This is a genomic window from Bordetella muralis (genome assembly GCF_965139205.1).
GTDB classification, from domain to species: Bacteria; Pseudomonadota; Gammaproteobacteria; order Burkholderiales; family Burkholderiaceae_B; genus Bordetella_A; species Bordetella_A muralis.
This window is the reverse complement of record NZ_CBCSIU010000003.1, coordinates 284,515-342,185: the sequence shown is the minus strand read 5'-3', so window position 1 is coordinate 342,185 and position 57,671 is coordinate 284,515. Positions and strand designations below refer to the sequence as shown.

The following is a 57,671-nucleotide window of genomic DNA, read 5'->3' as shown; positions in this document are numbered from 1 at the left end:
TGGCGCATTTTCCCAACATTTATGCGCGTTGTTTGGTGATCGGCATTGATATGGCGGTCCAACCGATTCCGGTCGTGCCGGCTGCGCACTACACGTGCGGAGGTGTCGTTGCCGATGTTGATGGCCGTACAGAATTGCCGGGCCTCTATGTGATCGGCGAGACCGCCTGCACGGGCCTGCACGGGGCCAACCGATTGGCCAGCAACTCATTGTTGGAATGCGTGGTCATGGGGCGCGGGGCCGCGCAGACTGTCCTGGCGTCGTCTGGCGTACGTGTTCGGTCTGGCGCAGCAATGCCTGATCCGCGTCGCGCCGAGGCGCCCGTCTGGCATGTGCAGATCGCTGGCAAGGCTGACGCTGACATTGCGCATACCCGACGGGCGTTGCGTGAGCTGATGAGTCGCGAGGTCGGCATCGTGCGCAGCGACGCCACGCTGTCCAGCGCGGCGCGGCGCATTGCCGAGTGGATGTCAGAGACAGAGCGGTTATGGCAGGCAGAAGGCGTCAGTCTCGATCTGCTGGAGCTGCGCAATCTGCTGCAAGTGGCCGCACTGATCGTCCAGGCCGCCGAGGCACGCCACGAAAGCCGCGGTGCACATTTCAATCGTGACTGGCCCGACGCAAAAGAGCGATAGCGTGGCGATGGACACGAGCCAAACGTAGATCGTCGTTGCCTGCAAAGATGGCGGTGCGCCGCCACTCGGCAAGCACGGCCTCAGCGGAGAGCCTGCGTTCAGATGAACGGGCCCAGCTCACCGGGAGCAATCTGCGCCGACCCAGGGTTTCGACAACGGGACATCGTCAGCGGTATTTCCCGCGAACTCGCGGATCCTTTGCGCCAACCCCGGCGTTGGCTCCTCATAACTGTAGCAATACGGCGGCGTGGGTACGAGTTCGCCACGGTAGTCCTCCAACACTGGCACCGCATCGCCGAGATATAGGTTGTCTTTCAATCGCAAGAAAGCCTTGTAGTCTCGCGTGTAGCCATGTTGGGTCTTGCGCTTTTCGTACGCCCCGCGATCGGACTCGCCGTTTTCCAGCGCGGTTCTTTTGGGCGCGATGGGTATATAGCGACAGTAGTTCACGTTGATGCCTTCCACCGTAGGGAAAAACTCAGGCTCCACGCACGGCCGTTGCGCGTCATTGCTGAAAATGTTGCCTTCGACCAAGGCCTTGGCCTCCAGGCTGAAACTCATACCGTAGAAATCCCAGTTTTCCAGCAGGTTATTGAACAGGTGGAAGTTACCGAATTGGGCTCTTGGATTGCGTTGGACGGTATTGAAAAAATAATTGTGATGCAGCGTCACCCGTGCAACGGAGTCCCGGTCATAATTCTTGAACAAATCCTTCGAGGTAATGTTGTTGAGCAACATGACCTTGTTTGAGTCATGGAATTTCGTCCAAGAAACAGTGACATCGGTAGAGCCATTCTTCACGTTGAGCAGGCGGTCAGACATACGCGAGAGATCGAGGTGGTTGATCCACACGTCACGGCTGCCATTGGCGACATTGACTGCCTGTGTGAGCCTGGTCAGGCGGCCATCGATCGTCAGATGCGTGAGAATGACATTCTTGCTGCCGTATACGCCTAGCCCGTCGTCGATCAAGGTGACTTTTCTGCCACGCCCATCGATTGTCGTATTCGACGGCACACGCAGCTGGGATTCCAGGACGATGGTCATGTCGGATGCGAAGCGGATCCAGGCGGGCGCTTTTTTCGCTTGCTGCAGGGCAGCGCGCAGCGTGCCGGGGCCGGCGTTTTTGTCGGACGTGACCTCGATGAGTTTCCCGTTCAATCCCCCGGTGGCCTTGGCCCCGTAGCCTTCACGATGTTCGAGCAGGGACGAAATAAACGGGCAGCTCTCGGCCGGAGTTTGGCACGACTCATTCGCCGCGGCCCCGCAGGCATACAACATGAGCGCGGTGAGCAACCCGCGTAGCATCGTCATTGGCTTCATTGACGTTCGCTCTCTAAACCTGCGCGGATCGATCCGCGGCGGTCACGTGACGCCAGATTCCTCCGCTCAGGCGCAGGTTCTCCGGCGGTCCGGCCAGATGTTCTCTGAGATGTTCGAAATACGCTTTCTGCCATCGCTGGGAGTACGCTTCGGCGTCTTCGCCAGGCTCGGCGGTGGGCAGCATTTCCAGTGTATACGTCACCCGGCCATTTTCCCATCTGGGTGTGTAGAAGACCGACGGCACGCGGTGCCGATGGGCCAGGTGAGACGCGAAGCTGGAATAGGTCACGTCCTGGCCTTCGAAGTGGGTGCGTGGTGCGGCCGGGTTCGCTGCGCCGTCTATCGCCAGACATAGCACATAGCCTGACCCGAGTGCTCGCATGCAGGCCTTGGCGACCTGCGCTTCGGTTTGGTCTGCGGTGGAAATCAAGGCGGTGGAATAGCTGCTCTGCGCAACACTGGGCGCCGTGGCGAGCCAGCGCGAGGGAATGCCCAGCAGTTCCAGGGCCATGAGCCCAGCGTACATGGGACCGACGTGCGCGGTGGCGACGACGACGCCGCGACCGGCCGCCAGCAGTGGCGCGAAGAAACGCTCGGCGGTATCAAGCTCGCCCAGCAGATGCATGGCTTCCTCCGCGTTGTCTTCGCGGCATTCGAGCCAATCGAGTAGCAGATGATCGACCAGGTGGCCCCAGCGTGCCCGGCGTTCCCACTGCGCGCGATCGACGGTACGATCGCCGCGCATCGACCAGGCCCAGTCGAGCCGTGATTGCGGTATGGGCGCGGTATCCAATCGTGCCTCAAGCTGAGTCATGGCCGCTTGGAATGTTGTCGGGAGCTGCGCGCTGCGTTGTGCGACATGCTGTTCAAACAGCGTTTCGGCCGCTTGTTTGCGGCCCGCCTGGGAAAGCGCGCCGATGGCTGAACGCTGCCACATCAGTTTCTCGGGCGATCGCTCGAGCAGTTTCATCAACTGATCGGCGGCCTCGTCATATTGCAGCGTATAGCGCAACGCGCGGGCATAGAGGCCGCGTGTCTGCTCCAGCTCTGGTGCCAGGTCGACGGCCTGCTTCAAAGGCGCCACCGATTCCTTATAGCGTCCCGCCCGCAATAAGGTCTCGCCATACAGCGACAGCAACCTTACATCCGCTGGCGACGCCTTCAATCCCGCCTCGAAATGCGTCAGCGCATGTATTTTGCGATCGTCTTCGTGAGCGCGCCGCAGGTGAGCCATGCCCAACGTCGTGCGCAAGGGCGGGCAATCGTGTCCCACGCTCAATGCGGCGTTGCCAAGCTGGATCGAGGCGTCGACTCTGCCATCCTCGAGCAAGGCTCGCACGGCCATCGTGGCCACGCGTTCGTTAGGCAGCTGGTCCGCGTTCAAGTCTGCTGCGAGGTTCGCCGCTTCGCTCACGTCACCATTGCGCACGAAGGCCAGCATCCACCAGTACGCTTCGTCGAGGTGGCGCCTCGCCATGTCGATAGTCGTTCTAGCTACTTCGGCGGCATCAGTCACACGCCCGGCCTGTACGCGCAGTTGAATCCGCGCTGCGTGCAGTGCTGCAGCATCCGGGTCGATGCGTGCGGCGGCATCCGCCTCGCCGATGGCACGCTCCCACTGTTCCGTACGGCCGAAAAGACTCGCGAGCAACCGGCGCTCATCGGCTCGCGAGGGATAGACCTTGATGAGTATCTCGAGCGCGGCAATTGCCGGCTCGATCCTGCCGGCTCGTACCAGGGGTGTAACCAGCAAGCGGCGGCCATCACGCCAGCCGTCGCCCACCTGCGCCAGCGCGGGCTCCAGTGCGGCCATCTCATGTACCGGATCGTCCGCATCCAGAATAGCTTTGATGACTTCGCGCAGCCGCGTCGTGGCATCAGGCTCGGCAGCTCGATTTGCAGTAGCCGTATCAACCATGACGCAATCCTCTCAACAATGCCATCGCTGCGCGAATGGCGAACATGAGGACAAAGCCCAACGCCAGTGCTTGCAGCAATAAAAGCGCAGTGCGTGGGCTGCTGGGCCGATCAGTCGGGACCGGCTGCGCGATAATGGACAGATAGCGTTGCAAGCGCAGGGCGTCGGTCACGGCCTGCTGGTGCGATTGCTGCGCCAGCGTGAGGTTTGAATCGGCAAAGACCTGCGCATTTCGGAGTGCCTCATATGACTTCAACTGCTGCGCTTCCGTATTGCCTTCGCCGCTCAGACGATAGCGCACTGCCGCCAACCGTTTCTTCAATGCTGCGACCTGCAGTTCTGCAGGCTTCAGCATGAAATGGTCCTTGTTGCCGAGCGCGCGGATTTTGTCGAGATTGATCTGCGCCGTGCTGAGCTCGGCTTCAAGCTGGCTGGAGAGGTTCAGCAGCATGGACACCGTGGCAGTCGGATCGATATTGCCGTGCGTGGTGCGCCACGTCGTCAACTCATCGCGGGCAGCGAGCGCCTTTTGCTCGGCGAGTTTGACCGACGCCTCGCTGACCTTTAGCTTGTCGGCGACGCCTTTCTTGTTCATCGAGCTGACGAACTCTTCAGCCAGTTCGATAAGCGCCTTTGACAGCGTCGCGGCGTCCTCCGGCGAAAACGCGCTGACGCGCAACACGTCGATCTGCTCCAGCGGATTGAACGACACGTGTACCGCTGCCCGATAGGCGCGGTAGAGATCGTCCTCGCTGGAATTCTCGGCGAGATGATTGAACGGGTCGGGGCCAGGCTGAGTCAGGTAGCGGCGCAGGTCAACTTTCTCGTCGAGCTGCTGCATACAGTCGCGTGATTTCAGGAAGTCATTGACGGCCCAGCCGTCCACGAATCCGCCCAGCATGCCGCCCGAACTGCCTGTGGTAAGAAAACCTGCAGCGCCGCTCATGGCGGACTGCTGGGCGGATGCCGATTGCACGAAAAACCGCGACTCCGCTTCGTAGCGCGGCGTGGCGATCAAGAGCGCATAGGCCAGGGCAATCGCGACAGGCGTCACGACGATGAAGGCGTTGATCCAGCGGTGGCGACGGCGTTCGCGCAGCGCCGCACGCCGCTCACGATGGCGGCGCTCGATCTCCGAGCCGCCCTCAGAAGCCAAGTTGCCCTTCCTCGAGGCCGCCTCCGAAGACGTCATCGCCTGCGCTGCCGGATTCGCTCCTTGATCGTCTAGAGGGGAATCTGCGGATGCACTCGTCGAGGTCGTCTTCGATGTTGAGCGTGCTTCGTTCATAAATTAAGCCTTTGAAGCAATAGTCCGCCATCTGGTTGTGGCGGTAACTGGAAAAAATGAGTGTCCGGCCAATCAGCCTCTCTTCGAACAGCGCCAACCAGAGGCGTGTGAAACGGCAGGGCTCGAACGGAATGGATCCTTCGATCACATAGACATCGAAGGCCGGGGCCAGTGCCAGCGCGAACGAGAACTCCTGTCGCACATAAAGCGGCCAGTGTTCCATCGGCTTGGCCAGGCTTTGAGGTTCGCTCACCAGGTCTGCGACCAGTTCGTAGGTGGTGTCGGCGTCGATCTCGTACATCTCGCTCACGAACTCGATCATGCTGTGGCCCGTTGCCTTGCCGCGGATAAAACCCTGCCGGCCTATTGCCCACGACACCTTGCCGTCATGCTTGACAAAGCCCCGGCGCGGTGGACGCAAATTGCACAGCAGATCGATGATTTGACGATGCATTTCAGGTGAATGCGACAGCAGGGCGTAGCGTCCGACAGGAATGTCGAGCGTGACATTCGCCAGTAGCGGCTGTCGGTCGCCAAAAGCATACGGTTCGTCGGATACCCCATTGAGATGGATCATGTCTGTCCTCACATCGGCTGGACATTGGGCCGGGCCAGGCGCTCGGCTGCCAGGGCGACCACCATCAGGAAAACCAGGGAAGTCAGGAAGTAAGTCAGGCTCGCGTCTGTCGATGTATAGGCCTCGAAATACACGGAGCGCATCAGCTGCATGCCGTGCGCGAACGGTGACCACAGCATCCAGGGACGCAGCTGTTCCGGCAACTGCTCCGAGACAAAGAAGACGCCCGAGAAAATCTGAAGAAAACGCTCGATCACGGGCGCCAGCCGCAAAAAGAAACGCCAGAAGGTCGCAATCGCGCCGAACAGCACGCCCACCGCTGCGGCGCAGCCTCCCATCAGTACGACATACAGGACGAGCCCGGACCAGCTTTGCGGTAGCGTGATGAGCTCCAGCGCGTGGCCGGCCGTGATCAATACCGCAAACACAACGAGATACACCGACAGGTAGATGAATGCCTGCACCAGCGCGCACATCAACGGCGTCACTCCCTGGAAATTCAGCAAGCCGCGAGACGAGATATACGCGGCGCTGCTCCTGAAAATGATCTGCCGGAACATGATCCACGTCGTTGCACCCAACAGGGAAAACGTCTGTACGTCCATGCCCAGGATGTAGTGCGTGCCCATCAGGATGTACAGCGACGAGATCAGCGTCAGCAGCACGACCGGGCCTACCAGAGCCCACACCAAGGCAATCCGGCTTTCGCCGTGCATGACATGTAACTGATGAACGAACATCGCCATCAGGGTGCGTCCGATCGGCCGGTGCCGTTCATCATGCGTCGGATGATTGCCACCATGCAGGAATTGCAAGCGTTCACGCAGTATCGAGAGATCGCCTGCCTCGCCCTTGGACATCTCGATTTCCAGCGCGATGTCGTTGCGCGAAGCATGCCGGCGTGCCTCGCGTGCCTCGTCCTGCTTGCGCCGCTCTGCTCGCCGCGTATGTGCCGCGGCCAGCCGCTCGTCTTCTTGCACCAGCTTGGCGGGCATATATCCGGGCGCGAAGACATCGACGCTGGCACGGATATCCAGCTCCAGCAGGCGCACAATGAGCCGCAGTCGCCGACGCGAGAAGTCGGCAAGCGTTTCGTCGACGGCGCTGCGCGAGATTTCCCCATCCAGTTCCGCCTGCACGGCCTCGTACACCGCCCGCCGGGCGGCCACAGAGTCGTGTGGCTCGCCCTGCAGACGTGCGACCAGAGGCTTGAGCAAGACCGCAGGCGGGGCTTTTGCCTCGAACAGCTTGGCTGGGTCCAGGCGCCAGTCCGCGACGCCGGCCCCCACTGTATAGACGCCATCTTTGCGGCGTGCGCGCCAGCTCTTGATCCGATCCTCGTTGTTCATCGACACGCTATGGAATCACCGCCGGTGAGCTGGTAGAACCGCTGTCGATGGCCCGCGTGGCACTAAAGCCAGCACTCATGGTGACGCGGAATGCGGATAGAACCTTCTGTACCTGGGTGAATGGCGCATCCGATATATAGATGGCCTGACCTTCATGCACGGTAAATTCACGAGCCAGCGCCACCTGCTCCGGACGCGTGAGGTCGAACTGGTAGACCACCGGCAGCTTATCCGGCCCGCCGTTCACACCAGCCGTCGCAGGCGTAAACAGGAACACGGAACGCGGGTCCGCGAGCTTGTCATCCAGGCCTTTGGAGTCGGCCAGCGCGTCCAACACACTGTAGTTACGCTTGCTGATGGTGACTCGCCCTTGATTGCCGGCTGCACCCAATACCGTCAGGAACTGGCGCGCGTCATACGCAGTAATCACGTCGCCAGGTCGCAGCATGACGTCATTGTCCTGATTGCGGTAGATATCCGACAGCCGCACAGAGGCGACTTGGTTATCTCGGCGCAGACTGATGATGAGTTGGTCCGGGTTCGTTTGCACCGGCGCAGCTTGCGCCAACGCGCTGCTGAGACGCTGTGACGTCTGAGTGATGGGATAGATGCCCGGCTTGGTCAGGTTGCCCTGTACCGTCACCACCTGCCCACGTGCGTTGGGGGCGCGTGTCACGCTGACGTCGGCGCCCAGTACGAGCTTGCTCAGTCGAGCAACGACGGCGTCGTGCAGTTGCGCCAGCGTCAAGCCCGCAGCGCGGAATTTGCCCAAAATGGGGAAATTTACATTCCCCGTTCGGTCGATTTCCTGAATGCCCAGGTCGCTCACGCCGGACGGATCCGCCGCGAAAACGCCCAGTCCATCACGTTCCCATACTTTCACATTGATGCCGTCGCCAGGGACCAGACGGTCGAATCCGGCCTGTGTCAGGTCACGGTAGTGCGCGGGAAAATTGGCGGCATCGGGCACTCTGCTCGCCCTCGCGAGTTCGTGCGTGGCGGGCATCACCACAATGTCCTTGGCATCGTGAGCGTCCGTCATCTCGCTCAACATCGGGCCGGACCGAGGCAGTTGGCATCCGGTGAGTAACACGGCGGCAAACAGCACCGTAACAATGGCCGCCTTGCGCCGCGGGCCCGAAGGCGGGGCGTTCATTTGCATAGAATTTTTTCTCTTCAGAAACGCGGAAAAACGAGTGTGCAATCAGGCCAGTTTTCGTTGCATCGGCTCGATATCGACGCACTCATCGTTCTCGGGCATGGGCATGACGGGCGGCGCACACAAGCCGAGGAACTTGCTCAGCATTGCATCCAGCGAAAACAGCCTTTGCGCGCGCTGGCGGCTCTGCTCTCTCAAGGCTTCGTCATCGCGCACCTTGTCCACCATCGAGACGACTTTCTCGCACGCCTCGTGCATGTCCGGGTGCTCCACATCGCTCAGGAGGTGGCCCGTCACGTCTTCCTCAAAGCACTCTCCGGCACCACCGGCGGGTGTCGAGACCACGGGCACTCCCAGCAGCTGGGCTTCGATCAGCACGTTCGGCAGGCCTTCATAGCGCGACAGCAGTACGCTCACATCCATACGCGAATACCAGAAGCCCACGTGATTCGACAGGCCGACGAGCAGCAATCGATTCGTCACGTGCAGCTCTTCTGCCAATGCCACAATATTGTCATGCAGACGCCCGTCACCTACGATGACGAAACGCGCTTGCGGACGCTGTTTCAGGTAGAGCGCTGCCAATTTGATCCACAGCTGTGGCCGCTTGTCAGGCTCCAGGCGAAATACGCCACCGATGGTTTCGGTAGCGTCGGCGGTGCTTTCCTGGAAAGCCTCCCACTTCTGTTCATCGGCGACCGAGGCGTCGGTCGACAGATCCGGCACGCCGTTGTAGAGCACGTGAAAGCGCACGACGGGAATGCCGAGCCATTCCGCATAGGCTTCGGCCGCCTTGCGGCTATTGCTCATGAACTGTACGCCGGGCACTTGTGCCAGCGCCTGGTACAGCTCGGGATACTCTTCGCGAAAGCGGTCCTTTCGGATGTTGGGTGGCAACCCGCGAAACACCAGGTGTATGACCGGCGCTCCAGCCAGGAGTGCCGCCAGGGCCCCAAAGAGACACGTGCCATCCTGCCACAGGCTCACCACGTCAAACGAATTTTCTCGCAATACCGGCGCGAGGCGCGTCACACCATAGTGCACGGGCGGCGGCAATTGTTCCAGCAAGCGGCTCAGGTTGTCATCGGACACGGGTTGATGCGCGACCGAAACAGCCGGCAGATGATTGATTTCCGTAACCGGAATCTGCGCCTTGGTCAGGACAGGCAGGAAAAAATCGAGTCCCTGTTTTTTGCTGGAGCCGGCAGGTTCGCTGTGTTGCTTCACCAGTACCTCGACCTTCTTCGGCCGTACGACCACGGTGGGGAGCCTCTGCTCCGGCGCATTCGCCATGCGGGTCAGTTCGCTGGCAAGCCGGGTGAGTTGCCGCTCTGCGCCGCCAGGTCCAAGGCTGCCCGTCACCAGCGCGACCGAGATCGGCTTGTCGGGGGTTCTTTCCGGGATATGCCGATCGCGAAAATGCAGAATTGCATGCTTCATCGACACTATCTTGATGTCCTTGCCGGCCAAGCTGCCTTGAGGCTCCAGCGCTTGGTAGAAAGCAAAGTCGCTGGCTAGTTCATCGGCAAGTTCTGCCGCCTTGCTGCCGGGAGCCAGCTGTTCGGCGACCGGCGCGATCGTTTCAAATGCGTCGGCCACCAATCCGCGTTTACGCAGACGCTTGGCGAACTCCACCGTTTTATTGCGATCAGGATATTGCGAGATCAGCCGGCGAAACAGCGCGTCCGACTGTTCATGCGCGCGGATGTCACTCAGCAGTCTGGCTCTGGCGAGCAGTCTGTCGGGATTCTTTGTCGACTCGGGCAGATGACGATCGACCAACGCCAGGGCGTCGTCGATATGTCGCTCTTTCACGAGGCGAGTGGCGCGGTAGCGGACGATCTCGAGGTCATCCGGACACTCTTGCAACAACGCCGCCCATTGTTCGGACATGCCCTCGTTCAATCCGGCCGCTTCCTTTAGCTTCAGCAAAAGAAAACGTACCTTCGGGTCCGACAGGTGATCGCGCGCCAATGCCTTCGCGCGATCCAGGTTGGCCTGCGCCACCTGGACCCGGTTTGACGCTGTGACGATTTCCTCGAGTTGGGTGTGAATCCGTTGCAGTTCGGACGAGACGTGCTCTTGCTCGGCAATCAGGACGTCGTCGTTCATGCTGCTTTCCTGCTATTGAGCTTTTCGATCCATACCAGGCAGCGCTCGATATAGTGATCGAACTGCGCCGGATTTTCCGACCGTTCCTTGAGCATGCGCCAGTAGGGCAGGGCTTGATCAAAGCGATGCAGGCGCATGGCGCCCACGGCGGCCAGGCGCAGGCCGACGGGATCATCCGGGACGAGTTGCAGAATCTTTTCTCCCAGCGCCAGACGTTCGGTTGTGCTCGACGAATCGAGCGCGCGCGCTTCGGCGTACAAGACGGCCAGGATGCGCCGCTTCTCGTGATCCACTTCGGTCATCTGTGGCCACGACTGTGCCACACGTTCCAACAGATTCCAGGCCGCGCGCGGATCCCCGGCGGACAGAATCTCGCGGGCGCCGCGGATCGCGCGGGAACCGAGTCTGCCGAGCTGACGTTCGGCTTCTTCTTTAGCGTTCTGGTCGGCTGACGGATGGGCGAGGATAGCCTCATAGGCGTCGATGGCTTCACCGAACCAGCCGCCGTTGAACGCCACGCGCGCAAAGTGCAAGCGCGTGCTCAATGGCGCGGCTTCGGCGGCGGCAGCCTGTTCGAGGTGCTGCTTGGCCGTCTGCTTGTCGCCCAACGCATCTGCCGCGCGGCCACGCATGGCGTCGAGTTCAGGGAATTCAACCTGAGTATCGAGCGCGATGTCTGTGAGGTCGATGACCTCCTGGTAATTACCTGCCAACAGCGCAGCCCGCACGCCAAGGCGCATCGAACGCGCAAAGGCGCGTTGCGCACGGACTCCTGCCAGCGCGTCGGGGTTGAGCAGCCGGTGGGCGGAGATACGCTCGGCCGCGTCGCGCAGACGTCCTTCTTCGAGTGCACGGGTGCCTTCTTCGGTCCATGCCGCGCTTTGCGACAGGAGCCAGGCACGGATTTCTTCTTGCTCGCTGTTTGCCAGGCCGCACGATACCGCCAGCGCAGCGGCTGCCATGATGAAACCTCGCCACGAGGCCTCCTTGACGAGCTCGAAGGCCACCGTGTCGTCGAGCGCGGGTGACTCTGACGCCAAGGTGCGCAGGCCTGAGCGATCTCTTGCCACCAGCCGGTCACGCCACAGCACGGCAAAGCCTCGGCCATAGGCAGGAATCACCGCGCGGACTTCATGCACCCAGCGAATGGCGGCGTTCATGTCGCCGCTGGACTGCAATTGTGCCAACACCGTGTCGGCCGCCTCCAGCGCCCATGCATCTTGCGCAGCAGAAATGCGGAACAGGCGTTTCCAATTGCCCAGCGCCTCGTCCGCAAAGCCCAATTGGCCGCCTGACACCGCTGCAATACGGACGATCTCTGGAGTTTCGATCTCATCACCCAACAGACCAGACGCGAGCGAGTACGCGACATCGTGCCGTCCCAGCTTGAAGTGGTTGCGCATCAGGATCTGCTCGGCTTTGCTGCCGGATGCCAGGGTGCCATCCGCGTCGCTCAGAAGCGCAATCGAGCCCTCGTAGTCGCCCAGTTCTTCCTGGATTCTGGCAAGCAGCACAACTTGGTCGGGCAGGCCAGGATGACGGCGCAGCACATCGCGCACACGGCGCGACGCCTCGCGCAGATCGCCCGAGTCCCAGAGTTTTTCAATCCCATCGACGCTTTCTTCCGCGGCCAGTTTGGGCACGGTAGGCTGTGCTGTGGATGCACCCATTTTCGGGCGCATGTAGTTCTTGTACCAGTCAGCCGCCAGGCGCTCGGCAAACAACGGCGTGTAGTGAGTCAGGTCGAGCCCACCGTCCTCCATCGCCTCGGCTTGCCCAATTTTGTTCATTTGCGGCGTGGGATCGTAGCAGGGCACGCCGATATGCTGCGCACCCGCGTTGACAGCGGCAATCAACTGCTCGCGTTGTTCGATCGGTACGTTGTCCGGCGTCAACGCGTTGACGTGCGTGACGAACACGACCTTGTCCTGGCCGAGCAGGTCGACAAGCTGGCGCATTTCCTGCTCGATCTCGTCGTCCGTCAGATCGCGCTTTACGATGCGGGCCAGCAACTCTTTATCGTCCGACGAGAGGCTGTTAAAGACCGGATCCTGGTCTAGCCAGGTGCGCCGTTCGGCAAGGCGGTCGGGGTGGGCCTGCGACCAGAACTTGCGGGTGCGCGCCCGATCGGCGAAGAACTCGCTGAAGTATCGTACGAGGTAGTTCGACTGGACGGCGTAGCCATCGATGGTCAGCAGTTTGCGCGACGACAGTTCGACCATATAGAGATCGGCGGGCTTGTGCGTCGCAAGGCGAGCCTGCTCGCCATTGGACGGACGGAAGAGCACACGCTGGACGTCGGCGGGGATATCATAGTCGCCCAACATGAAACGCACCTGCTGTAGCGCCTCGGTGCTGGTGTGCACGAACCCATAGTTGCGCCCGAGTTGCAGCTTGATGGGGTAGCGTCCTACCGCGTCGCGTAGCGGCGTGTGGATGCGGCAGGTTCCAATTGGAGCGATCGTAAAAGCTGCCATTCAGGGTCTCTCCTCTAGAGGTAAATATTGAGCTGAGCCTGAACTTAAAGAGTCCAGTACAAGAGGTCGGGCTGAAGCCGCTTGCTGTCGAGTACAGATTTCAAGTCGCACACCATGCCGCCGCTCTTGACCAGACTCGGCAGGTCGTCCCAGATGGACTCCATGGTTTCACGGTGCGGGACGGCGAGAATCAGCACGTCCATATCTCGGAATTCGTCACGTTCTACGAGCTTGATGCCGTATTCGTGTTCCATTTGCTCTGCGTCGACCATCGGGTCGCACGCCACCGGGGTAATACCGTAGTCGCCGAGCGCGTTATAGAGATCGACCACTTTCGAATTGCGGATATCGGGCACGTTTTCCTTGAACGTCATCCCCAGAATGCCCACGCGGATCGAGGCATTGAGGCGGCCGTTGCGCGCCAGCGTCTGGACTACGCGCGATGCAACGTGGGCCGCCATGCCGTCGTTGATCCGGCGTCCCGACAGGATGACCTCGGGGTGATAGCCCAGCTCCTGTGCTTTGGAGGTCAGGTAATACGGATCGACACCGATGCAGTGACCACCCACCAGGCCGGGGCTGAATTTAAGGAAATTCCACTTGGTCCCCGCGGCATTCAAGACCTCTGAGGTGCGAATGCCGACCAGATCGCAGATCTTCGACATCTCGTTCATCAGCGCGATATTGATGTCGCGCTGCGTGTTCTCCAGCACCTTCGCGGCTTCGGCTACCTTGATGGAGGAGGCGCGGTGCACTCCTGCGTCGATGATTTTTTCGTAGACACCGGCGATGACTTCCAGAGACTCCTCATCCTGGCCGGACACAATCTTGACGATTTTCTCCAGCGGATGCTCCCGATCGCCGGGATTGATTCGTTCGGGGCTGTAGCCCAGTTTAAAGTCGACCCCGCAGCGCAGGCCCGACGCTTTCTCCAACTCCGGTCCGCAGATTTCCTCGGTGGCGCCAGGATGGACGGTGGATTCGAAGACGACGATGCAGCCGGGGCTCAGCACGGGGCCTATCGACTGGCAAGCTTTGACCAGCAAAGAAAAATCGGGATTATTCCTGTCATCGACAGGAGTCGGTACAGCAATGACAAAGAAGTCGCAGCCTTTCAGTTCCGTGACCTGGTCGGTGAATACCATGCGTGATGCCAGCAGCGCTTCGCGCTCGATCTCTCCGGTCCAGTCGTCTCCCTCTTTCAGCCTTGCGATTCGCCGTTTGTCCACATCGAAACCGATGACATCGAAGCGTTTGGAAAATGCGACGGCTACGGGCAGGCCTACATATCCAAGGCCACATACTGCGATTCTCTTTACCACTGGGACCTCACTGTTTTCATCACGTCACGGGCAGAGATGGCCGGCGGAATGGTTGGGCAGCGACTTTTTGTCCAAATATGTTCCGGGCTTCCGTAGGCCATCTCTGATGAGTAGTTACGTCTCGATACTTAATTACATGTGCTGAGTAGCGAGCCGATGAATCGTAGAGGGGACAAACAACCAAATTCTTTCAAAAAATTATGATTGCTATGAAAGTGCATCAAGATCGTTGTAATAAACTCCCTGAAGCCCCGTAAATAATTACATTCATTACACGATCGAAATATGGACTAAATCCAAATTGCTATAAGTAAATATAGGAAATTGTGTTATTTTTTTAATTTAATTAATCTGAAAAGAAATAAGGCCAGTATCTTCGGTCCATCTCGGCAAATCGAGGTCTTTGCGGAGAAAGGTCGCTGGTCTTCCCATGAAGGAATGGGTCTAATGAGATATATCGCGGGATTATTTAGTTAATCCAGAATCGAACTCATCTTGGCGGTGCGGTCTGACCCGCAATCGAAATATTTTGAATCGCGGTTGCAATTAGCCGCCTATCCCGCTTTCTGCAAATGGCTTCTGTTAATAGCCATTAACCCGCGCGAGGCGTACTAAATATAAGTCCAGGCCAAGCTGCATCGGATTTGGTTTTCTATTTCCTGGAATTCCATACCGAGCGGGGCCAACTCGGAATTCACGGCTTATATTCTGTAGTCAGGATCTGGCTGCGTAATACTGAACGAGGCGAGGCATGGCAAAGCAAGCAACGGCAGGAATTGCCTACACGATGGTCGGAACCCAGGATTTGGCGCGCGCTGTACGGTTTTACGAGCCGATTTTTGCTGCAATGGGTTTGGAGCAATGCTGGCTCGATGAGCGGTGTGCATCATGGGGCAAGAGCGCCGATGAGTCTTTCCCCCGGTTTATTACCGGCTACCCGTTCGATGATCAGCCTGCCAACGTGGGCAACGGTGTGATGACCGCCTTTCAGTGCGATGTCGAGCTCATCGACGAGCTCTATGCGCTGGCGTTGCGCAACGGCGCAACATCTGAGGGAGCGCCCGGCTTGCGTCCCCACTATGGGGAGGGCTTCTATGCGGCTTACGTCCGAGATCCTGATGGAAACAAGTTAGCCTTCGTTTGCTACAACGCCGACGATCCCCGCAAGTCGAGTGCCGCCTGAGGTCACGAACGTCAGGGTGTGGACAAGGCTACAATCGACATAATTTTGGACAAGTCAGGCATAAAAAAGCGCTTTTGAAACCCCGCCGAGGGGCGGCGCAGGGCTGGGCGGCGCGGCAACTGAGCCGGGCCACCATGATCCCTGCGTTGGGCGCATCATGCTGAATAATCAAGGATTTCCATGGCTCTGCAATGCGGCATCGTTGGCCTGCCCAACGTCGGCAAATCGACTCTTTTCAACGCGCTGACCAAGGCCGGCATCGCGGCGGAAAACTATCCGTTCTGCACCATCGAGCCCAACGTGGGCGTAGTCGAAGTGCCGGACCCACGGCTGGCTCAGTTGGCCGAGATCGTCAAGCCAGAGCGCGTGGTCCCCGCCGTGGTCGAATTCGTGGATATCGCCGGTCTGGTGGCTGGCGCCAGCCAGGGCGAAGGCCTGGGTAACCAGTTCCTGTCGCACATCCGCGAGACCGACGCCATCGTCAACGTGGTGCGCTGCTTCGAAGACACCAACGTGATCCACGTGGCAGGCAAAGTCGATCCCATTGCCGACATCGAAGTCATCTCTACCGAGCTGGCCCTGGCCGATCTGCAAACCGTCGAAAAAGCCGTTCACCGCAACAACAAGCTGGCGCGTTCGGGCGACAAGGAAGCCGCCAAATTGGTTGCATTGCTCGAACGTTGCCAGAAACAGCTGGACGCTGGCCAGCCCATCCGAGCGCTGGGCCTGGACGCCGAGGAAATGTTCTCGCTGAAGTCGTTCGGTTTCATCACCGCGAAACCGGCCATGTTCGTAGCCAACGTCAGCGATGACGGCTTTGAAAACAATCCGCTGCTGGATCGCCTGACCGAATACGCCAAGGCGCAAAATGCGCCAGTGGTCGCGATCTGCGCGGCCATCGAGGCCGAGATCGCCGAGTTGGACGATGCCGACAAGGTCGCTTTCCTGGCCGACATGGGTATGCAAGAGCCCGGCCTGGACCGTCTGATCCGTGCGGGCTACAGCCTGCTCGGCTTGCAGACCTATTTCACCGCTGGCGTAAAAGAAGTCCGCGCCTGGACCGTCAAGGTCGGCGCCACCGCCCCTCAAGCCGCAGGCGTCATCCACACCGATTTCGAACGCGGCTTCATCCGCGCGCAGACGATCTCGTTTGACGACTTCATCACCTACAAAGGTGAAAGCGGCGCCAAAGAGGCCGGCAAGATGCGCGCAGAAGGCAAGGAATACATCGTGCAGGATGGCGATGTGATGAATTTCTTGTTTAACGTGTGATCAACGTCTGACGTTTTTGGCTGGATCTCGGTGGCGCTCAGTAGCGCTTGGTAGACAGATTGGCCCGTTGTAAATCAATGGGTTGCAGAAACAATACGGTCTGCTGAGCGTTCCTATTGTTCATCGAGGTCCAGAAAATTCGGGGGTAGCGTTGGGGGTACTCGTGTTCAACCGTGGGGGTACATCTCCCCGCAGTGGAGTCCAACGATGCCCGAAAACCTACTCACCGACCTCAAGGTCAGGTCGGCCAAATCGACTGATCGAGATTGGAAACTATCAGACGGCGGGGGGTTGTTCCTGCTGGTCAAGCCCACCGGCGGCAAGCTCTGGCGGTGGAAGTACCGCCTGCAGGGCAAGGAGAATCTCTTTGCCATTGGCGGCTTTCCTCAAGTAAGTCTTGCGGAGGCGCGCGCGGCCCGCGAGAAGGCGCGAGCCTTGGTCAAGCAAGGCGTCCATCCTGCCCATGAGCGGCAACAGATCAAGCAGCGCAACCTGGAAGCATTGGAGGAACGCAGGCGTGCTCGTGAAAGCTCGTTCGCCAAGGTAGTGCAGGCTTACCTGGCCGAGATCAAGCCTGTCTTTGCGCTCAGTTCCTACCGTACGAAAGAGTCCCGCATCAGGAAGTATCTGTCGCCCAAGTTCGATGGGATGCCGATGAGCGACATTGGCGTGAAGCAGATTCGCCCGCTGTTGGAGGAATGCAAGGCCCATGGCGCGTGGGCGGCAATCCATGTCAAAGGTGATCTTTCGGCGATCTTTGAGTTTGCGGTGGTGCGGGGCCTGGTCGAGGCAAATCCAATTCTCAGCCTGCGTGGGCTGCTACGCGTGCCGTTCAGCGAGAGCAAGTCGGCGATGACGCGAGAGCAAATCCAGAAGTTCTATCAGGAGTTGCGCGGCTACCGGGGCTATCCGGAAACCTCGTTGTGCCTGCGGCTGATTGCGCTGACCGCCTGCCGTCCAGGGGAAGCGGCGGATGCCGAGTGGGACGAGTTCGACTTTGAGGATGTGTTGTGGCGTCGGCCTGCGGCGAAGATGAAAGCGCGGCGCGACCATGTCAGCCCGTTGTCTGCACAGGCCATTACCGTACTGAAGGATTTGCAGTGCATCACGGGCGGTGGCCGCTATTTGTTCCCACACCGGAGCGGCAAGGGCTTCACCACGCCCAACCGGCTCACCTACGCCATGCGCGACATGAACCTGGGCCGGGGCACGACGCCGCATTGCTGGCGGACGACCTTTTCAACCTGGGCCAATGAGAACGGATACCGGCCTGATGCGATTGAGCGGCAGCTTGCCCACGTGGAAAGCAACAAGGTGCGGGCGACGTACAACAAGGCGCTGCTGCTGGATCAGAGAAGGACACTGTTGCAGGACTGGGCGGACTACCTGAGTGCGGCGGAGGGCAGTGGCACGATATAGGGGCAACTTCGCCGATTGTTGCAGAACGATTAGACAGGTGCGGCCTTTTCCTTTTCTGGGTAGGGCCGTTGCCCCTTGGGTGCCGTTCCCTTGCCATTTCCTTTGCCCGAGGATGATCGCTGGGAAATGGGGTAAACAATGGATTAAATGGGGTAATTTTGAATTTATTGCCCCTTTTGAGATTCATGTCGCTCATTTCCTTCTTGGTCGGCTATACAAGCCTCTCACGACCGATCCAATGATCAGGAAATGGGGTAGTCAAACACAGGTAAAGAGGTATTTTTAGAGATAATACCCCATTTATAAGCTATGATTGCCCCTGTTTACACAGCTCAGGCTTACATTTTCATGCACTCGCTCACACCTGAGTACCTTGCCGCACTTCGCTTTGACGGCACCCAGGCCGCCGCGTTGCGCACACTGGGCGAGTACCAGGGGAAGCAGCAATTCTTCGCCGCGCAGTCGCCCGAAGCCCTAAAGGGGCTACGCCAGATCGCGGCGGTGGAGTCCACGGAGTCATCCAACCGGCTGGAAGGTGTTGTCGTAGCGCCCTCGCGGTTGAAGTCTCTGGTCTTCCGCAACACAACGCCAAAGAGCCGTTCTGAACAGGAGATCGCCGGCTACCGTGATGCGCTGGCGCTGATCCACGAATCGGCCGCGCACATGCCCTTCAGCGAAGGCGTAGTGCTGCAACTGCACACCCTGCTATACCGCTACATGCCGCAGGCGGGTGGGCGCTGGAAAGCTACCAACAACGACATCATCGAGCGTCACCCGGATGGCACTTCGCGCTTGCGCTTCCAGCCGGTGGCTACGCATCTCACGCCGATGGCCATGGCTGATTTGACAGGGCGCTACGCTACCGCACTGGATCAGCACCTGGCCGACCCCCTGGTACTGGTGCCGCTGGCGATGCTCGATTTCCTGTGCATCCACCCCTTCCCCGACAGCAACGGTCGCATGTCCCGCTTGTTGACCTTGCTGCTGCTCTACCACTTCGACTATGCCGTGGGTCGCTACATCAGTCTGGAACGCATCTTCGAGGACACCAAGGAAGGTTATTACGAGACGCTGGAAGCCAGTTCGCAGGGATGGCACCAGGGGCAGCACGACGTAAAGCCCTGGCTTGGTTACTTCTGGGGCGCCTTGCTGCGGGCTTGCCGTGAGTTTGAGGAGCGTGTCGGCACCATCGAGCGGGGGCGTGGCAGCAAAGGCGACCGGGTGCGGGCGGAAGTCCTAGGGCGCACTCTGCCATTTTCGATTTCCGAGGTTGAAGAAGCTTGCCCAAGTGTGAGTCGGGACATGGTGCGATTGGTGCTGCGAGCGATGAAAGCAGAGGGTTTGATCGAATCAACGGGCAAGGGACGCGGGGCGAAATGGATCCATCTCGTTGACGTACAGGACGCCACAGAAAACAGAGGGCCGGTATCCAAACAAGCGGGCCGGCAACAATGATGGATATTGAAGTGACAAGCACCGAACAGAAGACTGACCGCTTTATCAGCAAGCTCAAAGCCGTGGGAGGTTCCGCTGGGAATCAGCGGCTCCGAGAGGCGTTGGGATGGCAGGAATCCACTTATGACAGCATCAAGCAGCAACTGATCGAGGAGGGGCGGATCATTCCCGGTCGAGGGCGCGGCGGTTCGGTTGCCCTGGCTACGACAGCCTATACGGCCAACAAAGAATCAGCGACATCGTTGGAAGTACGCGAAGCCGCCGTGCCGTACCTGAAGACAAAGACGAAAGCAGATTCGTCATCGCGGGACCGAGCAACTGCTACCCCTGCCGCCAAGACTCATACCCCACGTAACGGCGTCGTCAAGAAATCCGACCTCTACAGTTCCATCTGGGCATCGTGCGACGAACTGCGTGGCGGCATGGACGCCAGCCAGTACAAGGACTACGTCCTGTTCATGCTGTTCATCAAGTACATCAGCGACAAGTACGGCAACAGCGACGACTTTGCCCCGCCCGTGGTCATTCCGTCCGGCGCCTCGTTCAAGGACATGGTGGCGCTCAAGGGCAAGGACGACATTGGCGACAAGATCAACACCCAGGTCATCCAGAAGCTGATCGACGCCAACACCAAGCTGGCGCGCAGCGACTTCCCCGACTTCAACGACCCCAACAAGCTCGGCGAAGGCTCAGCCATGGTCGAACGGCTGGGCAACCTGATCGCCATCTTTGAAAAGCCCGAGCTGAACTTCGCCAACAACCGTGCCGACAACGACGATTTGCTCGGCGATGCCTACGAATACCTGATGCGCCATTTCGCGCAGGATTCCGGCAAGAGCAAGGGCCAGTTCTACACGCCGTCCGAAGTCAGCAGCGTCATCGCCCAGGTTATCGGCATCTCGCACACCAACACCCGGGCCTCCACTACCGCCTACGACCCAACCTGCGGGTCGGGCTCGCTGCTGCTGAAAGTGGCTGCCGAGGCAGGCCGACAGATCACCCTGGAAGGGCAGGAAAAGGACGTGACCACCGCCGGTTTGGCGCGGATGAACATGATCCTGCACGACTTCCCCAGCGCCACCATCCTCAGTGGCGACACACTGGTGAATCCCAAGTTCAAGGACGGCGAGCAACTGCGTGCCTACGACTACGTGGTCGCCAATCCGCCGTTTTCCGACAAGAAATGGTCTACCGGCCTCAGCCCAGCCAACGATCCGTACCTCCGTTTCACCTGGGGCGAGCCGCCCGCCAAGCAGGGCGACTACGCCTACCTGCTGCACATCATCCGCAGCATGAAGGCCACCACCGGCAAGGGTGCCATCATCCTGCCGCACGGCGTGCTGTTCCGCGGCAATGCGGAAGCCCATATCCGCAGGCAACTGGTGCGCTCCGGCATCCTCAAGGGCATCATCGGCTTGCCCGCCAACCTGTTCTACGGCACCGGCATTCCTGCCTGCGTCCTGGTGCTGGACAAGGAAAACGCTAGCGCCCGTAAGGGCATCTTCATGATCGACGCCAGCAAAGGTTTCATCAAGGACGGCCCCAAGAACCGCCTGCGCGAGCAGGACATCCACCGCATCGTCGATACCTTCCGCCGTGGCGTGGACGAGCCGCGCTATGCGCGCATGGTGCCGCTGGACGAAATTGCCAGCAACAAGAACGACTACAACCTCAACCTGCCACGCTATATCAACAGTAGCGAGCCGGAAGACCTGCACGACATCGACGCGCATCTCAACGGCGGCATCCCCGAACGCGACATCGACGCCTTCGCCGCCGACTGGCAGGAAATGCCCGCCCTACGCCAGGCACTGTTCGAGGCCGAGCGTCCCGGTTATGCGCGGCTGCGCCAACCGATGGCCGAAGTGCGTTCCATCATCCTCGCCCACCCGCAGTTCCAGCACTTCCGCAGCAAGGTCGAAACTCTGTTCGGCAAATGGCAGCAGGCCGTCACGCCGCTGCTCACCGGCATCCAGCCCGGCGACAAACCCAAGGCTCTGATCGCGCAGGTCTCCGAAACCCTGCTCACCACCTTCCAGGCCGCGCCGCTGCTCGACCCCTACGACATCTACCAGCACCTGATGGACTACTGGGCCGAAACGATGCAGGACGACGCCTACCTGATCGCCGCCGATGGCTGGGTGGCACTGCCCCGGCGCATCGTTGAAACCGACAAGAAGGGTAAGACCAAGGATAAGGGCTGGACTTGCGACCTGCTGCCCAAGCCCTACATCGTCGCCCACTACTTTGCCGACGAGCAGGCTGAACTGGACGCTAAACAGGCCGAGCTTGAAAGCATTGCCAGCCAGATCTCCGAACTGGAAGAAGAGCACGACGGCGAAGACGGCTCCTTCGCAGGCTTCGACAAGATCAACGCCGCGCAGGTGAAGGATCGCCTTGCCGAAATTGGCAATGATCCCGATAGCGTCGACGAACGCGTCGTGCTCAAGCAGTGGCAGCAACTCAGCGCCCGCGAAGCCGCATTGAAGAAAACCGTCAAAACGCTGGACGCTGAACTCGACCGGCAAGCGCATGACCATTACTTAAACCTCAGCGAAGCCGAGGTGAAAACGCTGGTGGTGCAAGACAAATGGCTGACCCGCCTGCAAGACGATGTGCAGCAGGAACTGGATCGCATCTCGCAGACCCTGGCCCAACGCATCCGCGAACTGGCCGAACGTTACGAAACACCGCTGCCCAAACTGGAAGATGAGGTGGCCTCCCTCAGCGCCAAGGTGGAAACGCACCTGAAGAAAATGGGGACGACATGGAAGTGAAACCGGGGTACAAGATGACGGAAGTGGGGGTGATTCCTGAGGATTGGTGTGCATGTGAGGCACACGACTTTTCAAAAATTATCACTGGCCCATTTGGAACGTTGTTGAAGGCTAGCGAATACACAGATGGCGATGGTGTGCCTCAAATTTCCGTAGGTGAAATTGGCGATGGGTACTTCCGTGTCGGACAGAACACCCCCCGCATCCCCAGAGAGGTGACGAAGCGTATTCCGCAATATTTGCTTCGTACTGGCGATATTGTGTTCGGTAGGAAGGGGGCTGTTGATCGCTCGTCATTGGTGACCCAAAAAGAGGATGGCTGGTTCCTCGGATCTGATGGAATATGCGTTCGCCCAACCGCAAACTATCAGCCTGCGTATTTGGCTGCACAGTTCAGAGGCACATTAGTTAAGTCGTGGCTATTGAAAAACTCCATTGGCACGACGATGCCGTCGTTGAATCAGAAGATTCTCGGACGCGTACGGATTCCTATCGCACCGATCGCTGAGCAACGCGCCATCGCCACCGCCCTCGGCGACATGGACGCGCTGCTGGACGGACTGGATCGCCTGATCGCCAAAAAGCGCGCCATCAAACAGGCCACCATGCAGCAACTCCTCACCGGCCAAACCCGCCTGCCGGGGTTTAGTGGGGATTGGGAGGTGAAGCGGTTGGGAGATCATCTGACCTTCCTGAAGAACGGTGTGAATTCGCGTGCCGAGCTTTCTTGGAGTGATGATGTTCTATATTTGCATTACGGCGACATCCACGGATCTTCACAAGTGATGCTTGATCCTGTCAGCGTAGAAATGCCTAGCCTCCCGCGCGTCAAGGCGAGTCGCTTGGATCGTCTGCAAAATGGTGACCTCATTTTTGCTGACGCATCTGAGGATATGGATGGCATTGGCAAATCGGTTGAAATCCAAAATGCGACGGGCGTCGATCTGGTGTCGGGGTTGCATACCATCGCAATTAGATTTGACAAGAGTGTGCTGGCAGATGATTTCAAAGCCTATATCCAGTTCATCCCAAAGTTCCGCGATCACCTTCGGCAACTTGCCGCCGGCACAAAGGTTTATGCGACGAATCGAGCACATATCGCCAGCGCTGAATTGAGGCTTCCTGGTATTGATGAGCAGCAGGCTATCTCCTCTTTGCTCATCGACATGGAAGCCGAAATCACAGCCCTCGAAACTCGCCACATCAAAACCCGCGCCCTCAAGCAGGCCATGATGCAGGAACTGCTGACCGGCAGGACGCGGCTGGTCAAGTCTACCGAAAAGCCTGACGAGGAAGCGGCGGCACAAACGGAAGGACGCAAGGCAAATGTCCATTTCCTGAGAAGCGTGCTGGCTGCCGAAATCATCGACCAGTTGCACGACCAGCCGACTTTCGGTCACGTCAAGTTCGAGAAGATGATGTTCCTCGCCGAGCATCTGTGTGAGGTGGACACCGGCTCTACCTACCACCGCAAGGCTGCTGGCCCCTATGACAATCGGGCGCTGCGCTCGATAGACAGCCAGTTGCAGAAGCAGCAGTGGTTCGAGGCGCGCAAGCAAGATGGGCGTTACCAATACGTGCCACTGGCGAAGCGTGGCGGACACAAACCCTACTTCGAGCGGCATTTTTCTGGGATCGTCGAGACCCTTGAGAACATTCTGAGCACGTTCAAAACAGCGAAAACGGAAAAATGCGAAATCGTCGCCACCTTACTGGCAGCATGGAGCGATTTGCTGCGTGAGAAAGGAACCGTCTCCGATGAAATGATTGTGCACGAGGTGCTGCACAACTGGCACGAAGCGAAGCAACGTATACCTGAGGATCGCTGGCTGAAGGCGCTTGCCTGGATGCGAGAAAAAGATTTTGTGCCCCAAGGAGTGACCTTGCCATGATCGACAAGCCCGCCGCCCTGACTCCAGCCCCACACGGTTACGCCGACTGGCTAACCGAGTTGAAGGGCCGCATTCACACCGCACAGCAGCGTGCGGCGTTGGCGGTCAATCGGGAATTGGTGAGCCTGTACTGGCAGATCGGCCGTGACATCCTGGCGCGGCAGGCCGAGCAGGGTTGGGGCGCGAAGGTGATCGAGCGGCTGGCACATGACTTGCGTGCAGCCTTCCCGGAGATGAAGGGTTTTTCGCCGCGCAACCTCAAGTACATGCGGGCGTTTGCCGAGGCTTGGCCGGACGCCGAAATTGTGCAGCAGGCTGCTGCACAATTGCCCTGGGGTCACAACTTGGTATTGCTGGATCGCCTGAAAGCGCCAACGGAGCGCCTGGCTTATGCCCGCGCGGCCATCGAACATGGCTGGTCGCGCAATGTGCTCAACATCCACATCGAAACCCGCCTGCTGGAGCGCACGGGCAAAGCCGTCACCAACTTCGATCAGCGCCTACCTGCACCGCAGTCCGATCTGGCCATCGAGTCGCTGAAAGATCCGTACCGCTTCGATTTCCTCGGCCTGGGCGAGGAAGCACAGGAACGCGAGATCGAAAACGCGCTGGTACAGCACGTCACCGATTTCCTGCTGGAACTGGGTGCGGGCTTCGCCTTCGTGGGCCGACAGGTGTTGCTGGACGTGGGCGGCGAGGAGTTCTTCATCGACCTGTTGTTCTACCACCTCAAGCTACGCTGCTACGTGGTGATCGAACTGAAGGCGGGCAAGTTCAAGCCCGAGCACCTGGGACAACTGGGCTTTTACCTGACGGCGGTGGATCGGCAGGTGAAGCACGCGCAGGACAATCCGAGCATTGGCCTGCTGCTGTGCAAGAGCAAGAACAAAGTGGTGGCCGAGTACGCCCTGGGCGACAAATCGCAGCCGATGGGCATTGCCGAATACAAGTTGGTGGAATTCCTGCCGCAAGAGCTGCAAACCAGCCTGCCGACGATCGAACAGATCGAGCGGGAGCTGGGCAAGCCCACGGATGATGGCGCCGAGGAATGATGCGATGACCCAACCCATGCCGCGCTCCGAGCGCACATCACAGAACCGCGTAGCGCGGCTGTTCACTACCCCACTGGCCGATGGCGGCCTGGCCTACGAACACCTGAGCAACTGGAGCAAGCGCGACCACAACCGCGCCATCGAAACCGGGTTGCTGCGCGCCAATTTGGCCGCTCGCGGGTACTCGCCCGCTCACATCAGCGCCGCCTTGCAGAAGCTGGAAGTCGCGGTTGATGTTACCGGCATCACGCCCTACCAGGCCAACCTGCGTACCTACCAGTTGCTGCGCTACGGCGTGCCGGTGCAGATCGCGGCGGGCCAATCGCATGAGACAGTGCAGTTGATCGACTGGGCGCAGCCCGAGCTCAATCACTTCGCGTTGGCTGAGGAAGTGACGCTACGGGGCGGGAGCACCCGCCGGCCGGACATCGTTTTGTACATCAATGGCCTGGCGGTGGCGGTGATCGAGCTCAAGCGCAGCTCGGTGGATGTGGGCGATGGTATTCGCCAGTTGTGCAGCAATCAGGAGGAAACCTTCAATCAGGGCTTCTTCAGCACGGTGCAGTTGCTGCTGGCGGGCAGCGATTCGCAAGGCCTGCGCTACGGCACCACCGGCACACCGGAACAATTCTTCGTGCAGTGGAAGGATGAACAACCGTCAGCCATGGCAACAGCGGGCGCGCTGCTGGATCGCCCGCTGGCGCAGATGTGCGAGAAGGCGCGGTTGCTGGATTTGATCCGCAACTTCGTGATCTTCGATGCGGGTTTCAAGAAGGTGCCCCGGCAGCACCAGTACCAGGGCATCAAGGCCGCGCAGGAACGCATCGCCAAACGCGAGGGTGGCGTGATCTGGCACACCCAGGGCAGCGGCAAGAGCATCCTGATGGTGTTGTTGGCCAAGTGGTTGCTGGAGCATGATCCGCAGGCACGGGTGCTGGTGGTAACCGACCGCGACGAGCTGGACAAGCAGATCGAAGGCGTGATGCGCAATGCCGGGGTGATTGGGGAAGGGGCGACTCCACCACGCATTACCTCACGGGCAGACTTCGTGCAAAAACTCAGCGCTACCACACCGCGCTTGTTGTGCGCTCTGATCCACAAATTCGATGCGGCCGATCTCAAGGGCGAGCCACCGCCCATCCATGGGCGTTTCTATGTATTCGTGGACGAGTGCCACCGCACCCAGGGCGGCAACATGAACAAGCAGATGAAGCGCTGGCTGGTCGACGCCCTCTTCATCGGCTTCACTGGCACACCATTGTTGCGTAAGGATCGGCAGACCACCCGCGAAGTATTCGGCACGTATATCCACACTTACAAGTTCCACGAAGCCGTGGCCGACAAGGTGGTATTGGACCTGAAGTATGAGGCGCGGGATGTGCCGCAGCGGCTGACCTCACGCAAGGCCATCGATGCCTGGTTCGAGAAGAAAACGCGCGGACTGAACAATTTCCAGAAGTCCATCCTGCGCAAGCGCTGGGCCACGATGGAAGAGCTGATGAGCGCCAAGGAGCGCAAGGATCGCATCGTCGCCAACATCATCGAAGATTTCAGCCTCAAGCCTCGCCTGGACAATGATCGCGGCACGGCGATTTTGGTGGCAGCTTCGATCTACGATGCCTGCCATTACTTCCGGTTGTTCCAGAACACGCATTTCGGCCCCTATGTGGGCATAATCACCTCGTACGAACCCAACCCGGTTGCCATCTCGAAAGAATCGGCCGGCAGCGACGAACGCTACAAATACGACACCTACAAGCAGCATGTGCTGCGTGCCGGCCAGACCACCAAACAGTACGAAGACGAAACCAAGCGACGCTTCATCGAAGAGCCTGCCAGCATGAAGCTGCTGATCGTGGTCAGCAAGCTGCTCACTGGTTTCGATGCACCCAGTTGCTCCTACATCTACCTAGACAACGAACTGCACGACCATAACCTGTTCCAGGCCATCTGCCGTACCAACCGGCTCGACGGTGACGACAAGGACTATGGCCATATCGTCGATTACAAGGAGCTGTTTGGTGACGTGCAACAGGCCATTGCGGTGTACAGCTCCGACGAACTGGACATCGACACGGGCAACGGCGGCGAGAACAACGTCCACCTGAAGAACTGGCTGGAGGAAGGCCGCAAGCAACTGGACGAAGCCCGTGAAGCGCTGCATTACCTGTGCGAGCCGGTTCCGCAGCCGCGAGATCTGGAGCAGTTCATCCACTATTTCTGCGGCCATGCCGGGAATCCGGAGGCGCTGCTGGAAAGCGAGGCGTTGCGCATTGCCTTCTACAAGGCGGTGGCGACCTATCTGCGTGCCTTCGCGGACATCGCCCAGAACCTGACCGAGGCGGGTTACTCCGACAGCGAAGCCGACACCTTGCGGTGGGAAACCGAGTTCTATGCCGAGGTGCGTTCGGCCATCAAGCATTACAGCGGCGAAGAGCTGGACATCAAGCCCTATGAGGCCGACATGCGCCACCTCATCAACACTTATATTCAGGCCGAGCCAGCGCAGGCGTTGGGGGACTTGGCCGAACTGTCGCTGACCGAGCTGATTATCGAGACCGGCATCCACAATGCCATCGCCAAGAGGCTCAACGAGAAGGGCAAGCTGTCGAAGAATGCCATTGCGGAAACCATCATCAACAACGTCCGCAAGACCATCATCCGAGATCGCCTGACCGATCCGCGCTTTTACGAACAGATGTCCAAGCTGCTCGATGACCTAATCCAGCAAAGCCGTGAAGGCACTGAGGCCTACGAATCATTCCTGAGCAAGGCGGAAGACATACTGAAGAAGCACCGCGCGAAACAACACGATATCGATGAACCCGCCATGTTGCGCGGCAATGCAGGTGCGCTGGTGATTTATCGCAATCTGCCTGACATCATTTCCGGCGATGTGTTGCCCAATGCGGATGGTGTAATCAAAGAGCCACAGGCGGATTACGGCGACCCGCTGGCCCTGATGGCGCTGAAGATCGACCGTTTGATGTGTGACGAAGCCCCGGCAGGATGGCGTGGCGATGAAGCCAAGGAGCGCATCGTGCAGAATTTCCTGCACCCGTTGACTGGGAAGAACCGCGAGGCCACGCTCAAACTGTTCGATTTGCTGAGAAATCAGCCGGGTTACTGATGACGCAGACGCACATACGTCTGGGGGAACTGGACATCGCCGTCACGTTCAAGGCTGTGAAGAATGTCCATCTTTCCGTGCATCCGCCCGAGGGTGCGGTGACGCTGGTGGCCCCGATAGGCACGCGGCTGGAAGTTGCTCGTGCCTATGCTGTTTCCAAGCTGCGTTGGATTCGCCAGCAACAGGCGCAATTGCAGGCACAGTCCCGCGAAACTCCTCGCCAGTTCGTCACCAGAGAAAGCCATTACGTCTGGGGACGCCGTTATTTGCTCACGGTGCTGGAGCGCGATGCCCCACCTTCAGTGAAGATGGACCACCGTCGCATCACCCTGCATGTGCGCCCCGGCACCAATGCAGCCAAGCGCGAAGCCATCTATCAACGCTGGCAACGCGGTTTGCTACACCAGGCCATTTCACCCCTGATCGAATACTGGGAACCACGTATCGGCGTGAAGGTCAATGGCTACTTCCTGCAACGGATGAAAACCAAATGGGGTAGTTGCAATCATCGCCAGGCCCACATTCGGCTCAACACGGAACTGGCCAAGAAGCCTCGTGACTTGCTTGAATATGTGATTGTGCATGAAATGATCCATCTGATCGAGCCGACGCACAGTGAGCGGTTCATATCGTTGCTGACCCAACACTATCCTGCCTGGCGGGATGCTCGTGCGGAACTGAATGCGCTACCGCTGGGACAGACTGTTTGAATATTGCTACCGGCCAAGATAAATCGAGACTACACCGACTCGCCCATGTCCTAGTTCAAGACTGATATGTAGTCGGACCTGGTGGTCTTGTAGGCGTTGTTCAGCAGACAGGGCCGAATAATGAATTCCCCCGGCCACAGGCGCCTTCCACCCCATCAGCATCTCATACCGCATCTGCGCATACCGATGCCGCAGTCCGTGCATGTTGCTCAACCCCGCCGCCTTGCACTGGCCATCGTAAACATGCCGCTGCTGGATGTAGGTCTTGTGCGCCGGGATCAGCGAGCCCGGCCCTGCCAGCCGATGAGCTTCGTCCAGCACCGCACGCTGCTCCGGCGTCGTGATCGGCACTGTCCGGTCGCGTCCGCCCTTGGCCCATGAACCCTTGATGGCGATGTGGTCGCCACCGTCAGCGTGACGGGGCTGGAACTTGATGGATTCTTCCCGCCGCAGACCGAAGGCGGCCTGCAAGCGTAGGCTTACACGGACGTGGGGATCAGTGATCCTGGCCAGCCTGTCATCCGGTTCGCGAGCCTTGCTGATATTGGTCACATAGCGACGTTCGGGCACACCAAGCTGTGTGTTGTCCGAGGGTAGGATGCCGGCCTTGCCGATCTTCTCCGCCCACCAGCGCAGGTGGGAGAGCCGATTTTTGATAGTGCCAGACGACAAACCTTCGCCTTGCCAGCGGTCCAGCAACGCCTGGACGTGCTTGCCCTTGAGCGACGAAGCCTTCATCTGCCGGAAACCGGCCTCGCGTAGTTGTCGCGCAGCCAGCGCGAGAGAACGCATCCGGTCGGCCTGTGTGTTGTAGCTGCCGTCACGGTTGCGCTGGCAAAGCTGCCGCAGGGTGTAGGTCAAGTCGTCCACTTCCGGCCTCCACGCAAAGCGCCGTACTGCGTTGTCCTGAAATTCAGTGGTTAGTGTTGGTGCCAACTCGCCAAGGCGAGATCCCGTGAGGGCAAGGGCATGGTGTTCAGGAGACACCAGGGCCTCGAATGAGGCGTCCGTCTTGCTCCCTGTTGGAAGCCTGGACGGAGGTAATACAAGACGAAAGTGATGTGAACGTGGACAAGTCCTCCTATGAAAGAGAGTGGGATGAGAAAAGCAGCGGGAGTCCTGTGCATTGCGCACAGGTAATTGCCGCAAAGGACAGTGCGCCAGGCGGCGTGGTAGGGATGAGTTCAAACAGACGAAGAAGGCTCCGCCCTTGGGTAGGGCCGGTATGCGGTCGGAGCCTGGGCATACCTGGGGTGGTTCCGCCCTGAGGGGCCAGCGCTTGCAGGAACCTGCGCTGTCGGGGGGGGGGCGATGTACGAAGCCCATCGGTCTTGGCAACTGCCCGGTCAGTGTAGGGCGGCCATCATCATGTCTGCCGCACGCAATAGGATTCGGCATTCGCCCGCATTGTTGCTGGCGTGGACGCGGNNGNCACTGCGGCTGGCAGTGACGACCCGTTTCGCGGCAGCATTTGCTACGCAGGACGCGGTTGCCATCCCCTGGCCTGCATTGCCTGTGCCGCGATGTCTCCAGCGTTCGCCGAGGCGTTCAGCATCTTGCGGATGTTGGCGATGTGCGCCAGGGCAGTTTCACGCGATGCCGGTGGCGCAGTGGGTTCCGGGCGGGTTTCGGTGCGTGGTGCACCAGCAGGCCGATTTTTGGCAGGCCGGTTCGCGGCAGACATCTCCTTACGACCTGCCCACAGGCGAAATTCGCCCGCAAAGACGCGCTTCACCAAGGCGAAGAAGTAGGCCACGATATTGCGCACGGTGCCGCTCTGGCTGCGTGCCTGCAACTCGTCGAGTACTTCCTGGCGATGCTGGGGCGGCAGCCGCCGTAAGGCGGCCTGCACGTCCTTTTGCTGATCGGCCTGGGCATTGCTCAGGCAAGGCGGCAAGCTCACCGACTGCGATGCTGAATCGCCGTTGCCTTCGCGCGCGCGGTACGTACGTTCTTTTTTATACATATACGTCTTATACGTACTGCCCTGCTCAGCCGTCATGTGGCGAGCGTGTCCGGTCTGTTGCGGAACAAGCGTGCTGCCAGCGGAATCGCCAGGTAATGGCAGTGGGTCGGCTGCCTCGCTCGCCTGCGACGGCGACGTAGGGGGCAAATCATCGTCATCGTGACGCTGATCGTGGGTCGCAATCGAGGCGGCTTCAGGTGCCTGTGCCAGCGTTGCCTGAATGTGGACGGCCACCCGATCTACCTGGTTGTTTTCGTGGCCGATGGAGGCTTGCAGAAGCGCGGGCAGACTGGCATCGAGCGCGCAGGCTTGTTGGAAGTCCAGGGCGCTTTCGTGAACCTGATACAGCTCGCTGAGCACATGGCCGGTCAGAGGATCGCGTTGCTGGCCCACCAGACTGATCCATCCCGTCAGCCGAAGCACGACGAGAACGCGCCGGGCCGTCTCGTACCCGGCCCGCTGCCCCAGCGGGGTAGAGGTGAGATAGCGACGCAACTGCCCCAGGTTTGCCAGCGGACTGATGCCCTCCGCAGAGCGCAGCATGCGCAGCACCTGCCAGCCATTGCGCTCCAGCGGCGTGAGGCGAGCATCGAGCATGAGCGAGGCGGGCGTGGTGAACAGGGCATCTTGCCCCAGCGGGTTGTGGCGGGTGTGATGGTCTGCCATGAGAGTTCTCCGAGGTCTGGGCCCCAGCGGCCCGTTCCCTTGCATCTCATCGCGTACCGTTCCAGGCGTCAGCCAACAATGCGGTCTGCGCCATACCCGTTTTATCCGGCAGGCGCAGCGCTGGCACCGGCATCCAGACTGATCTATCATCCCGATACCCCTATGGGGGTACAACTGGGGGTACTTCCAGCGATTCCCGCAAAGGCCGTGCCGCGATTTCCCCGTGAAACCTAGCATTCACGGCCCTTTGCCGACCGATCAACGTTTAAACGTGTGATCAACGTCTGACGGTTCGTTCAGCGTCCCGCGGCCTTCATCTCAACTGTCGACGAAAGCTCGGCCGCGAGCCAATCCAGATAGTCTCTGATCGCGGCCTCATCCCGTTTGCAATACGACCATTTCAGGTGTTTTCGCACGGTGATAAAGCCGGCTTGTTTGAGAATATCCAAATGCCGGCTGGCCGTGGGCTGTGCAACGGCCAGCGCCTCGGCAATCAAGGTCATGCAAACACCGAACTCGATCGGATCGGCCGACCACTGATGCCCAAAATGCTTTTGCGGTTCCGCCAACAGTCGAAGAACGGTTAGCCGCTGCTCGCTCGCCATCGCCTTGATCTGGGTTGATCTATCCATGGTCTCGATTATATATTGTCATTTAGCTAACTGACGATATGAGTGATGCCATGTTGGATCTACCCAATACCACGATCATCGAAGGAAACGCCGTCCGCTGGGGCCAGATCGGGAGCGGGCCGCCGCTGGTGGCGATTCACGGCACACCCTTTTCCTCGCAGGTCTGGCGCAGGATAGTGCCGCAGCTCGCTGATCGCCGAACCATCTACTATTTTGATCTGGTCGGCTATGGACTATCGGAGATGCGCGAGGGGCAGGACGTGTCACTGGCCGTACAGAACAAGGTCCTTGCTGTCCTGTTCTCGGAATGGGGCCTCGACCGTCCGGATGTGCTTGCGCACGATTTCGGTGGGGCTACGGCGCTGCGTGCCTACTATCTGAACGGCTTGCGCTACAGATCCCTGACGATCTTTGACGCGGTTGCTCTCGCCCCGTGGGGGTCGCCGTTGGTCCAACATGTGCGCAAGCATGAAATAGCCTTCTCCGGGATGCCAGACTATATGCATCGGGCGCTGCTGCGAGCCTATTTACAGACCGCCGCCTACAACACGCTGTCCGAACAGGCGTTGGATATCTACAGTGCGCCATGGCTGGGGCCCGTCGGCCAACCCGCCTTCTATCGTCAAATTGCGCAGATGGATCAGAAATTCACCGACGAGATCGAACAACAGTACGCGCGGATGGAATGCCCGGTGACGGTCCTGTGGGGGCGGAACGATGAATGGATACCCTTTGACAAGGGAGTGGCCCTCGCGGCAGCGATCTCCGACGCTGAGTGCATTCCCGTGCCTGATTCAGGACATCTGGTCCAGGAGGATCGGCCGGAGGCGATTGTGGCGGCAGTTCTGAAACGACTCGACTAAGAAGGGTAGTGGTGCCGTCATCGACCAAGGGCACAGTATTCAGTCGGCGCGCGGTCGAGAAGCAGTTGAATTCCTTATCAATGCTGGCATGTTTGGTTGCATTTTGTGCTGAATGGCTGCACTGCGCTCGGCATGGGGCCGCCTCTCCCGAGTAGCGACAGATCCGCTGGCATGCCCATGAATCTCCAGGGATTTCGCCGCCGTCACGCCACGTATGACAGGAAGGCTCGGCCTTTTTTTGTCACCTCATGCCATATAACGTTAAGTTTTTGGTTGCAATTCGAAAACGTATAACACCTAACGATCAGACACTTGTCATTACAGTCGAGCCTGCGAATTTTTAATCGGTCCAGGCCGGCAGATGCCGGCACGCGTATGCGCCAAGGGACGGGAGAGCGGCGTACCGAGAGAATGCAATGACGTCCCACATAATGTGCCCAGTGAGAAGAGGATCTCGAACAATGAAAAGCAAAACCAAATTGATAGCTACGGCGTTGGCTGCCAGCGTGTTTTTGGCTGGTTGCAGCGGCATGAATCTCGACAGCGCGATGTCGGCCGGCTCTAACCTGTACTCGGCGGCCACCCTGACCGACGCGCAGATCGTGCAACTGTCCGATGTCTCGTGCAAAGAGAGCGATCAGACCTCCAAGGTCGCCCCGGCTGGCAACAAATACAGCAAGCGTCTGACCAAGGTCATGAAAGGCTTTGGCAACATGACCCTGAACGGCCAAAAGGTCAACTACAAGGTCTACCTGACCGAAGACGTCAACGCCTGGGCAATGGGCAACGGCTGCGTGCGTGTGTACAGCGGCCTGATGGACTTGATGAACGACGACGAACTGCGTGGCGTGATTGGTCACGAAATGGGCCACGTCGCCTTGGGCCACTCCAAGAAAGCCATGCAGACTGCTTACGCTGTCGCTGCTGCGCGTGAAGCCGCTAACGCTTCGGGCAACAACATTGCTACCGCGTTGAATTCCTCGCAATTGGGTGAGATGACCGAGTCGTTCATCAATGCGCAGTTCTCGCAATCGCAAGAATTGGATGCTGACAATTATTCGTTCGATCTGCTGACCGAGAAAAAGATGAAGCGCGAAGGCCTGGTGACCGCGTTCCAGAAGCTGGCCAAGCTCGATGGCGGCGAGAGCAGCATGTTCAGCTCGCACCCGTCCTCGCCGGATCGCGCAGCACGCATGCAGGCTCGTATCGACGCCAGCAAGTAAACCAAGCTATCTTGCGATAGTGCCGGTTTGATGGATACCGGACTGATGGCCTGAGTCCGGTATCCATCCAAACTTTTGAGCCGATGTCCGCCATGTGCGGACATCGGCTCAGTGCTTTCTGCCATCCTCATTCAACATCCAGGATAGTGCGCGGTTATCCTGGTGGAGCCCGTTCGCTATAGCACAACTATTCATAAATCGAATGAAGGCCATGTAGACATTTAACTTGTCGATGCTTTGCGGATGGCGCTATCGTGACACCTTGAAGTGCTTGAGGCACTAAATAATTAAAAGCCTCGCGTCTGCTCACCCATCAGGATTTTGCAATGATCGAACGTGTATTCATGAACGCCGCTGCCGCCGACGGCAGTCTGCTGTGTATCGCCGTAGCAGATGGCAAGATCGTCAGCATCGGGCCGGATGTCCCGGTGGTGCAGGGCGCAGACGTTGTTGATCTGCAAGGCTGGGTGGCGCTGCCGGGGTTTGTTGATGGCCATATTCACCTGGACAAGAGTTTTGTCGGCGACGTTTGGCATCCGCATCAGACGGCGAACAGTCTGCGTGAGCGTCTGGCGTTCGAGAAACAGGCGTTGGCGCAAGCAAAACCGATGGCCGAACGTGCGCAGGCATTGCTTGCACAAGCCGCGGCCTTTGGTACGGTTGCGATGCGCAGCCATGTGGATGTAGACGCGACGACAGGGCTGGAAAATCTGCACACCATCATGCAGGTGCGTGAGCAATGGCGCGACCGCGTGCATATTGAGCTGGTGGCGTTTCCCCAGGCTGGCGTGATGTCCTGTCCGGGCACGGTACAGATCCTCGAGGCTGCCGCACGCGCAGGCGTCGATGTGGTGGGCGGTATCGACCCTACGACGCTGGATGGCGATGCCGATGGCCAGTTGGATGCGGTATTCGGAATCGCCGAAAGACATGGCGTGAAAATCGACATCCATTTGCATGAGCCGGGATTGCAGGGCGTAGATCAACTCCATCGCATTGCTGCCCGTACGCGTGCAGCAGGGCTGGCTGGCCGTGTCGCGGTCAGCCACGCCTATAGCCTGGGCGATGTGACGCCGGATGTTCTGGATCGCATCGCGGGGGCATTGGCCGATGCAGGTGTCGCCATCATGACGAATGCGCCGGGTAATCGGGCGTTTCCGCCGGTGTTGCGCTTGCGCGAGGCGGGGGTGAATGTGTTCTCTGGCAATGACAACATTCAGGATGCCTGGTGGCCGTATGGCACGGGCGACATGTTGCAGCGGGCCATGCTGGTGGGATATCGCTCGGGGTTCTATACCGATGAGTCGTTGCACACGGCGCTGCACCTGGTTTCCTCGGCGGGGGCCTCAGTGCTAGGCTTGAACGGCTATGGATTGGCAGTCGGAAACGAGGCGACGTTCGTGGCGGTCAAGGCGCCCAACGCGGCGGCTGCCGTGGCGAGTGCGCCCGCCGAGCGGCGCCTGATACGCAAGGGCCGTGTTCAGGATTTGGTTTAGGTACGGTCCAGTAACTGAACCAGCACATCGGACAGTTCGCGAGTTTCCTGATTCGCAGAGGGACGATAAAAAATACCCATTTCGTAGGCGTCAATCTCCGGCAAGCCGCTGCGCCGGGTCAGTATCTGGTGGTTCTTTGACGCTGCCCGGCGCGGCAGCAGGCTGATACCCATACCGTTGGCGACGGCCTCCTGGATGCCAGCCAGGCTTGAACTCGTAAAACTGATGCGCCAGGGCCGGCCTATTGTTTCCAGTGCCTGGATCATCTCGTCACGATACAGGCCTCGTTGGGGAAAGGTAACCAGTGGAATGGGATCCTGTTTCAGGCAGGGGTGCCGAGCGCTGTCGATCCACACCAGCTTTTCCGGACGGCACTTGACTGCCGCGCGGCTATGCCGGCGTTGTTTCACCAGCACGAGATCCAATTCGCCTTGCTCGTAGCCGTGATACAAATCGCGGCTCAGGCCGCTGGTGACTTCCAGTTTGACGTGGGGGTGGTGCTGGCTAAAGGTGGAAAAGGCCTTGGTAATCGGACCGGTGGCGAAATCCTCGGGCAAGCCGAGCCGTACCGTGATGGCCATCATCGCCCCGGACAGTGCTTCAGCCAATTGCTCGTTGGCAGCCAGCATCTGGCGGGCGTATCGCAACAGCACATGCCCGGCCTCGGTCGGGCGTACCTCGCGATTGCCGCGATCCAGCAGAGTATGGCCGGCGAGGTCCTCCAGGCGGCGTATTTTTTGGCTGACCGTGGATTGCGTGGAATGCAGCCGTGTCGCTGCCGTCGTAAAGCTGCCGCATTCGACGACGGCGACCATGGCTTTCAGCAAATCCAGTTCGAACAGCACGTTATTCGATTTCAGACTGACGGGCATTCAAATATTTAATTTTTTAATGTGATGATCGGCTTTTATCATGGTCGTGGAAAGCCTGACAACTATGATCCTGGGCGACGGCGGGGCTCGGCATGTGCAGATTGTGCAAGCGCTGGTGCAGGCGGGTGCGGATGTGAATCTGCCGGACGGCCCTGGCGTGACACCGTTGGCTCACGCTCGCCAACACGGATACGACGATATCGCGCGGATCTTGATGGACGCGGGCGCGAAACCCTGATGGTTCGCGGTGAGGCTGGTCGAATTGCCGCGGTGTCGAGAGGCGCGGCATCCGGGGCCGGGCAGGGAGTCCAACGGCTATAATCCGATTCACGAATTTTTTTCTTGAATTTGGCCGAATTTATATCGTTTTGAGGATTGGAAGCCTAGGGTTTGTAATGCGGGCTGGTTTTCTTCCAGTTTTTTACGCATTCATTGCCCAAGCCCATGAGTCTTATCGGATATCGCGTTCTTCCCCGGCCTGAGTCGGCCGTTTCCTCTACCGTTCTGGCCGGTTTTGCGACTGTCGGCTCGGCGCAGATCAGCGATTGCATGAATCGCTTGTACGGCGTGGCCGGGCTGCGTCCGTTGCACGCGCAAGCACGCCGCATCGTGGGCCGTGCGTTGACGGTCAAGGCTCGCCCGGGCGACAACCTGATGATCCACAAGGCGATTTCGCTGGCCGAGGCCGGCGAAGTGATCGTGGTCGATGGCGGTGGCGATACCAACAACGCGTTGGTGGGCGAATTGATGATGATGGACGCCCGCATGCGCGGCGTGGTGGGTTTCGTGATTGACGGCGCGGTGCGGGATGCCGATGTGTTCGCGCAAGAGGATTTCGGGTGCTTTGCGCGCGGCGTGACGCATCGCGGACCCTACAAAGAAGGCCCCGGCGAGATCAATGTGCCCGTGTCGGTCGGCGGGCAGGTCGTATTCCCTGGCGACGTAGTGGTGGGCGACGCCGATGGCGTAGTCGTGATCCCGGCCGAGCACGCCGAGGCTGTCCTGGCCCTGGCGCTGAAAAAAGAGGCTGATGAGGCCGCCATCAAGGAAAAACTGAACGCCGGCACCTATACCAAGCCGTGGGTCGATCGCACCATTGCGCAGAAGTCGGGAGAGGCCTAATGAGCATCATCGCCGACAAGATCAAGCGCATCAAGCTCTCGCCCAGCGTGGCGGCCCGCGCCATCATTGCGGAGCTGCGCGAACAAGGCCGCCGCGTCATTGACCTGACGGTGGGCGAGCCGGATTTCATGACGCCCGAGCACATTCGCCAGGCGGCGACCGCTGCGATGAATCGCGGTGAAACCAAATACCCCCCTGCACAAGGCACCGTCGCGCTGCGCAAGGCTGCCAGCGTACGCCTGCAGGAAGAAACGGGCGTCGAATACCCCGCCTCGCGCATCATCGTCAGTACGGGTGCCAAGCAGGTGATTTTCAACGGCCTGGCGGCCACCTTGAACGACGGTGACGAGGTCATCATCCCCGCGCCGTTCTGGGTGTCATACCCGGATATGGTATTGGTCAACGGCGGTGTGCCGGTCGCCGTGCCGACGACGCCGGAAACCGATTACAAACTGACGCCCGAGGCCCTGGAACGCGCCATCACGCCGCGCACCAAGTGGCTGATGATGAATGCGCCTAGCAATCCCACCGGCGCCGTGTATCGGGCTGAGGAGTTGCGTGCGCTGGCTGACGTGTTGGTGCGGCATCCGCACGTGTGGCTAATGACGGACGACATCTATGCCCGCCTGAATTTCTCTGGCGAGACCACGGTGCACCCGCTGCAAGTCGCGCCGGAGCTCATCGATCGCACCCTGGTTGTCAACGGCGTATCCAAAGCCTACGCGATGACTGGCTGGCGTATCGGTTATGGTGCAGGGCCTGACGAGTTGATCAAGGCGATGGCGATTCTGCAGTCGCAAAGCACGTCGGGCGCGTCGTCAGTCAGCCAGGCGGCTGCATTGGAGGCGTTGGCCGGCCCGCAGGATTGTGTCGCCGAGTTTGCAAAGGTGTTTCGCGAACGCCGCGATACGGCCATGGCGGCGCTGCGCGGGACACAGGGCTTGCAGATCGTCGAGCCGCAAGGGGCGTTCTATGTCTTTCCGGATTGCCAGGGCTTGCTGGGCAAACGCACACCGGCAGGCGACGTGATCAACACGGATACCGATCTGACGCACTATTTGTTGCGCGAGGCGGGTGTTGCGGTGATCGACGGCAATGCCTACGGCGCACCGGGTACGTTCCGCCTGTCTTTTGCAGCGTCGCTGGATGATATCCGCGAGGGCTGCTCGGCGATCCGCGCCGCCTGCGAAAAGTTAGCTTGAACCGCGAGGATGGCGGTCGAGCGTTGCGGGGATGCCAAGGTATGAAACCACGCAGCACTTCGACATTCATCCTTATCGGATTTTTTTCACCACGACTAAATGACCAAAAGGGGCAATCGATGATACGTAAAACCATTCTGGCCGCATGCCTGGCGTGCGCTACGCTGGCCGGCGTCCCGGCACAGGCCGATCAGCTCGACGATATCAAGGCCAAGGGCGAGCTCTTGTGCGGAACGTTGGGCACGTCACAGCCGTTCAGTTTCCAGGACGTCTCGACGCGTCAACTGGTCGGCTACGACGTGGATGTCTGCAAGCTGGTCGCTGACAAGCTGGGTGTGAAGGTGCAATACAAGCTGTTGTCGGTTGCCGCGCGCGTGCCCGAGCTGAGCGAAGGCCGAGTCGATATTCTGGCGGCCAATCTGGGTTATTCCCCCGAGCGCGCTGAACAGATCGCCTTCAGCAACGCCTATTACGTAAGCCCGCAAAAACTGTTGGTCCGCGCCGACTCGGACTACGACACGATCGAATCGGTCAACGGTCGCCGCATCGCCGCGACCAAGGGTTCGAGCTCGGAGCGCGAGATCAAGCGCATCATGGAGAAATCCAAGGTCCTGGGTTTTAGCGATAGCTCGGCTGCGTACCTGGCCTTGCAGCAAAAGAAAGTCGATGCACAGTTTGCGTCGGAATTGGTGTTGGCCCGCCTGGTCCTGCAAAGCCCCCCGACCTCGCCAGTGCGCGTGATCGAGAAACCCGTGTTCAGTGAATCGTGGGGTCTGGGTATCAAAAAATCCGAGACGCGTTTGCTGGAGGCGGTGAATCAGGCGCTGAACGACGCCGAGGCCTCGGGCGAAGCCGCCAAGCTGTTCGATAAATGGTTCGGCCCGGAAACGCCGTACAAGCTCAAACGCGATTTCAAGATCGGCCCGATCGCAGGTTGATCTGCTGTTTGCAATGAGCGGGTCGCACATGATGTGCGGCCCGCGCCTGCGTCCGTGCGAGCGCCGTGTGGTCCGTTCAAGGGTCGCGCGGCACTCCATTGAGAGAGTGTTTTATGGATTTTCTCGAACCGATTTATCTACATCAATTGCTCGATGGCATGCTGACCACCGTGCAGTTGTTCCTGATCGCCTGGGTGATGGCGTTTACGATTGCCGTGCTCTTGGTGGTGATCCGGACGACCGACTGGGCGCCATGCCGCTGGTTCGTTGACGCCTATGTCGAGTATCACCGCAACGTGCCGCTGCTGGTGCAGGTGCTGTTCTGGTATTTCGGTATGCCGGAGTTATTGCCCGAGGGAGTTCGCGATTGGCTGTATGAGCATAATGCCGAGTTGTCACTGGCGGCCATTGCCTTGGCGCTGGGATCGGCGGCCTACATTGCCGAAGACATCCGCAGTGGTCTGCGTTCTATTCCGGGCACGCAGTTCGAATCGGCGCGGGCGTTGGGCTGCAGCTATCTGCAATGCATGCGATTCGTGATCGTGCCGCAAGCCCTGCGCGCAGCGATTCCGCCGCTGATCGGGCGCGCGCTGCTGCTGTTCAAGAACACCAGTGTGGCGATGGCGATCGGCGTGGTTGAACTGACCTATCAGGCGCGTGAAATCGAGAACGAAACCTATCGCACGTTTGCGACCTTCGGGGTCGCGACGGCGATGTATCTGCTGGGCTCGTTCTGCATCATGTTCATTGGTTCACATATTTACGCCCGCTACGTGCCGGGCCGCAGGAGCCGGCATGCTTGAGGTGATTGCACAATACTGGCCGACGTTTCTCGTCGGGCAATATCCGAACGGGCCGCTGGGTGGGTTGGCCCTGACCTTGATCCTGGCGGTGTGCGGCTTGGCGGCATCGTTGCCGCTGGCGCTGCTGATCGCGTTGGCGCGTGTCAGCCCGTTTGCCTGGCTGCGCCGCATCAGCGCCGTGCTGGTCAATGTGGTGCGCGGCATGCCGCTGCTGATGCTGATTTTCTGGGCCTATTTCGTCATTCCGAAATTGACTGGCGAAGTCGTCAGCGGTTTCTGGACGCTGCTATGCGCGTTGGTGTTATACGAGAGCGCATATCTCTCCGAGGTGGTGCGTTCGGGGATCGAGGCGATCCCGCGTGGGCAGACCGAAGCGTCCCGTTCCCTGGGCGTAGGCTACTGGACCACGATGCGCAAGGTAGTCTTGCCGCAGGCGCTGGTGAACGTATTGCCCAGTATGACTAGCCAATTTGTTTCCACCATCAAAGAGACCTCGCTCGGTTATGTGATCAGTGTGAATGAGTTGACCTTTGCGGCCAATCAGGTGAACAACCTGGTCCTGACCAAGCCGCTGCAGGTGTTCGGCATTCTGGCGATCATGTATTTCCTGGTGTGTTTCAGCCTGAGCCGTGGTGTGAATTGGTTCGATCGGCGAGTGCGTCGTGCTCGCGCGATGGCCTAGTGTATTGAAGGCGTTTTCTCATGATTAAGCTCGAAAAAGTGAACAAGTGGTACGGCGCACACCATGTGCTGAAAGACGTCGATCTGGAGGTGGCGCGCGGCGAGGTAGTGGTCGTATGCGGTCCGTCCGGCTCTGGCAAATCGACCCTGATCCGCACGATCAATCGATTGGAACCCATCGAAAAGGGCACTATCCGCGTCGATGGCCAGGACGTGTACGCCAAGGGACTCAACCTCAATCAGTTGCGTCAAAAGATCGGTTTCGTGTTCCAGCAGTTCAACCTGTTTCCGCACATGAGCGTGCTGGATAACGTGGTGTTCGCGCCGGTGAATATCCAGAAACGCCCGCGCAAGCAAGCTGCCGAGCTCGCGCACGCGTTGTTGGAACGTGTCGGTTTGGCGCACAAGATAGATGCCTACCCAGGCGCGCTCTCGGGCGGGCAGCAGCAGCGCGTGGCGATTGCCCGGGCGCTGGCGCTGCAGCCGCCGGTGATGCTGTTCGACGAACCGACCAGCGCACTGGACCCGGAAATGGTCGGCGAAGTCCTGCAGGTGATGAAATCGCTGGCCAAAGACGGCATGACCATGGTGTGCGTCACACACGAAATGGGCTTTGCCCGTGACGTCTGCGATCGGGTGATCTTTATGGATGCCGGGGAGATCCTCGAGAGCGGGACGCCGGAGCAGTTCTTCAGCGCACCGGAACATCCGCGCGCGCAGCGCTTTCTCAGCGATATTCTGCATCCGCGCGGATGAGCACGCCGCCCCAAGTGGGTGGTAAGGTGTCGGTTTCTCGATACTTGGCCCCCACCGCAATGTATACCCTGAAGCAACTCGAGGCGTTCTACTGGAGCGCACAACTTGGCAGCTTCAGCGCATCGTCCAAAAAGCTGCACACTACTCAGTCGGCCGTGGCCAAGCGGGTGGGAGAACTCGAGTCGTTTACGGGCGCGCCCTTGTTCGAGCGGCGCGCGAAACGGTTATCGCTCACGCAGCATGGCCGCCGCTTGTTTGATCTGGCCAGCGAGATGCTGGAGCTGAACAGCCGCATTGTGCAAAGCATGGCGGACACTGCCAGCGTCGAGGGTGTCGTGCGGCTGGGCGTTACCGAGTTGGTCGGCATGACGTGGCTGGCCCGGCTGATCAGTCAGATCACGCAGCACTATCCGCGCGTGCAACTCATGCCCGAGATCGATGGGGGGATTACCCTATATGAACGCCTCGAACGGGATCAGTTGGACCTGGCCATCATGCCGGGTCCATTCTGGAGTTATCAATACGATTGCGTTCATCTGGGTGCTGTGACGAATGTCTGGATGGCCAGTCCGCAGTTGGACATTGCGGCGGCTACGCCGCTGACGCCGCACGATCTGGCGCCCTATCCGGTGATTTCCCAGCCGACGAACTCTGCCTTGTCGCATCTGTACGATGCCTGGTTTGCGGAGCAGGGTCTGTCGGTGAAGCGCGTGTTGACGTGCAACAGCCTGGGCATGATGGCGCAGCTGACGATGCTGGGCCTGGGGATCAGTTATCTGCCGGGTGCGTATTTTGCGCCGTTGGTCGAGCGCGGCATGCTGCGGCAGCTCGATGTGCAGCCGGATTTGCCGACCATCAATTACTACGCGGTGTACAAGAAAAGCCTGGTCAACCCCGTTGTGGCGACGGTGATTGATATTGCCCGGCAGGAGTGCGCGTTCGAGGTGGCGGGCGCATTCTTGCCGCATGTGCCGCAGCGCGAGGGCTGAGCCGGCTGGCGCTGCCGAGTCTGCCGATGTGCCAGGATTGGAACTTGTCCTGGCCATCCCTGTTCTACGGCAGATTTTCTCTGAAAATCACGTCTGTACGTGTGGCCTCCACACCCGACAATACGCTGCGGTGATCGCGCAGGTTCGTGAAAATCCGGATGCTGTTCAGGATAGTGGTCAACGGACTCTGGTTGATCACCGCGTCCATACTGCCGTCGATCAATAGCGCTCGCGTTTCCGGTGTCAGGCCATGGCCGATGAATACGATCTCGTGTTGTCGGCCGGCTTCTTTGAGGGCCTGGCCTATGCCTTCGGCGCCGCTGCCGATGTTGTAGATCGCAGCCAGGTCAGGATGCTCTTTCAAGAGGGCCTGTGTTTGCCGGTAGTTCAGTTGCGCATCATCATAGCCCTCGCGCAGCCCCACGACGCGCATGTCGGGATATTGCTCGGCGAATAAATGCAGGAACCCGGCCTCACGTTCCTCGTGCGCGCGATAGTTCAGCGATCCCGCGATCAACGCGACTTTGGCGCGTCGCTGAGGGCTGCCAGCCGAACCCTGCGCGGGACTCAGGAAGCGGCCAATCAAATGGGCGGCCGTGCGCCCCGCGGCGCGATTATCCAGGCCCACATAGGCGCTGCGTTTGGAGTGCGATAGATCGGAAACCAGGGTGACACAGGGGATGCCTCGATCAGTGAGCTCTGCGACTGCCTCGCGGACCTTCGGGTGCTCGAGCGCCATGAACGCGACGCCGTCGCTTTGCTTGCCGCGACGCAACAACAAACGGGTGAGGGCATCGGGATCGAAGCTCTCGACGGGCGCCACGCGGCAATTGACGTTGAAAGGCGCCCAGTGTTCGTGCGAGTGCTTGACCCATTCCCCCAGCATCCACAAAAACCGGCTGCTACGGCTGGGCAGCACAAAGAGCAAGCGCATAGGGGGTGGCGCCATGGCGGCATAGAGCTCGGCCTGGGGCAGGTATTTGAGCTCTGCGGCGGCCTTCAGAACACGTTGCAGGGTCGCCTGGCGTACGCCAGGTCGATGATGCAGGGCGCGATCGACCGTGGCGGGGGACACGCCCGCCAGTCGCGCAATATCAATCACGGTAGGTAAAGCCTGCGGCACCGGGTTTCTCCGTTTCTGCCTGGATACAGGGGGTATACCTTACACGCATTCTTGATGAGTACCTCAAAACCCATCAAAAAATGTGCTTGGGATTTTGCAGGCAGGCTTCTATTCTTACGACCCTATCGATAGCGGCGCCGCAGAGCGCGCACTCGTAGATAACGAACATAAATGGTGCCGGCCCCGCCGCGGGATAGCCGGTCTGGAGATTTCCAACATCGTCGGTAACGCCGGCAAGCTTGTACACAGGAGACAGTGTCATGACGAATAACAGGTCTTTCACGCGCCGCAGCGCGTTGCGTACCCTGGCGGGCTTGCCGCTGGCGGCCATGGTCAGCATGCCGCGCCTGGCCAGCAGCGCGCAGGCAGAGTACGTATTCAAATACGGCAACAACCTGCCGGTCAGCCACCCGCTGAATATCCGTTCTCAGGAAGCCGCCGCCCGCATCGCCAAGGAAAGCAACGGCCGTCTGGAAGTGCGCGTGTTCCCCAATAACCAGTTGGGCGGAGACACCGATATGCTGGCGCAGGTGCGCAGCGGCGGTATCGAGATGTTCAATGCAGGCACGATGGTCATCGCCACGCTGACACCTATCAGCGCGATCACGGCCATGGGGTTTGCGTTCGCGAACGATCAGGAAGTCTGGAAAACCGTTGACGGCCAGCTCGGCAACCACGTGCGTGCCGCCTTTGCCAAAGTCGGTCTGCATACGCTGGACAAAATGTGGGACAACGGATTCCGCCAGATGACCAGCAGCGCCGGCCCCATCAAGACCGCAGCCGATCTGGACGGCATCAAGATCCGCGTGCCCGTGAGCCCGATGGCGATCTCGATGTTCAAGGCCCTGGAGGCCGCCCCCACCAGCCTGCAGTTCAGCGAGGTCTATTCCGCCTTGCAGACCAAGGTCGTGGATGCACAGGAAAACCCGCTGGTGATTCTGCAGACGGCAAAGCTGTACGAAGTGCAGAAGTATTGCTCGCTGACCAACCATAGCTGGGATGGTTACCACCTGGTGGTCAACGGCCGCGCCTGGCGCAATCTGCCGGATGATCTGAAGACCATTTACACCAATGCCTTTAACGATGCGGGCCTGCAGCAGCGCGCCGACCTGGCGCAATTGAACCAGACCTTGCAAGCCGACCTGGCTGCAAAAGGCATGGTGTTCAACACCACCGAGGCCGACAGTTTCCGTGAGCAATTGCGTAAAGCCGGCTTCTACGCCGAGTGGAAGAAGAAGTTCGGCGATGAGGCATGGGCGTTGTTGGAAGCCTCCGTCGGTAAGGTGTCCTGATGGAAGCGGGCCACGATACTAAGGCCGTGTGGGGCGCAAGTCCCCCAGCGGCAACACCGCTTGCGGCCGCCGGAGTGGCTGCCGCGCCGGCCTCTGTGCAGCGAGGCCATGGTCCGCTGGCTTGGCTGGATAGCGCGTTGGGCGTAGTGTCCGAGTGGCCGGCGGCCTTGCTGGTTGTGCTCGAGGTCGTCGTGTTGCTGTCGGGCGTCGTGGCCCGTTATGTGTTGCACGAGCCTATCGTCTGGACCGATGAGCTCGCATCGATCATGTTCCTGTGGTTGTCGATGCTCGGCGCCGTGATTGCGCTGCGCCGTGGCGCGCACATGCGCATGACGGCGCTGGTTAGCAAATGCAGTCCTGGAAAGCGCGCGTTTTTGGAAGTATTCGCGCTGGCTGCTTCGTTGGTCTTTCTCGTCTTGCTGATGCCGCATGCGTGGGAATACGCCGTCGAAGAAATGATCATCGTCACGCCGGCGATGGAGATCAGCAACGCGTGGCGTGCCAGTGCGCTGCCTACCGGCACGTTGCTGATGCTGCTCGTTTGCATAGTGCGTTTATTGCGCACGGAGCATGCCAAGCAAGTCGTTCCTGCAGTCGTGACGGCCGTGGCGATCGCGACGGTGTTCTGGTTGGCAGGACCCTGGTTGATGACCTTAGGCAAGTTGAATCTGCTGATCTTCTTTGCTGGCGTGGTTGGTTTTTGCGTCTTTGCCGGTGTGCCGATCGCGTTCTCGTTTGCGCTGGCGACATTTGGTTTTCTCGCCTTGACGACACGTACTCCCATGGTGGTGATGGTGGGTCGTCTGGACGAAGGTATGTCCCATCTAATCCTGCTGGCGGTGCCGCTCTTTGTACTGCTGGGCATGCTGATCGAAATGACCGGCATGGCGCGCGCAATGGTGCAGTTCCTGTCGAGTCTGCTCGGCCATGTGCGGGGTGGGTTGAACTATGTGCTGATTGGCGGCATGTATCTGGTGTCGGGAATCTCGGGTTCCAAAACCGCCGACATGGCCGCTATCGCGCCGGTGCTGTTGCCCGAAATGAAAAAGCGTGGCGCCAAGCCGGGGGATCTGATTGCGCTGTTGTCCACCACGGGTGCGCAGACGGAAACCATTCCTCCGTCGATTGTGTTGATCACGATTGGCTCTGTCACTGGCGTATCGATCGCGGCTTTGTTTACGGGCGGTTTGCTGCCTGGACTGGTGCTGGGTCTGGCGCTGTGCGTGATTGTGTGGTGGCGCTATCGCCATGAGGACTTGAGCGCCGTGCCGCGTGCGTCTCGCAAACAGATTGGCAAGACGTTCGTCGTCGCACTGCCTGCGTTGGCCCTGCCATTTGTTATTCGTGCCGCCGTGGTTGAAGGTGTCGCGACGGCGACCGAGGTATCGACGATCGGCATCGCTTACGCGGTAGTCGCCGGATTGCTGCTGTATCGCCAGTTTGATTTCAAGCGTTTGCCGGGCATTTTGATCGAAACGGCAACCCTGTCGGGCGCGATTCTGTTCATCATCGGCTGCGCCACGGCGATGGCCTGGGCGTTGACACAATCGGGTTTTGCGCATGATCTCGCATTGGCGATGGGCAATCTGCCAGGCGGACAGTTCACTTTCATGGCGGTGTCGCTGGTGGCGTTCATCGTCCTGGGCAGCGTTCTAGAGGGCATCCCGGCCATCGTACTGTTCGGGCCGTTGATGTTCCCGATCGCACGCGAGTTGGGCATTCACGAGGTCCAGTACGCCATGGTGGTCATCCTGGCCATGGGCGTGGGCCTGTTCGCTCCGCCGTTCGGCGTGGGCTATTACGGGGCCTGCGCCGTGGGCAAAGTCGATCCCAACGAAGGGATCGGCCCGATCTGGGGCTATATGGCGGCGCTGCTGGTGGGCCTGGTGCTCGTGGCAGCGATCCCCTGGATTTCCATCGGTTTTCTGTAAATCCGATCATTTCTTTCTTTCGCAATTTCGCACGGGAGCATTGTCATGAGCCGATTCCTCGGCCAGATCCGCCAGTTGGGCTATGTGGTGCCTGACATTGAGGCCGCTATGGAGTACTGGAGCAAGACGCTGGGCGTCGGCCCCTGGTATTACAACCCGCGCGTGCCCATCGTGAATTACCACTACGATGGCAAACCGTACGAGCCGCATAACTCGGTGGCCCTGGCGAACTCGGGTTTTGTGCAGGTGGAGTTGATCCAGACGCGTAACGACGTGCCGTCGATGTACCGCGATTTTTTGCAAGCCGGCCGCACCGGTCTGCAGCACGTCGCATACTGGACGGAAGACTACGACGCCGATCTGGAACGCCTGCTGCGCCAGGGCTTCAAGCCCAGGATGAGCGGTGAGGTCGGTGAGCGCGGCCGCTTCATTTATTTCGACACCGAATACCATCCTGGCACGGTGATCGAGCTGTCTGAAGTCGCCGGCCCCAAAGGCCGCATGTTCCAACAAATCCGCGAGGCTGCAGATGGCTGGGACGGTAGCGATCCCGTACGCCCGTTTCCCAACCTGGGGGCCCAATGAGCGGTGACCGCATCCTGGCCAGCTACGTCATTGAGACACCGCTGGATCCCGCGGCGGTCGCCGAGGTGATGGCAGGCGAACAATCCAGCGGCACGTTTACGCGTGTCGCGGGCGAGACAGATGATCTGCGCGCGCGTGCTCGTGCAACTGTCACGTCGGTGCAGATGCTGGACGAGGTCGATGCGCCCAGTCTGCCCAATGCGTGGCTGAAGCGTCGCCGTCAACCGGGGCCGTGGCGCCGCGCGCGTATCGATATCGCTTTTCCTCCGGCGAACATCGGCGCCAACCTGCCCACACTGGCCAGTACGGTGGCGGGCAATCTGTATGACTTGGGCGAGGTCACGGGCCTGCGGCTGGAAACGCTGCACGTCCCGGCCTCGTATCGCGGGCGATTCGATTTTCCGCGTGTCGGTATTGCCGGTACGCGCCGTGCCACCGGCGTGTCGCAAGGCGCGCTGGTCGGTACGATCATCAAGCCCAACGTGGGGCTGACCGCGCCGCAGATTGCAGAGCTGGTTGCGCAGTTGTGCGCGGCAGGCGTCGATTTCATCAAGGACGACGAAGTTTGTGCGGACCCAGAGCATGCGCCATTGGCACAACGCGTGCCGGCCGTGATGCGGGTCGTACGAGAGCATGCTGAGCGCACTGGCAAGAAAGTCATGGTGGCGTTCAATATCACCGACGAAACCGATGCGATGCGTCGTCACGCCGATCTGGTCGAGCGCGAGGGCGGCACCTGCGTGATGGCGAGTTTGAATGCCTGCGGGTATTCCGCCATTCAAAGCCTGCGTCGCCATACGGCCTTGGCCTTGCATGGCCATCGCAATGGGTTCGGTGCCTTGTCGCGCCATCCGTTGCTGGGTATAGGCTATCAGGCCTATCAGACGCTGTGGCGCTTGGCGGGCGTAGATCACATGCATGTACACGGCTTGCAGGGAAAATTCTCGCAGTCGGACGACGAAGTCATCTCGGGCGCGCGTGACAGCTATACCCCGTTGGCAGAGGGCTTGACGCAGGACGACCTCGTGATGCCGGCCTTTTCTTCGGGGCAATGGGCGGGCACCGTCCCGGCGACCTGGGCCGCGATAGGCCGCGATGACTTGCTGTTCATGGCGGGTGGCGGCATCCTGGCGCATCCCGACGGGCCGGCTGCGGGTGTGACGAGTATTCGTCAGGCCTGGCAGGCTGTACGTGCGGGCGAGGACCTGGCGGACTATGCGCGCCAGGCTCCAGAGCTCGCCCGAGCGCTGGCGTTTTTCGGATCAAAATGAGCATCATCCCGCCGCGCCTGGCGTACTACGGCGATGATTTCACGGGGGCCACTGACGCGCTGGCGACGGCGACGCGGATGGGTTTGCGCAGCCTGCTGTTCTTTGGCGTACCCACGGCGGCGCAATTGCAACGCGTCGGTCCGCTGGACTGTCTAGGCATCGCGGGCGCTACCCGTGCGATGGCACCTGATGCCATGCGTGCCGAACTGCAGCCTGTGGCCGAGTTTTTTAAAACGCTCAATCCGCGCGTCGTGCACTACAAGGTGTGCTCCACTTTCGACAGCGCCCCGCAAGTGGGCAACATCGCCGTGGCCATGGAGACATTGGGCACGGCCGTCGATCAGGACAGGCCCTTCATTGTCGGCGGCCAGCCCAGCCTGGGCCGGTATTGCGTGTTTGCGCAGCTATATGCGGCAGCCGATGGCGAGGTTCATCGCATTGATCGTCATCCGACGATGAGCCAGCATCCGGTCACACCCATGCATGAGGCTGATCTGCGGCATCATTTCGCAACGTTGGGGGCAGGGCGTGTCGAGGGGGTGGACATGCGCGCGTGTGCGCTGGGCATTGATGCCATCGCCAGCCGCCTGTTTTCCGTCTGGGGTAACGGTGCGGATGCGGTGCTGTTCGATGTTGCGGAGTCCCGGCATCTGGATGCGATCGGCGCCGTGTTGGCGCAGGCCTGTGCGACAGAGTCTCTGCTGGCTGTCGGCGCCAGCAGTGTGATCGAGGCGCTCGGTACGCAATGGGGTGGCGCAGAGCAACACGCCGCGCACGATTCCTTTGCCGCGGCACAGGGACCGGTGTTGTTATTGGCTGGCAGTCTATCGCCGATGACGGCCAGACAAGTCCAGGCCGCTTCTTCCTATCGAAAGATTCGCCTGGATCCGGTTCGCCTGGCCAGTGAGGACGCCGTTTATCAGGCCGCCGTGGTGGCGGAACTCGCCACCCTGCTGCGCGAAGGCCAGCATGTGCTTGCCTGGATGGACAATGCTCAAGGCCAGCGCACCGCAGGTGTACAAAGCCACGCCTTGGCTAGCGCAGGTGGCCGTCTATTAGATGCAGTGTTGCGTCGCACTCCTGTCAAACGCCTGGGCGTTGCAGGGGGAGACAGCTCCAGCCTCGCCATGCAGGCATTGGATGCGTGGGGCTTGTCCCACATTGCGCGTGTTCAACCCGGTGTAGCACTATGCCGCTTGCACAGCGACGTGCCTGAATTCGACGGCATGGAAGTCATGCTCAAAGGCGGGCAAATGGGCTCGGAAGATCTATTCGAACGGTTTCTCGCCGGCGCGTGACGCGGCTTTCCGGTCGCAGGCATGATGCCGGCGACGCCCAGGTTTCTCTATCGCACTTGGTGGCACCTACAGCAGTCCAGCCTTGCGCGCCTGGGCCACGGCCTGGGTGCGATTGGCCGCCTGCAGTTTGATGTTCAAGTTACGCAAGTGCGTGCGCACGGTATTTTCCGAGACGAACAGCTTGCGCGCGATGGAAATATTGGAGTGGCCTTCGGCCAAGAGTTCCAGCACGCGCGTTTCTTTGGTGGTTAGCGGATCCGTCAAAATATCCGGCGTGGCAGCCGCCCGAGGAGTAAGGCTCAGGCCGGCTCGTTGTTGGTATTTCTGCAGCCATGCTCCTGCCCCTGGTTCCTCGGTCAGCCAGCGCTGGCCAGCCGGTGCAGCGTGAAAGCGTATGAGCAGTCCTGCGACCGCGGCGCCTTCGTCGGCGATGACACGGCACAGCTCTTCGTTGACGGCCGTTTGCAGGACTTGCGTCAGTAACGTATAGGCTTTGCTGTCTTGTCCCAGCCTTTCGTATGCGACTGCTGTGAGCAGGCGCGTTTTGAAGGCCCGGCGATATCTGCGAGCCTCGATCGCAGCGGCAGTGTCGCATTCGAGTTCGGCGATCGCCCACTGCAGGTCGCTATGGTTGCCGGCATAACAGGCCCAGCGCAGTTTTCCCAGCCGCGGATAGAGCAGATCATTGGCGGGCAGGCGTAGACGTTCTACGCGTTGCCACAGGTCATCATCCTCGGCGCGTAGCAGTTCATCGCGTGCGGCGCTGCTGTGGCCCTGCAGCAGCAGGAATCGCGCTCGTTCAACTCGAGCGCTGGCCGCGATGCGCGGCAGGCGCCGTTGGTGTCCGAGGTATTCCAATTCGCCCAACAGGTAAAACGTGCGGTCAGTGTCGCCATTCAGGAACGCGATGCGCGATAGCATGACATAGCCCAGAATCATGTGATCGGGCAGGGCGACGTCGCGGCCCAACGGGACATAGACGGCCAGCAAACGTGAGGCTTGCGCCAGGTCTCCTGTTTCGTAGACCCAGGCGGCATACAGCACCCCCGCCCAGGCGTTGCCGCCGACAGGGCCTGGCATGTCGCGATGCGTGGCATGCACCGCCGTCAGAAAACGCGCGCCGGCTTGACGCAGGCGTCCTTCCTGCAGATCGATGATGCCCTCGACGGCTTCGGAATACATGTGATTGAAACGGCTTGCGGCAACGCCCTGGGCGCGCCGTGCCGTGTCGAGCCAGCGGCGGGCTTCCTGATAGCGTCCGAGTACGGCTGCAACGTTGGCCATCGCGTTGAGCAAAGCGGTTTCCGCAAAGGAGAGCTCGCCTTGCAAGGCTGCAATGCTGGGCATGCCGATCTCGTACGCCTGCTCATGACAGTCCATCATGGACAGCAGCAGTGGGCGCAGCGTGCGTACGTGCCGTTGCACCGCGGGATCGTTGTGGCCAGCGAGCTTCAGTTCTGTCATCAGCAGGTTGGCTTCGCTCGGCCCGCGTGTCATGCACGTGGCCCAGATCTGCAGGGCTTGCAGAACAGGTTGCGTGGCCAGCGTGGCCGGTGGAATCTGAGTGAACCAACGGGCCAGCAGGCCCATGCGGCCCTCCGCTGCGAGGCGGGCCGCATGGGTTTGCAAGAGTTCAATCGCGAGCTGGAAATCGCCGCCGTCAATGGCATGGTCGATGGCCGGGACGGGCCGGTTCTGCTGCAAAAACCAGGCCGATGCGCGCCGATGCAGCGTGGCGATTTCCGTGGGAGCTGCGGCGCGCAATTGCGCCTGTAAATACGCGGCAAATAGGCTGTGATAGCGATAGCTGTGCTCATCGAGAGCATCGCTGCCCAGCAGCAAATGCGTGCTTTCCAACTGCGCAAGCAAGGTTTCGCATGGCAGGTCCGGCAGCAGAGCCTGGCACAGCGGTGCGTTCAATCGCTTCAGGATACTGGTGCGCAGCAGGAAATGGCGTACTTCTTCAGGCAAGCCTGCCAGAACGTCCTGTGCCAAGTATTCGGCAATGGATTGCTCTGTACCGGAAAATCGTGCGACAAAGGCGCTGGGGTCAGCATGCCGGGGCAGCGACAATGACACCAGCCATAGCGCGGCAATCCAGCCCTCTGTCTTGCGATGCAGCTGATCGATATCTGCGGGGAGCAAGGGCCGCTGCATGCCAGCAAACAGACTGGCAGTCTCCTCGTGTGAAAAGCACAATTGTGCGCTGTTGATCTCCAGCAATTTGCCGCGGCTGCGCAGTCGGCCAAGATGGAGCGAGGGCACATGCCGAGTGCCGATGAGCAGGCTGCCATGATGCGGCAAATCCGAGATCAGATCCTGAATCAGGTCCAGCACGCTGCGTTCGGTAATGGATTCAAAATCATCCAGAAACAAGGCGAATGGATGCGCCAGCGATGCAATGTGCGTTTTGACGGCGAGAGCCAGTTCGAGAATGTCGGTATGTGGAGGACGCGAAGAATCCATCGCGCCCCTTGCTGGGTCGCGCGCCGGCAAGCCCATCTTGATCGACGTCTGATCCTGATGTGGCGTCAGCTTTTGCAGGGCCATGCCCAGGCAGTGCAAAAAACGGACGGCATCATTGTCCGCATTGTCCAGGGTCAACCAGGTGACGGCGGTCGATGCGTTCAGCATCTGGTCGCGGCATTGCGCCAGCAATGAGGTTTTGCCATACCCCGCTGGGCCCCGCAGCAACACCACTTTCCCCGGCGCGTGCTGGCATATCTGCTCACGCAGCGCATGCCGCGTCACGTGATGAGCAGACACCACGGGGGCATTCAGTTTGCCGCTGACCAGGGTGGCCTGCAGCGTGGCGGGTAACTGCATAACGACCTGTATTGGAAACGAATACCTGAGGAAAGGGATCGGGTAAACCCGGGGCATGCCGAAAAATCACCCGTTCGGACGAAGACGCAAAACGGGTCCCTAAGATACAAAAAGAACCTGTACAGGGCAATGGCGTGTACCCGCATTGCGCCTGAAAAATAATGATCGGAGACAACTTGTGAAAAATTCCAAGGCGATGCTGGCGTTGTCCGGCCTGATGTTCTATTGCGCTGCGGCCGGGTCTGCCCCCGCACAGGCGCCGGTCAAAATCGGCGTCCTGACGGACATGAGTTCGGTATATTCGAATATCGGCGGCAGCGGCCTGGTAGAGGCCGCGCGCATGGCGGTCGCGGATTTTGGCGGCCAAGTGCTGGGCAAGCCTATCGAGCTGGTCTACATCGACGGCCAGAACAAGGTGGATGTCTCCAGCGCGGCGGCGCGCCGCTGGTTCGATCAGGATGGGGTGGACATGATCACCGATCTGCCTACGTCGGCGACCGCCTTGGCCGTCAGCGAGGTGGGGCGCGAGAAAAAGAAGATCATCATGGTCACCAGTGCGTCGACCTCGGATCTGACGGGCAAAGCATGTTCGCCCTATACCGTGCACTGGACATACGATACCTATGCCCTGGCCAGTGGCACGGGCGCAGAGGTAACCCGTCAAGGCGGCAAGCAGTGGTACTTCATTACGGCCGATTATGCGTTTGGAAATGCGCTGCAGGCCGACGCCAGCGCGGTGATTGAACGAGGTGGCGGCAAAGTGGTAGGTGCCGTGCGTTCGCCTTTGAACTCACCGGATTTCAGTTCCTTTCTGTTGCAGGCGCAGGCTTCGAACGCGGGTATTGTGGGGCTGGCACTGGGAGGCGGGGACCTGATCAATGCGATCAAGCAGGCTGCCGAGTTCGGCGTTGGACGCGGCGACAGCAAACAACGGCTGGTGGCGTTGCTGGCCTTTTTCTCGGACGTGAAATCGATCGGGCTGGAATTGGGGCAGGGCCTGCTCTTGACCGAGGCTTTCTACTGGGATCAGAGCGATGCTACGCGTCAATGGTCCCAACGTTTTCAGGAAAAAGTCGGACGTAAACCGACGATGACACAGGCTGGCACCTATGGTGCAGTGATGCATTATCTCAAGGCCGTCCAGGCCGCCGGGACCAAGGATTCAGATGCCGTGATGGCCAAGATGCGCGAGACGCCCATCAATGATTTCATGACGCGTGACGGCAAGCTGCGCATTGACGGGCGCGTGGTGCGCGATATGTACTTGTTCCAGGTGAAGACGCCTGCCGAGTCGAAAAATGAATGGGATCTGTACAAGCAGATCGGTGTGATTCCCGGGGACGTGGCGTTTCGTCCGCTGAATCAGGGCGCTTGCCCGTTGGTGAAATAACAGGAGGACAGACATGATCAGCCAGGATGTAGTTGCCTTTGGACAACCGTTGCAGCGCATTGAGCGCGCGACGCCGCAACCGCAGGGCAATGAGGTGCTGTTGCGCGTGTTGGCCGCCGGCGTCTGCCATACCGATATTCACACGTGGGAAGGTTCGTACGATCTCGGTGGCGGCAAGCGGTTGAACATGGCGGATCGTGGCGTTGGTCTGCCGTTGACACTGGGCCACGAGACGGTCGGTGAGGTGGTCGCCGTTGGGCCCGATGTGAGCGATGTCCAGCCGGGCGATCGCCGGCTGGTCTATCCATGGATAGGTTGCGGCCAATGCCGGGTATGTTTGCGGGGTCGAGAGAACCTGTGCACGCAACCGCGTTTCCTGGGCATATTTCGAGCCGGCGGCTACAGCGATCATTTGCTGGTGCCGCATTCACGTTATCTCGTGGATATCGGCACATTGACCCCCGAGCAAGCCGCGCCGTATGCATGTTCGGGTTTGACGACCTACAGTGCCATCAACAAAATCGATCGCGACGTACTGGCGCAAGAGGCTGTGCTGGTGATCGGCGCAGGCGGGCTGGGATTGATGTGCGTCACCTTGTTGCGTGCGATGGGATGCAGCAGCGTGATTGTGCTGGAGCCGGACGGTAAACGGCGCGGCGCGGCACTGGCCGCAGGCGCGACATGTGCGGTGGATGCCGGGGCGCCGGATGCGTTGGACCAGATACGCGCCGCTGCAGGCGGTCCCGTATGGGCTGTGATTGATTGCGTTGGCCACGGTTCGACGGTGCAACAGGGACTGGATCTATTGGCCAAAGGCGGCCAGTTGATTGTCGTGGGATTGTTCGGCGGCGAACTGACATTGTCGTCGGCCTTGCTGCCCATGCGCGCGGCAACGGTCCAAGGTTCCTATATCGGTAATCTGGGCGAACTGCAGTCGTTGATGCGTCTGGTGCGGGAGAAGCAGCCTACCTTGATTCCGACGTCCTGCCGTTGCCTGGACGACGCTGCCAGTGCGTTGCAGGACTTGTCGCAAGGCCGCGTGGTGGGACGTTTGATCCTGTGCCCCAGCATGAATGATTCGGCGGCGGCAGCATCATGACCCTGAGTTTCGAGTCGAATTACACCATGACCGTTGATGGCCGCGCGACGCTGTCGTCAGAAAGCATGGATGTGCTGAATCCTGCGACAGAAGAATGCATCGCGCGTGTGCCCGATGCCTCATTGGATCAACTGAATGACGCCGTTGCCGCAGCACGGCGGGCACAAACCTCATGGGCGGCGNNGCCGCCAGCCCGGCGGCAACAGGCGCTGGATGCGATGGCCGATTTGCTGGCATCGCATACGGACGACTTCATGCGTCTGTTGACACGTGAACAGGGCAAGCCTCACGCCGATGCCAAGGCCGAAGTAGGCCGCTGCGTGCATTGGCTGCGCGAATATGCGAAACGGACGTTACCTGTGTCGCGGCATGATGATGGTGCAGGACATCTGTTTGAGACTCACCATGTTCCCATCGGTGTGGTGGCCGCCATCGCGCCGTGGAATTTCCCCATGACGCTGGCCATCTGGAAGGTTGCGCCCGCATTATTGGCGGGCAATACCGTGGTATTGAAACCCTCGCCATTCACGCCGCTGACATCACTCAAAATGGGTGAGCTGTTTCGCGATGTGTTGCCGCCCGGTGTGTTGAATGTGGTCAGTGGCTCCGATCGTTTGGGGCCATGGCTGACCGAGCATCCAGGCGTTGACAAAATAGGCTTTACGGGGTCGACCGCTACCGGGCGCCGCGTCATGCAAAGCGCATCCAGCAGGCTCAAGAGAATTACCCTGGAACTGGGGGGAAATGACGCAGCCATCGTCTTGCCGGATGTGGATGTGGCGCAGACCGCACGTGCTTTGTTCTGGGGTGCATTTCGCAATAGCTCGCAGTATTGCCTGGCGACGAAACGCATGTATGTGCATGAAAGCATCTACGAGGATTTCAGCCGCGAGCTCGTGGCCTACGCGCGTACCGTCGAAATGGGCAACGGCGCCGATCCTGGCATTGGCTTGGGGCCGATTCAGAATCGCATGCAGTATGAACGGGTAAAGGATCTGATCGCAGATGCGCACCGCACGGGTGTGAAGTTTTTGCTGGGAGGCAGTGTGCCTGAGGGCAAGGGGTACTTCATTCCGGTATGCATTCTGGATAATCCGCCGGATGACGCTCGATCGGTGACAGAGGAGGCATTCGGCCCCGTGTTGCCGCTATTGAAATACCGCGATATCGACGAGGTGGTGCGTCGCGCCAACGATAGCGATTATGGTTTGGGAGGCTCGGTCTGGAGCCGGGATCAAAAACTGGCCTATGAGATCGCGGGGCGTCTGCAAACAGGGATGGTTTGGGTCAATCACATACATGTGATGTCGCCGAATGCGCCATTCGGCGGGCAAAAGCAGTCTGGAATCGGTGTGGAGAACGCAATGGAGGGGTTGCTGGAATACACCAATGTGCAGACGAGAGTGACGCTAACTAGTTAAAGAGTGTGGCAGGCGCCATATCGACGGCGCTTTGCCACCGCCGCTTAATCCTCCAGTACTTCATGCGCCCCTTGATTGCCGCGCCGCCAATAAGCAGATGCACGGATGCGGGACTTGTCGATACCGCGTTCCTGGACCAGAAACTGCCGCACGCCGCGAATCGCAGAAGATTCGCC

At 59.8% G+C, this 57,671-nt stretch carries 45 protein-coding genes and 1 pseudogene (2 of these 46 only partly in view); 30 read left to right on the top strand and 16 right to left on the bottom strand.

Going from position 1 to position 57,671, the window contains the following annotated elements; genetic code table 11:
• A protein-coding gene (gene nadB, locus ACNA0I_RS08215; protein WP_415805582.1) for an L-aspartate oxidase crosses the window boundary here: on the top strand, positions 1–635 show its final stretch. Its footprint begins 922 nt before the window's first position; 635 of the gene's 1,557 nt are visible here — the last part of the coding sequence; the start codon falls outside the window, past its left edge; it ends in the stop codon at positions 633–635.
• 117 nt (positions 636–752) lie between these two features.
• On the opposite strand, the gene ACNA0I_RS08210 is transcribed toward nadB, so the two are convergent.
• Genes ACNA0I_RS08210 through ACNA0I_RS08170 form a run of 9 tightly spaced genes read right to left on the bottom strand, consistent with a single transcriptional unit; the run spans position 753 to position 14,160 of the window.
• The gene (locus ACNA0I_RS08210) at positions 753–1,949 is read right to left on the bottom strand and encodes a pectate lyase family protein (protein ID WP_415805581.1); all 1,197 of its coding nucleotides are present in this window, start codon (positions 1,947–1,949) and stop codon (positions 753–755) included.
• A 22-nt stretch (positions 1,950–1,971) separates the two neighbouring features.
• A complete protein-coding gene (locus ACNA0I_RS08205) occupies positions 1,972–3,876 on the bottom strand; it encodes a tetratricopeptide repeat protein (protein ID WP_415805580.1) in 1,905 nt (634 codons plus the stop codon).
• Entirely contained in the window at positions 3,869–5,068 is a 1,200-nt protein-coding gene (locus ACNA0I_RS08200) for a sugar ABC transporter (RefSeq protein ID WP_415805579.1), read from the bottom strand. Before ACNA0I_RS08200 ends, ACNA0I_RS08205 begins: the two co-directional genes overlap by 8 nt.
• Entirely contained in the window at positions 5,022–5,741 is a 720-nt protein-coding gene (locus ACNA0I_RS08195) for a P-loop NTPase family protein (RefSeq protein WP_415805578.1), read from the bottom strand. The genes ACNA0I_RS08200 and ACNA0I_RS08195 overlap by 47 nt, the downstream gene beginning before the upstream one ends.
• A gap of 8 nt (positions 5,742–5,749) precedes the next feature.
• Entirely contained in the window at positions 5,750–7,090 is a 1,341-nt protein-coding gene (locus ACNA0I_RS08190; RefSeq protein ID WP_415805634.1) for an ABC transporter permease, read from the bottom strand.
• Between the two features lie 7 nt (positions 7,091–7,097).
• Positions 7,098–8,252, bottom strand: coding sequence for a polysaccharide biosynthesis/export family protein (locus ACNA0I_RS08185; RefSeq protein ID WP_415805577.1), 1,155 nt, complete (start codon positions 8,250–8,252; stop codon positions 7,098–7,100).
• A 42-nt stretch (positions 8,253–8,294) separates the two neighbouring features.
• Complete coding sequence (locus tag ACNA0I_RS08180; RefSeq protein ID WP_415805576.1) at positions 8,295–10,361, bottom strand: glycosyltransferase; 2,067 nt, start codon at positions 10,359–10,361, stop codon at positions 8,295–8,297.
• Complete coding sequence (locus ACNA0I_RS08175; RefSeq protein ID WP_415805575.1) at positions 10,358–12,838, bottom strand: hypothetical protein; 2,481 nt, start codon at positions 12,836–12,838, stop codon at positions 10,358–10,360. Before ACNA0I_RS08175 ends, ACNA0I_RS08180 begins: the two co-directional genes overlap by 4 nt.
• A gap of 44 nt (positions 12,839–12,882) precedes the next feature.
• Positions 12,883–14,160, bottom strand: a complete 1,278-nt coding sequence (locus ACNA0I_RS08170) for a nucleotide sugar dehydrogenase (RefSeq protein WP_415805574.1) — start codon at positions 14,158–14,160, stop codon at positions 12,883–12,885.
• 751 nt (positions 14,161–14,911) lie between these two features.
• On the opposite strand from ACNA0I_RS08170, the gene ACNA0I_RS08165 reads away from it, so the two are divergent.
• The 9 genes from ACNA0I_RS08165 to ACNA0I_RS08125 all read left to right on the top strand — a co-directional run bounded on the left by ACNA0I_RS08165 (position 14,912) and on the right by ACNA0I_RS08125 (position 29,050).
• A complete protein-coding gene (locus ACNA0I_RS08165) occupies positions 14,912–15,343 on the top strand; it encodes a VOC family protein (RefSeq protein WP_415805573.1) in 432 nt (143 codons plus the stop codon).
• A gap of 180 nt (positions 15,344–15,523) precedes the next feature.
• Complete coding sequence (gene ychF / locus ACNA0I_RS08160) at positions 15,524–16,615, top strand: redox-regulated ATPase YchF (protein WP_415805572.1); 1,092 nt, start codon at positions 15,524–15,526, stop codon at positions 16,613–16,615.
• A 207-nt stretch (positions 16,616–16,822) separates the two neighbouring features.
• Positions 16,823–18,034 (top strand): tyrosine-type recombinase/integrase, encoded by a 1,212-nt coding sequence (locus ACNA0I_RS08155; RefSeq protein WP_415805571.1) that lies wholly within the window; start codon positions 16,823–16,825, stop codon positions 18,032–18,034.
• Positions 18,035–18,382: 348 nt separating this feature from the next.
• A complete protein-coding gene (locus ACNA0I_RS08150; RefSeq protein ID WP_415805570.1) occupies positions 18,383–19,489 on the top strand; it encodes a Fic family protein in 1,107 nt (368 codons plus the stop codon).
• Positions 19,490–19,500: 11 nt separating this feature from the next.
• A complete protein-coding gene (locus tag ACNA0I_RS08145; RefSeq protein ID WP_415805569.1) occupies positions 19,501–22,266 on the top strand; it encodes an N-6 DNA methylase in 2,766 nt (921 codons plus the stop codon).
• Positions 22,257–24,158: a restriction endonuclease subunit S gene (locus tag ACNA0I_RS08140; protein ID WP_415805568.1), complete on the top strand. Its 1,902-nt coding sequence runs from the start codon at positions 22,257–22,259 to the stop codon at positions 24,156–24,158. The genes ACNA0I_RS08145 and ACNA0I_RS08140 overlap by 10 nt, the downstream gene beginning before the upstream one ends.
• Positions 24,155–25,210 carry a PDDEXK nuclease domain-containing protein gene (locus ACNA0I_RS08135; RefSeq protein ID WP_415805567.1) on the top strand — a complete coding sequence of 352 codons (1,056 nt, stop codon included), beginning with the start codon at positions 24,155–24,157 and terminating at the stop codon, positions 25,208–25,210. The genes ACNA0I_RS08140 and ACNA0I_RS08135 overlap by 4 nt, the downstream gene beginning before the upstream one ends.
• 4 nt (positions 25,211–25,214) lie before the next feature.
• Complete coding sequence (locus ACNA0I_RS08130) at positions 25,215–28,340, top strand: type I restriction endonuclease subunit R (protein ID WP_415805566.1); 3,126 nt, start codon at positions 25,215–25,217, stop codon at positions 28,338–28,340.
• Complete coding sequence (locus ACNA0I_RS08125; RefSeq protein WP_415805565.1) at positions 28,340–29,050, top strand: M48 family metallopeptidase; 711 nt, start codon at positions 28,340–28,342, stop codon at positions 29,048–29,050. The genes ACNA0I_RS08130 and ACNA0I_RS08125 overlap by 1 nt, the downstream gene beginning before the upstream one ends.
• 6 nt (positions 29,051–29,056) lie before the next feature.
• Here the strand turns inward: ACNA0I_RS08125 and ACNA0I_RS08120 are convergent, their stop codons facing one another.
• From ACNA0I_RS08120 to ACNA0I_RS08110, 3 genes are all read right to left on the bottom strand, one after another.
• On the bottom strand, positions 29,057–29,920 hold the full coding sequence (locus ACNA0I_RS08120) for a phage integrase N-terminal domain-containing protein (protein ID WP_415805564.1): 864 nt from the start codon (positions 29,918–29,920) through the stop codon (positions 29,057–29,059).
• 604 nt (positions 29,921–30,524) lie between these two features.
• Positions 30,525–31,682: an STY4528 family pathogenicity island replication protein gene (locus ACNA0I_RS08115; RefSeq protein ID WP_415805563.1), complete on the bottom strand. Its 1,158-nt coding sequence runs from the start codon at positions 31,680–31,682 to the stop codon at positions 30,525–30,527.
• Between the two features lie 296 nt (positions 31,683–31,978).
• Positions 31,979–32,314 carry an ArsR/SmtB family transcription factor gene (locus tag ACNA0I_RS08110; RefSeq protein ID WP_415805562.1) on the bottom strand — a complete coding sequence of 112 codons (336 nt, stop codon included), beginning with the start codon at positions 32,312–32,314 and terminating at the stop codon, positions 31,979–31,981.
• A gap of 50 nt (positions 32,315–32,364) precedes the next feature.
• On the opposite strand from ACNA0I_RS08110, the gene ACNA0I_RS08105 reads away from it, so the two are divergent.
• The 3 genes from ACNA0I_RS08105 to ACNA0I_RS08095 all read left to right on the top strand — a co-directional run bounded on the left by ACNA0I_RS08105 (position 32,365) and on the right by ACNA0I_RS08095 (position 35,896).
• The gene (locus ACNA0I_RS08105; protein WP_415805561.1) at positions 32,365–33,177 is read left to right on the top strand and encodes an alpha/beta fold hydrolase; all 813 of its coding nucleotides are present in this window, start codon (positions 32,365–32,367) and stop codon (positions 33,175–33,177) included.
• Between the two features lie 461 nt (positions 33,178–33,638).
• On the top strand, positions 33,639–34,400 hold the full coding sequence (gene loiP / locus ACNA0I_RS08100) for a metalloprotease LoiP (protein ID WP_415805560.1): 762 nt from the start codon (positions 33,639–33,641) through the stop codon (positions 34,398–34,400).
• 326 nt (positions 34,401–34,726) lie between these two features.
• Positions 34,727–35,896, top strand: a complete 1,170-nt coding sequence (locus ACNA0I_RS08095) for an amidohydrolase family protein (RefSeq protein WP_415805559.1) — start codon at positions 34,727–34,729, stop codon at positions 35,894–35,896.
• Here ACNA0I_RS08095 and ACNA0I_RS08090 read toward each other — a convergent pair.
• The gene (locus ACNA0I_RS08090; RefSeq protein ID WP_415805558.1) at positions 35,893–36,768 is read right to left on the bottom strand and encodes a LysR family transcriptional regulator; all 876 of its coding nucleotides are present in this window, start codon (positions 36,766–36,768) and stop codon (positions 35,893–35,895) included. The genes ACNA0I_RS08095 and ACNA0I_RS08090 overlap by 4 nt on opposite strands.
• 64 nt (positions 36,769–36,832) lie before the next feature.
• On the opposite strand from ACNA0I_RS08090, the gene ACNA0I_RS08085 reads away from it, so the two are divergent.
• The 8 genes from ACNA0I_RS08085 (at position 36,833) to ACNA0I_RS08050 (ending at position 43,259) form a co-directional block, all read left to right on the top strand.
• The gene (locus ACNA0I_RS08085) at positions 36,833–37,006 is read left to right on the top strand and encodes an ankyrin repeat domain-containing protein (protein ID WP_415805557.1); all 174 of its coding nucleotides are present in this window, start codon (positions 36,833–36,835) and stop codon (positions 37,004–37,006) included.
• 206 nt (positions 37,007–37,212) lie between these two features.
• On the top strand, positions 37,213–37,890 hold the full coding sequence (locus ACNA0I_RS08080; RefSeq protein WP_415805556.1) for an RraA family protein: 678 nt from the start codon (positions 37,213–37,215) through the stop codon (positions 37,888–37,890).
• Positions 37,890–39,092, top strand: coding sequence for an aminotransferase class I/II-fold pyridoxal phosphate-dependent enzyme (locus ACNA0I_RS08075; protein ID WP_415805555.1), 1,203 nt, complete (start codon positions 37,890–37,892; stop codon positions 39,090–39,092). The genes ACNA0I_RS08080 and ACNA0I_RS08075 overlap by 1 nt, the downstream gene beginning before the upstream one ends.
• Before the next feature lie 119 nt (positions 39,093–39,211).
• Positions 39,212–40,030, top strand: coding sequence for an ABC transporter substrate-binding protein (locus ACNA0I_RS08070; RefSeq protein WP_415805554.1), 819 nt, complete (start codon positions 39,212–39,214; stop codon positions 40,028–40,030).
• A 113-nt stretch (positions 40,031–40,143) separates the two neighbouring features.
• Positions 40,144–40,833, top strand: coding sequence for an amino acid ABC transporter permease (locus ACNA0I_RS08065; RefSeq protein ID WP_415805553.1), 690 nt, complete (start codon positions 40,144–40,146; stop codon positions 40,831–40,833).
• Positions 40,826–41,515: an amino acid ABC transporter permease gene (locus tag ACNA0I_RS08060; RefSeq protein WP_415805552.1), complete on the top strand. Its 690-nt coding sequence runs from the start codon at positions 40,826–40,828 to the stop codon at positions 41,513–41,515. Before ACNA0I_RS08065 ends, ACNA0I_RS08060 begins: the two co-directional genes overlap by 8 nt.
• Before the next feature lie 20 nt (positions 41,516–41,535).
• Positions 41,536–42,270, top strand: coding sequence for an amino acid ABC transporter ATP-binding protein (locus ACNA0I_RS08055; RefSeq protein ID WP_415805551.1), 735 nt, complete (start codon positions 41,536–41,538; stop codon positions 42,268–42,270).
• Positions 42,271–42,329: 59 nt separating this feature from the next.
• Positions 42,330–43,259, top strand: coding sequence for a LysR family transcriptional regulator (locus tag ACNA0I_RS08050; RefSeq protein WP_415805633.1), 930 nt, complete (start codon positions 42,330–42,332; stop codon positions 43,257–43,259).
• 64 nt (positions 43,260–43,323) lie between these two features.
• Here ACNA0I_RS08050 and ACNA0I_RS08045 read toward each other — a convergent pair whose 3' ends face one another.
• Positions 43,324–44,382, bottom strand: coding sequence for a LacI family DNA-binding transcriptional regulator (locus ACNA0I_RS08045; protein ID WP_415805550.1), 1,059 nt, complete (start codon positions 44,380–44,382; stop codon positions 43,324–43,326).
• Between the two features lie 260 nt (positions 44,383–44,642).
• Here ACNA0I_RS08045 and ACNA0I_RS08040 point away from each other — a divergent pair, with 260 nt between their 5' ends.
• The 5 genes from ACNA0I_RS08040 to ACNA0I_RS08020 are packed head-to-tail and all read left to right on the top strand — an operon-like array spanning position 44,643 to position 50,759.
• Positions 44,643–45,674 (top strand): TRAP transporter substrate-binding protein, encoded by a 1,032-nt coding sequence (locus tag ACNA0I_RS08040; protein ID WP_415805549.1) that lies wholly within the window; start codon positions 44,643–44,645, stop codon positions 45,672–45,674.
• Entirely contained in the window at positions 45,674–47,605 is a 1,932-nt protein-coding gene (locus tag ACNA0I_RS08035) for a TRAP transporter large permease (RefSeq protein ID WP_415805548.1), read from the top strand. The genes ACNA0I_RS08040 and ACNA0I_RS08035 overlap by 1 nt, the downstream gene beginning before the upstream one ends.
• A gap of 45 nt (positions 47,606–47,650) precedes the next feature.
• Complete coding sequence (locus ACNA0I_RS08030; RefSeq protein WP_415805547.1) at positions 47,651–48,190, top strand: VOC family protein; 540 nt, start codon at positions 47,651–47,653, stop codon at positions 48,188–48,190.
• Positions 48,187–49,461, top strand: coding sequence for a ribulose-bisphosphate carboxylase large subunit family protein (locus ACNA0I_RS08025; RefSeq protein ID WP_415805546.1), 1,275 nt, complete (start codon positions 48,187–48,189; stop codon positions 49,459–49,461). Before ACNA0I_RS08030 ends, ACNA0I_RS08025 begins: the two co-directional genes overlap by 4 nt.
• Positions 49,458–50,759: a four-carbon acid sugar kinase family protein gene (locus ACNA0I_RS08020; protein WP_415805545.1), complete on the top strand. Its 1,302-nt coding sequence runs from the start codon at positions 49,458–49,460 to the stop codon at positions 50,757–50,759. Before ACNA0I_RS08025 ends, ACNA0I_RS08020 begins: the two co-directional genes overlap by 4 nt.
• 66 nt (positions 50,760–50,825) lie before the next feature.
• On the opposite strand, the gene ACNA0I_RS08015 is transcribed toward ACNA0I_RS08020, so the two are convergent.
• Positions 50,826–53,585 (bottom strand): LuxR C-terminal-related transcriptional regulator, encoded by a 2,760-nt coding sequence (locus ACNA0I_RS08015; RefSeq protein WP_415805544.1) that lies wholly within the window; start codon positions 53,583–53,585, stop codon positions 50,826–50,828.
• A gap of 196 nt (positions 53,586–53,781) precedes the next feature.
• Here ACNA0I_RS08015 and ACNA0I_RS08010 point away from each other — a divergent pair, with 196 nt between their 5' ends.
• The 4 genes and pseudogenes from ACNA0I_RS08010 to ACNA0I_RS07995 form a co-directional block, all read left to right on the top strand.
• On the top strand, positions 53,782–54,975 hold the full coding sequence (locus ACNA0I_RS08010; protein WP_415805632.1) for an ABC transporter substrate-binding protein: 1,194 nt from the start codon (positions 53,782–53,784) through the stop codon (positions 54,973–54,975).
• Between the two features lie 13 nt (positions 54,976–54,988).
• A complete protein-coding gene (locus tag ACNA0I_RS08005) occupies positions 54,989–56,074 on the top strand; it encodes an alcohol dehydrogenase (RefSeq protein ID WP_415805542.1) in 1,086 nt (361 codons plus the stop codon).
• Positions 56,071–56,256: pseudogene (locus ACNA0I_RS08000) on the top strand (aldehyde dehydrogenase family protein); the annotation flags it as partial. The gene ACNA0I_RS08005 and the pseudogene ACNA0I_RS08000, both read left to right, overlap by 4 nt.
• Before the next feature lie 2 nt (positions 56,257–56,258).
• The coding region (locus tag ACNA0I_RS07995) for an aldehyde dehydrogenase family protein (RefSeq protein WP_415805541.1) at positions 56,259–57,495 on the top strand (1,237 nt) is incomplete at its 5' end.
• A gap of 44 nt (positions 57,496–57,539) precedes the next feature.
• On the opposite strand, the gene ACNA0I_RS07990 is transcribed toward ACNA0I_RS07995, so the two are convergent.
• Positions 57,540–57,671, bottom strand: partial view of a siderophore-interacting protein gene (locus tag ACNA0I_RS07990; RefSeq protein WP_415805540.1) — the 3' end only. The gene runs 690 nt beyond the window's last position; only the last 132 of its 822 coding nucleotides appear in the window; its start codon lies beyond the right edge, outside the window; it ends in the stop codon at positions 57,540–57,542.

Bases quoted from the DNA above. Each gene is read 5' to 3' on its own strand.
- ACNA0I_RS08210 (WP_415805581.1), bottom strand. From the start codon at position 1,949: ATGACGATGCTACGCGGGTTGCTCACCGCGCTCATGTTGTATGCCTGC.
- ACNA0I_RS08205 (WP_415805580.1), bottom strand. From the start codon at position 3,876: ATGGTTGATACGGCTACTGCAAATCGAGCTGCCGAGCCTGATGCCACG.
- ACNA0I_RS08200 (WP_415805579.1), bottom strand. From the start codon at position 5,068: ATGACGTCTTCGGAGGCGGCCTCGAGGAAGGGCAACTTGGCTTCTGAG.
- ACNA0I_RS08195 (WP_415805578.1), bottom strand. From the start codon at position 5,741: ATGATCCATCTCAATGGGGTATCCGACGAACCGTATGCTTTTGGCGAC.
- ACNA0I_RS08190 (WP_415805634.1), bottom strand. From the start codon at position 7,090: ATGAACAACGAGGATCGGATCAAGAGCTGGCGCGCACGCCGCAAAGAT.
- ACNA0I_RS08185 (WP_415805577.1), bottom strand. From the start codon at position 8,252: ATGCAAATGAACGCCCCGCCTTCGGGCCCGCGGCGCAAGGCGGCCATT.
- ACNA0I_RS08180 (WP_415805576.1), bottom strand. From the start codon at position 10,361: ATGAACGACGACGTCCTGATTGCCGAGCAAGAGCACGTCTCGTCCGAA.
- ACNA0I_RS08175 (WP_415805575.1), bottom strand. From the start codon at position 12,838: ATGGCAGCTTTTACGATCGCTCCAATTGGAACCTGCCGCATCCACACG.
- ACNA0I_RS08165 (WP_415805573.1), top strand. From the start codon at position 14,912: ATGGCAAAGCAAGCAACGGCAGGAATTGCCTACACGATGGTCGGAACC.
- ychF (WP_415805572.1), top strand. From the start codon at position 15,524: ATGGCTCTGCAATGCGGCATCGTTGGCCTGCCCAACGTCGGCAAATCG.
- ACNA0I_RS08155 (WP_415805571.1), top strand. From the start codon at position 16,823: ATGCCCGAAAACCTACTCACCGACCTCAAGGTCAGGTCGGCCAAATCG.
- ACNA0I_RS08150 (WP_415805570.1), top strand. From the start codon at position 18,383: ATGCACTCGCTCACACCTGAGTACCTTGCCGCACTTCGCTTTGACGGC.
- ACNA0I_RS08140 (WP_415805568.1), top strand. From the start codon at position 22,257: ATGGAAGTGAAACCGGGGTACAAGATGACGGAAGTGGGGGTGATTCCT.
- ACNA0I_RS08135 (WP_415805567.1), top strand. From the start codon at position 24,155: ATGATCGACAAGCCCGCCGCCCTGACTCCAGCCCCACACGGTTACGCC.
- ACNA0I_RS08130 (WP_415805566.1), top strand. From the start codon at position 25,215: ATGACCCAACCCATGCCGCGCTCCGAGCGCACATCACAGAACCGCGTA.
- ACNA0I_RS08125 (WP_415805565.1), top strand. From the start codon at position 28,340: ATGACGCAGACGCACATACGTCTGGGGGAACTGGACATCGCCGTCACG.
- ACNA0I_RS08115 (WP_415805563.1), bottom strand. From the start codon at position 31,682: ATGGCAGACCATCACACCCGCCACAACCCGCTGGGGCAAGATGCCCTG.
- ACNA0I_RS08110 (WP_415805562.1), bottom strand. From the start codon at position 32,314: ATGGATAGATCAACCCAGATCAAGGCGATGGCGAGCGAGCAGCGGCTA.
- ACNA0I_RS08105 (WP_415805561.1), top strand. From the start codon at position 32,365: ATGTTGGATCTACCCAATACCACGATCATCGAAGGAAACGCCGTCCGC.
- loiP (WP_415805560.1), top strand. From the start codon at position 33,639: ATGAAAAGCAAAACCAAATTGATAGCTACGGCGTTGGCTGCCAGCGTG.
- ACNA0I_RS08095 (WP_415805559.1), top strand. From the start codon at position 34,727: ATGATCGAACGTGTATTCATGAACGCCGCTGCCGCCGACGGCAGTCTG.
- ACNA0I_RS08090 (WP_415805558.1), bottom strand. From the start codon at position 36,768: ATGCCCGTCAGTCTGAAATCGAATAACGTGCTGTTCGAACTGGATTTG.
- ACNA0I_RS08085 (WP_415805557.1), top strand. From the start codon at position 36,833: ATGATCCTGGGCGACGGCGGGGCTCGGCATGTGCAGATTGTGCAAGCG.
- ACNA0I_RS08080 (WP_415805556.1), top strand. From the start codon at position 37,213: ATGAGTCTTATCGGATATCGCGTTCTTCCCCGGCCTGAGTCGGCCGTT.
- ACNA0I_RS08075 (WP_415805555.1), top strand. From the start codon at position 37,890: ATGAGCATCATCGCCGACAAGATCAAGCGCATCAAGCTCTCGCCCAGC.
- ACNA0I_RS08070 (WP_415805554.1), top strand. From the start codon at position 39,212: ATGATACGTAAAACCATTCTGGCCGCATGCCTGGCGTGCGCTACGCTG.
- ACNA0I_RS08065 (WP_415805553.1), top strand. From the start codon at position 40,144: ATGGATTTTCTCGAACCGATTTATCTACATCAATTGCTCGATGGCATG.
- ACNA0I_RS08060 (WP_415805552.1), top strand. From the start codon at position 40,826: ATGCTTGAGGTGATTGCACAATACTGGCCGACGTTTCTCGTCGGGCAA.
- ACNA0I_RS08055 (WP_415805551.1), top strand. From the start codon at position 41,536: ATGATTAAGCTCGAAAAAGTGAACAAGTGGTACGGCGCACACCATGTG.
- ACNA0I_RS08050 (WP_415805633.1), top strand. From the start codon at position 42,330: ATGTATACCCTGAAGCAACTCGAGGCGTTCTACTGGAGCGCACAACTT.
- ACNA0I_RS08040 (WP_415805549.1), top strand. From the start codon at position 44,643: ATGACGAATAACAGGTCTTTCACGCGCCGCAGCGCGTTGCGTACCCTG.
- ACNA0I_RS08035 (WP_415805548.1), top strand. From the start codon at position 45,674: ATGGAAGCGGGCCACGATACTAAGGCCGTGTGGGGCGCAAGTCCCCCA.
- ACNA0I_RS08030 (WP_415805547.1), top strand. From the start codon at position 47,651: ATGAGCCGATTCCTCGGCCAGATCCGCCAGTTGGGCTATGTGGTGCCT.
- ACNA0I_RS08025 (WP_415805546.1), top strand. From the start codon at position 48,187: ATGAGCGGTGACCGCATCCTGGCCAGCTACGTCATTGAGACACCGCTG.
- ACNA0I_RS08020 (WP_415805545.1), top strand. From the start codon at position 49,458: ATGAGCATCATCCCGCCGCGCCTGGCGTACTACGGCGATGATTTCACG.
- ACNA0I_RS08015 (WP_415805544.1), bottom strand. From the start codon at position 53,585: ATGCAGTTACCCGCCACGCTGCAGGCCACCCTGGTCAGCGGCAAACTG.
- ACNA0I_RS08010 (WP_415805632.1), top strand. From the start codon at position 53,782: ATGCTGGCGTTGTCCGGCCTGATGTTCTATTGCGCTGCGGCCGGGTCT.
- ACNA0I_RS08005 (WP_415805542.1), top strand. From the start codon at position 54,989: ATGATCAGCCAGGATGTAGTTGCCTTTGGACAACCGTTGCAGCGCATT.